The sequence below is a fragment of the Bartonella sp. ML69XJBT genome (genome assembly GCF_028618515.1).
In the GTDB taxonomy this organism is placed as follows: Bacteria; Pseudomonadota; Alphaproteobacteria; order Rhizobiales; family Rhizobiaceae; genus Bartonella.
The window spans coordinates 1-56,479 of the sequence record NZ_JAQITB010000013.1; the positions used below are offsets into that span (position 1 = coordinate 1).

Annotated in this window: 41 protein-coding genes, 2 tRNA genes and 2 pseudogenes; 28 read left to right on the plus strand and 17 right to left on the minus strand. The window is 38.0% G+C overall.

Annotated features, from left to right (window positions below):
• From PVV68_RS05515 to PVV68_RS10710, 7 genes are all read left to right on the plus strand, one after another.
• Nucleotides 1-504: DNA adenine methylase (locus PVV68_RS05515; RefSeq protein ID WP_273782715.1), on the plus strand; the 504-nt coding region annotated here is incomplete at its 5' end.
• Nucleotides 505-1,282: 778 nt separating this feature from the next.
• Complete coding sequence (locus tag PVV68_RS05520; RefSeq protein ID WP_273782716.1) at nt 1,283-2,479, plus strand: multidrug effflux MFS transporter; 1,197 nt, start codon at nt 1,283-1,285, stop codon at nt 2,477-2,479.
• Between the two features lie 293 nt (nt 2,480-2,772).
• Nucleotides 2,773-3,504, plus strand: coding sequence for an alpha/beta hydrolase (locus PVV68_RS05525; RefSeq protein WP_273782717.1), 732 nt, complete (start codon nt 2,773-2,775; stop codon nt 3,502-3,504).
• The gene (locus PVV68_RS05530) at nt 3,501-5,678 is read left to right on the plus strand and encodes an isocitrate/isopropylmalate family dehydrogenase (RefSeq protein ID WP_273782719.1); all 2,178 of its coding nucleotides are present in this window, start codon (nt 3,501-3,503) and stop codon (nt 5,676-5,678) included. The genes PVV68_RS05525 and PVV68_RS05530 overlap by 4 nt, the downstream gene beginning before the upstream one ends.
• A gap of 906 nt (nt 5,679-6,584) precedes the next feature.
• Nucleotides 6,585-7,529, plus strand: a complete 945-nt coding sequence (locus PVV68_RS05535; RefSeq protein WP_273720941.1) for an N-acetylmuramoyl-L-alanine amidase — start codon at nt 6,585-6,587, stop codon at nt 7,527-7,529.
• 458 nt (nt 7,530-7,987) lie between these two features.
• Nucleotides 7,988-8,072: transfer RNA gene (locus tag PVV68_RS05540), tRNA-Leu, on the plus strand.
• A 1,084-nt stretch (nt 8,073-9,156) separates the two neighbouring features.
• Nucleotides 9,157-9,465 carry a hypothetical protein gene (locus PVV68_RS10710; protein ID WP_404978435.1) on the plus strand — a complete coding sequence of 103 codons (309 nt, stop codon included), beginning with the start codon at nt 9,157-9,159 and terminating at the stop codon, nt 9,463-9,465.
• A gap of 1,555 nt (nt 9,466-11,020) precedes the next feature.
• Here the strand turns inward: PVV68_RS10710 and PVV68_RS05550 are convergent.
• Nucleotides 11,021-12,238, minus strand: coding sequence for a porin (locus tag PVV68_RS05550; protein WP_273720942.1), 1,218 nt, complete (start codon nt 12,236-12,238; stop codon nt 11,021-11,023).
• 311 nt (nt 12,239-12,549) lie between these two features.
• Between PVV68_RS05550 and PVV68_RS05555 the strand changes: the two genes are divergently transcribed.
• Nucleotides 12,550-12,640 (plus strand) — tRNA-Ser (locus tag PVV68_RS05555).
• A gap of 785 nt (nt 12,641-13,425) precedes the next feature.
• Here the strand turns inward: PVV68_RS05555 and PVV68_RS05560 are convergent.
• The 7 genes from PVV68_RS05560 to rpmH all read right to left on the minus strand — a co-directional run bounded on the left by PVV68_RS05560 (nt 13,426) and on the right by rpmH (nt 19,405).
• Complete coding sequence (locus tag PVV68_RS05560) at nt 13,426-14,046, minus strand: 2,3-bisphosphoglycerate-dependent phosphoglycerate mutase (RefSeq protein ID WP_273720943.1); 621 nt, start codon at nt 14,044-14,046, stop codon at nt 13,426-13,428.
• Nucleotides 14,047-14,074: 28 nt separating this feature from the next.
• Nucleotides 14,075-14,887 carry a 4-hydroxy-tetrahydrodipicolinate reductase gene (dapB, locus tag PVV68_RS05565; RefSeq protein ID WP_273720944.1) on the minus strand — a complete coding sequence of 271 codons (813 nt, stop codon included), beginning with the start codon at nt 14,885-14,887 and terminating at the stop codon, nt 14,075-14,077.
• A gap of 548 nt (nt 14,888-15,435) precedes the next feature.
• Entirely contained in the window at nt 15,436-16,128 is a 693-nt protein-coding gene (locus PVV68_RS05570) for a glutathione S-transferase family protein (RefSeq protein WP_273720945.1), read from the minus strand.
• Between the two features lie 140 nt (nt 16,129-16,268).
• Entirely contained in the window at nt 16,269-16,916 is a 648-nt protein-coding gene (yihA, locus tag PVV68_RS05575) for a ribosome biogenesis GTP-binding protein YihA/YsxC (protein ID WP_273720946.1), read from the minus strand.
• Nucleotides 16,913-18,769, minus strand: a complete 1,857-nt coding sequence (gene yidC, locus PVV68_RS05580; RefSeq protein ID WP_273720947.1) for a membrane protein insertase YidC — start codon at nt 18,767-18,769, stop codon at nt 16,913-16,915. The genes yihA and yidC overlap by 4 nt, the downstream gene beginning before the upstream one ends.
• Complete coding sequence (gene rnpA / locus PVV68_RS05585; RefSeq protein WP_273720948.1) at nt 18,759-19,151, minus strand: ribonuclease P protein component; 393 nt, start codon at nt 19,149-19,151, stop codon at nt 18,759-18,761. Before rnpA ends, yidC begins: the two co-directional genes overlap by 11 nt.
• Before the next feature lie 119 nt (nt 19,152-19,270).
• Complete coding sequence (rpmH, locus tag PVV68_RS05590) at nt 19,271-19,405, minus strand: 50S ribosomal protein L34 (protein ID WP_005864709.1); 135 nt, start codon at nt 19,403-19,405, stop codon at nt 19,271-19,273.
• Nucleotides 19,406-19,998: 593 nt separating this feature from the next.
• On the opposite strand from rpmH, the gene PVV68_RS05595 reads away from it, so the two are divergent.
• The 5 genes from PVV68_RS05595 to PVV68_RS05615 all read left to right on the plus strand — a co-directional run bounded on the left by PVV68_RS05595 (nt 19,999) and on the right by PVV68_RS05615 (nt 24,333).
• Nucleotides 19,999-21,093, plus strand: coding sequence for an Mrp/NBP35 family ATP-binding protein (locus tag PVV68_RS05595; RefSeq protein WP_273720949.1), 1,095 nt, complete (start codon nt 19,999-20,001; stop codon nt 21,091-21,093).
• A gap of 767 nt (nt 21,094-21,860) precedes the next feature.
• On the plus strand, nt 21,861-22,748 hold the full coding sequence (rsmI, locus tag PVV68_RS05600; RefSeq protein ID WP_273720950.1) for a 16S rRNA (cytidine(1402)-2'-O)-methyltransferase: 888 nt from the start codon (nt 21,861-21,863) through the stop codon (nt 22,746-22,748).
• Nucleotides 22,749-22,764: 16 nt separating this feature from the next.
• Complete coding sequence (locus PVV68_RS05605; RefSeq protein ID WP_273720976.1) at nt 22,765-23,133, plus strand: YraN family protein; 369 nt, start codon at nt 22,765-22,767, stop codon at nt 23,131-23,133.
• Between the two features lie 105 nt (nt 23,134-23,238).
• Nucleotides 23,239-23,484, plus strand: a complete 246-nt coding sequence (locus PVV68_RS05610; RefSeq protein ID WP_273720951.1) for a hypothetical protein — start codon at nt 23,239-23,241, stop codon at nt 23,482-23,484.
• 57 nt (nt 23,485-23,541) lie between these two features.
• Nucleotides 23,542-24,333, plus strand: a complete 792-nt coding sequence (locus PVV68_RS05615; RefSeq protein WP_273720952.1) for a pyrroline-5-carboxylate reductase — start codon at nt 23,542-23,544, stop codon at nt 24,331-24,333.
• A 467-nt stretch (nt 24,334-24,800) separates the two neighbouring features.
• On the opposite strand, the pseudogene PVV68_RS05620 reads toward PVV68_RS05615, so the two are convergent.
• From PVV68_RS05620 to PVV68_RS05645, 6 genes and pseudogenes are all read right to left on the minus strand, one after another.
• A pseudogene (locus PVV68_RS05620) lies at nt 24,801-25,102 on the minus strand (4Fe-4S dicluster domain-containing protein); the annotation flags it as partial.
• 42 nt (nt 25,103-25,144) lie between these two features.
• Complete coding sequence (locus PVV68_RS05625) at nt 25,145-26,806, minus strand: electron transfer flavoprotein-ubiquinone oxidoreductase (RefSeq protein ID WP_273720953.1); 1,662 nt, start codon at nt 26,804-26,806, stop codon at nt 25,145-25,147.
• Nucleotides 26,803-26,961 carry a hypothetical protein gene (locus PVV68_RS05630; protein WP_273720954.1) on the minus strand — a complete coding sequence of 53 codons (159 nt, stop codon included), beginning with the start codon at nt 26,959-26,961 and terminating at the stop codon, nt 26,803-26,805. The genes PVV68_RS05625 and PVV68_RS05630 overlap by 4 nt, the downstream gene beginning before the upstream one ends.
• Entirely contained in the window at nt 26,958-27,116 is a 159-nt protein-coding gene (locus PVV68_RS05635) for a hypothetical protein (RefSeq protein WP_273782720.1), read from the minus strand. The genes PVV68_RS05630 and PVV68_RS05635 overlap by 4 nt, the downstream gene beginning before the upstream one ends.
• Before the next feature lie 3 nt (nt 27,117-27,119).
• The gene (locus tag PVV68_RS05640) at nt 27,120-28,040 is read right to left on the minus strand and encodes an electron transfer flavoprotein subunit alpha/FixB family protein (RefSeq protein WP_273782722.1); all 921 of its coding nucleotides are present in this window, start codon (nt 28,038-28,040) and stop codon (nt 27,120-27,122) included.
• A gap of 52 nt (nt 28,041-28,092) precedes the next feature.
• Nucleotides 28,093-28,839 carry an electron transfer flavoprotein subunit beta/FixA family protein gene (locus PVV68_RS05645; RefSeq protein ID WP_273720957.1) on the minus strand — a complete coding sequence of 249 codons (747 nt, stop codon included), beginning with the start codon at nt 28,837-28,839 and terminating at the stop codon, nt 28,093-28,095.
• A gap of 528 nt (nt 28,840-29,367) precedes the next feature.
• Between PVV68_RS05645 and PVV68_RS05650 the strand changes: the two genes are divergently transcribed.
• From PVV68_RS05650 to PVV68_RS05660, 3 genes are all read left to right on the plus strand, one after another.
• Nucleotides 29,368-30,177, plus strand: coding sequence for a hypothetical protein (locus PVV68_RS05650; protein WP_273720958.1), 810 nt, complete (start codon nt 29,368-29,370; stop codon nt 30,175-30,177).
• Between the two features lie 165 nt (nt 30,178-30,342).
• Nucleotides 30,343-31,263, plus strand: a complete 921-nt coding sequence (locus PVV68_RS05655) for a sulfite exporter TauE/SafE family protein (protein WP_273720959.1) — start codon at nt 30,343-30,345, stop codon at nt 31,261-31,263.
• A 2-nt stretch (nt 31,264-31,265) separates the two neighbouring features.
• The gene (locus tag PVV68_RS05660) at nt 31,266-32,075 is read left to right on the plus strand and encodes a TIGR02186 family protein (protein WP_273720960.1); all 810 of its coding nucleotides are present in this window, start codon (nt 31,266-31,268) and stop codon (nt 32,073-32,075) included.
• A gap of 21 nt (nt 32,076-32,096) precedes the next feature.
• Here PVV68_RS05660 and PVV68_RS05665 read toward each other — a convergent pair whose 3' ends face one another.
• Both PVV68_RS05665 and PVV68_RS05670 read right to left on the minus strand, forming a co-directional pair.
• On the minus strand, nt 32,097-32,378 hold the full coding sequence (locus PVV68_RS05665) for a DUF6460 domain-containing protein (RefSeq protein WP_273720961.1): 282 nt from the start codon (nt 32,376-32,378) through the stop codon (nt 32,097-32,099).
• Between the two features lie 55 nt (nt 32,379-32,433).
• The gene (locus tag PVV68_RS05670) at nt 32,434-32,574 is read right to left on the minus strand and encodes a hypothetical protein (RefSeq protein WP_273720962.1); all 141 of its coding nucleotides are present in this window, start codon (nt 32,572-32,574) and stop codon (nt 32,434-32,436) included.
• A 901-nt stretch (nt 32,575-33,475) separates the two neighbouring features.
• Here PVV68_RS05670 and PVV68_RS05675 point away from each other — a divergent pair.
• The 11 genes from PVV68_RS05675 (at nt 33,476) to PVV68_RS05725 (ending at nt 51,277) form a co-directional block, all read left to right on the plus strand.
• The gene (locus PVV68_RS05675; protein WP_273720963.1) at nt 33,476-35,107 is read left to right on the plus strand and encodes an ABC transporter substrate-binding protein; all 1,632 of its coding nucleotides are present in this window, start codon (nt 33,476-33,478) and stop codon (nt 35,105-35,107) included.
• Between the two features lie 920 nt (nt 35,108-36,027).
• Nucleotides 36,028-37,653 (plus strand): ABC transporter substrate-binding protein, encoded by a 1,626-nt coding sequence (locus PVV68_RS05680; RefSeq protein WP_273720964.1) that lies wholly within the window; start codon nt 36,028-36,030, stop codon nt 37,651-37,653.
• 899 nt (nt 37,654-38,552) lie between these two features.
• Entirely contained in the window at nt 38,553-40,184 is a 1,632-nt protein-coding gene (locus PVV68_RS05685; protein WP_273720965.1) for an ABC transporter substrate-binding protein, read from the plus strand.
• A gap of 416 nt (nt 40,185-40,600) precedes the next feature.
• Nucleotides 40,601-42,031, plus strand: a complete 1,431-nt coding sequence (gene xseA, locus PVV68_RS05690) for an exodeoxyribonuclease VII large subunit (protein ID WP_273720966.1) — start codon at nt 40,601-40,603, stop codon at nt 42,029-42,031.
• Nucleotides 42,009-42,635, plus strand: a complete 627-nt coding sequence (locus PVV68_RS05695; protein ID WP_273720967.1) for a DNA-3-methyladenine glycosylase I — start codon at nt 42,009-42,011, stop codon at nt 42,633-42,635. Before xseA ends, PVV68_RS05695 begins: the two co-directional genes overlap by 23 nt.
• Nucleotides 42,636-43,907: 1,272 nt before the next feature.
• Nucleotides 43,908-45,533, plus strand: coding sequence for an ABC transporter substrate-binding protein (locus PVV68_RS05700; RefSeq protein ID WP_273720968.1), 1,626 nt, complete (start codon nt 43,908-43,910; stop codon nt 45,531-45,533).
• 369 nt (nt 45,534-45,902) lie between these two features.
• On the plus strand, nt 45,903-47,519 hold the full coding sequence (locus PVV68_RS05705; RefSeq protein WP_273720969.1) for an ABC transporter substrate-binding protein: 1,617 nt from the start codon (nt 45,903-45,905) through the stop codon (nt 47,517-47,519).
• Nucleotides 47,520-47,624: 105 nt separating this feature from the next.
• Nucleotides 47,625-48,698: an ABC transporter permease gene (locus tag PVV68_RS05710; protein ID WP_273720970.1), complete on the plus strand. Its 1,074-nt coding sequence runs from the start codon at nt 47,625-47,627 to the stop codon at nt 48,696-48,698.
• Nucleotides 48,699-48,700: 2 nt separating this feature from the next.
• Entirely contained in the window at nt 48,701-49,630 is a 930-nt protein-coding gene (locus PVV68_RS05715) for an ABC transporter permease (protein ID WP_273720971.1), read from the plus strand.
• Nucleotides 49,623-50,498 carry an ABC transporter ATP-binding protein gene (locus PVV68_RS05720; protein ID WP_273720972.1) on the plus strand — a complete coding sequence of 292 codons (876 nt, stop codon included), beginning with the start codon at nt 49,623-49,625 and terminating at the stop codon, nt 50,496-50,498. The genes PVV68_RS05715 and PVV68_RS05720 overlap by 8 nt, the downstream gene beginning before the upstream one ends.
• Entirely contained in the window at nt 50,495-51,277 is a 783-nt protein-coding gene (locus tag PVV68_RS05725) for an ABC transporter ATP-binding protein (protein ID WP_273720973.1), read from the plus strand. The genes PVV68_RS05720 and PVV68_RS05725 overlap by 4 nt, the downstream gene beginning before the upstream one ends.
• A 1,039-nt stretch (nt 51,278-52,316) precedes the next feature.
• Here the strand turns inward: PVV68_RS05725 and PVV68_RS05730 are convergent.
• On the minus strand, nt 52,317-55,967 hold the full coding sequence (locus PVV68_RS05730; RefSeq protein ID WP_273720974.1) for an autotransporter outer membrane beta-barrel domain-containing protein: 3,651 nt from the start codon (nt 55,965-55,967) through the stop codon (nt 52,317-52,319).
• 211 nt (nt 55,968-56,178) lie between these two features.
• Between PVV68_RS05730 and PVV68_RS05735 the strand changes: the two are divergent.
• Nucleotides 56,179-56,479: pseudogene (locus tag PVV68_RS05735) on the plus strand (phage tail tape measure protein); the annotation flags it as partial.

Sequence of the window (56,479 nt, forward strand, 5' to 3'; positions counted from 1 at the left end):
GAACTTGCATCTATTGCCCCAGAGAGCCTCTCTAAAGTTGAAAGAGCTGCACGCTTTTTGTTTCTCCAACGTTGTGTGATGTATGGGAAAAAAGATTACGCATCATTTAGCTTTGGCAAAAAGAGAACGGTTAGTTTTAATCCCGAGAAGCTTTTATCAAGGATGAGGCGTGTCAGACAGAAGCTTCTAGATACAACTATCTTAAACTTATCGTGGGAGCGGGTTGTGGAGATATTTGATGCACCCGATAGTTTGTTTTATTTAGACCCACCATATTTTCTGAAGAAAAAGTATTACAGTTCTGGAAACTTTGATGAAAATTATTTTGAGAGCATGGCAAAAATTCTCAAAGGTGTCGAAGGCAAATTTATCTTGAGTCTGAATGATTGTGATGCTGTAAAAGAGATCTTTAAAGATTTTGACTTTTTAGAAGTAGAGACCCTCTGGGTATGTGGTATGGCAAAAAAAACACCTCGAAAAGAAGTGCTGATTCACAATAATTGAGAGCTACATTGAGAATCCTATTCCCTCGTTTTTATTCTAACAACCCTCACCTTTAAAAAAGATATATAATTACAGTAAGTTACATAGATAAAAAAGAAGGTTTATCACTCACATGTAGAGGTATAAATAACGGAATAGATTTTATTTTTATTATGCACATTTACAGCTCTTATAGGTAAATTAAATAATTTTTAACTATATCATATTTGTCAATAAGTTATACAGTTTTTTGATTTTTTTATCTTAAGTAGAAAGTTTTATGAAATAAGTGTAATATATTGAGTTTTAGGTGTTTTGCAGAAGTCTTATTATACTCTATGAGCTGATAGAGTTAAACTCTTTACAATAATGATTTATGTTGATAGGGACTTTAAATTGTTGCTCTGTTTATACCATAGCGATTTTGGGGTGGAGGCGTCAGAGGTTGTTTTTCTGCTTTGCATTTTATTGATCAACTTTGATGGATCATGTATAAAAAGTGTGATTTCTACTGTGAAGAGGGGTTTTGCTTTTTCTTATGCTATCAATGGAAAAAGCAGCGGAGGATTGTGGCAAAGTGTGTGTAAAGGAAAGATGCTTCATGGATTCAATTTTTGTATGTGAAGCATAGAGAATAGAATTTTATTTATAAAAAAAATAATAGAAATTTAAGTTCATAAGGTAAGATAATAACACTTTTAATCATTATTATTTATCTATATAAGAAAAAGATATCATTATATTTTTATTTTCAATTAAATATTAATTAATCTCTAACTTTAAAATTGTGATTTTATTTATGAATCGTAAATATACATTACCATTTCTTATACTTATTGTGTGTTTGTCGACCGGAGGTTTGATTTCTACAGATATTTTTCTTCCGGCACTTGGAGAAATGCGCCAATATTACCAAGTTACTGAATCGCGGATTCAGAGTGCGGTGGCGATTTTTTTGTTTGCTTTGGCACTTGGACAGCTCATTTATGGACCATTGAGTGATAATTTTGGGCGTAAAAAAACACTTCTCTTTGGTTTGTTTCTATGGTTGTTTACCACGATAAGTGTAATTTATACGGTTAATATTCACGCTTTTCTTGCTTTGCGTTTTTTACAAGGTCTTGGAGCTTGTGCCGGCATTGTTTTAAGCCGTGCGATTATCAATGATTTATTGGAAAAAAAAGCAGCAGGCAAACTTTACTTAATTGTTTTTCCCTTTATTGGTATGTCGCCAGCACTCGCCCCTTTAGTGGGAGGGATATTGTTACAAGCTTTTCATTGGCAAGCTACTTTTATCTTTTTAAGTGTTTTTATATTTTTGACTATTTTGCTTTGTTATTTTGTGCTCACTGAGACCTTGCCTGTTCAAAAACGTCACCGTTTTTCTCTTATGGGATTTATGAAGGGATGTTTAGGGGTTCTTAGAAATAAACAATTTGTTTTCTATGCACTTATTCCGTGTTTTTCTTATGCGGCCTATTTTGCTTATATTGTGGAATCGCCTTTTTTGCTCACGACTTTGGGATTGCCTCCAATCTATATTGGTTATAGCTATATTGGTGTGTCATTACCCTATATTTTGGGAAATTTTACAGCGCGATGGTTTTTTAAACGCGAGTCTATGGAAAAAACTGTCTGGCGTGGGTATATTATTTTTGCGATAGGAGGGGGGCTGTTTGCTTTGCAAATGTATGTAAGCCCATGGCCATTGGTAACGAGTTTTGTTGCTATCGCTGTTCTTACTTTTGCGAATGGTTTTTTATTGCCGCTAGGGACAGCATTGGCCATTTCTTCACATCCGCAGGCTGTTGGAGCTGCTTCTGGTGTGATGGGAGCTTTACAATTAGGCAGTGCTGCGTTAAGTGCTGCGGTTATTGGAAAGATATCTGGGCACAATCCACAGACTATGGCAGTTTTATTGGCTGCCTGCTGTCTGCTGGGATTTATAATTTATATCTGCAAAGCGCATGATTTTATGCATTCGGAAATGGATTGAGTGAGATCAGAAAAAAAGCATCATGGGGCAATGTTATGTGTTGTTTTACTGGAATAGAAATTGTTGTGGCTGACAGTAAGTTTTCATGAAGGTGATTGCATTGAGCGTGCTTAAAATTTATCGTAGTTTTGTTTCATTTTACTATAATTGTTATGCTGAGTGATTGTTTTTTTTGGGGGGGATGCATGATAGAGTTTGGATATGTCTTTGTTTTCATGTTGTCTGCAGTGAGGAAAATTTTTGCTACATATCTTTTGAAATAACGGCTGTGGGAAATAGCGGGGAATAAATCAATGAGCTTTCGTGTTGTTATTCTCTCACCTGTGATGCCAATTTGGGATCATGGTGTTTTTTGTTCATCATTTACAAAGCTATGTTTGGCAAAAGGATGCCAAATGACTCTCCTTGATACCCTCTCTCTTTTTCCGAGTAACTCTCCTGTTTGTAAGAATTTTTCTATAGACATTTTGCCTTTTATTACCGAGAAACTTGAAAACCATTTTACAGAGCCTTCAGTGCTTGTGGGTTTTTCTATGGCTGGAATGTTAGTTCAAATATTGGCTGCAAGACTGCCAAATGTTCGCGCTGTGCTTGCTGTAAATGCACCAGGTTATCCAGATGAGCTTTTACAACGGCGACTTGGATGTATTCTTGATTTTTTAAAAAATCAAGATTTGTCTGGAGCGTTAGAAGCACTCAATATTTTGATGCATCCTTGTGGAGTTTTGAAAAAAAGAGTTTTACGTGAGATCCCTGATGCACAGAGAAACATGGCAATTGAGCGTATGACGAGAGGATTTCAGTTCTTGCTAGAGCTGGATGCTAGAAATGAGATTGTCAAATATACTGGGAAGTTTTTGGCTTTGGTTGGTGAAAAGTCTAAACTTGCAACCATAGATAATCAGACGAGAAGTCATTGTATTCATCATGAATATAAGGTCATTCCTGATGCTGGTACGCGTCTATGGGATGATAATCCTGTTATGACCAATACAATTATTGATGAATGGATGAATGGATTATGAAGAAAAAGAAAGTTCTTGTATTGCCTGGTGACGGGGTAGGACCAGAGATTTGTGATGCAGCACTGATGGTTTTAGGGCAATTCAAATTGCCAATCGAATTCACTTATGGCGATATTGGTTGGCAATGGCACAAACAGGGTGGAGATTTTGTTCCTCAAGAAACTTGGCAAAAAGTTTCTGAAAGTGATGCACTTTTACTTGGGACTATGGACTGTGAAGAAAAAGAAGCTGCTTTAAAAGAGTTTGTAGAACCTTTAAAAGCAAATAAACTTTCTGATGTTTCTCCTCTTGTTTCGTTGCGCAAAAAGTTCGATCTCTTCGCAAATATACGACCGATTAGATACATTGTGGGGACGAAAAAGCCTTTTCATTTTTGTGTTATCAGCGATAATAGCGAAGGTCTTTATGCAGGACTCAATTTTCGCGGAATAACTCCTGAAAAAGCTGCATGGTTGAAACACCAAAATTTGGAAAAATATGGTCCTGAAGAGGCAGCGTGGGTGGTGCATTTACAAACACGCTTTGGTTTAGAGCGGGTGCTTGAATATGCTTTTTCTTATGCACGAGCACATGGGTTTAAGCGGGTTACTTTTGCTGATAAGCCAAATATTATGGGGAAAAGTGGTCAATTTGCTCAAGAAATTTTTGAGAAAATCGCGCAAAATTATCCGGAAATAGAAGCAGAGATTCACGATGTGAATACGGTTGCTTTATGGATAGCAACAAAGCCAGAGCGTTTTGGCGTGATTGTTGCTGAAAGTATGTTTGGTGATATTCTTTCTAATTGTTCCGCTGGAGTAATGGGTGGACTAGAACTTTCACCTAGTGCAAGTGTGGGAAGCGATATTGCCTGTTTTAAACCTGCTCATGGTAGTGCACCGCATATTGCTGGACAGAACAGAGCAAATCCTTCTGCTATGCTCTATGCTACTGCTTTACTTTTGGATTATTTGGGCTTTCAGGATGCAGCATGGCAATTGTCTGAGAGTATTGATCAGGTTATTCGTTCTGGAAAAATTGTGACCTATGATTTAGGAGGGGAAGCCTCTACCCGTCAAATGGTACACGCTGTTCTCAATTCTCTTGAAAATCCTGTTTCTGTTTGTCGAGCGGCAGTTATTACGGTTGGTGATGAACTCCTTTCAGGGCAATATTTGAATACGAATTTGCAGGATTTGAGTCAAAGCTTGGAAAAGAGGAACATTCAAGTAACACGCCATTTTGTTTGCGCTGATCAATTACAGCAAATATGCGAAACTGTGGTTGCTTGTTTGGGGCAAGAAGATCTCATCATTATCAGTGGGGGACTAGGACCAACATCTGACGATAAAACACGTGATGCGGTGGCTAAAGCTGTGAGACAGCCTTTGATTCATCATGAAGATGTTTGGCAGACAATAAAAGCTCAGTTGGAGCGGTTAGGAATTATACCGGATAGTCATAATGCGCGTCAAGCATTGTTTCCGCAGACGGCAAAAGTGCTTGATAATCCTACGGGTACAGCTCCTGGTTTTTACCTTTCTTGTGATGGAAGTTGTCTTGTGGTGTTGCCTGGTCCACCTACACAAGCTCTTGCCCTTTTAGAAGATTATTTACAACATGATGAGACGAAATATTCTCCTGTATCGCGTGCGCAATATGCATGGACTTTGATTGGAATTGACGAAAGTACTCTTGCGCATTGGGTTGATGATCATTTTGAAAATGAACCATTTGAACGGCATTTTTTATGGAAAAGTCCTTATGTTCTTGTACAATTGGTTGGTCAGTCATCAACGCCTTTGGCGGAGCATTTGATTGAAGAATTTGAAAATCATTTTCGCCCATATTTGGTTGGGGCAGAAATTACCACGGCTTACAAACAATTAGCCATGCACGCAGAAGTTCGTTGGTTAGCAAATGATCTTCACCTTTTAAAGTATTTTCAGCCGATAGAAAAAAGTGCAAAAAATGTTCCGCAGCTAGAGGTTGAGGTTAGCTTATCACCTCCTTTGGAGATATTAGAAAATCAAAAAGAAAGCCTTGGATATGCTACAATGACTGTACGGATAAAAAACTATGGTGATGATCATGTTTCTTTTCCTTATACACGACCACTTTTAGGAGCTGTCTTACAGGAATATGCAGCTTGGTTGGTTTTAAAAAGATATTTGCAAAGGGAGAAAAGCAAATAATACTTTGTAGAGACGGAGCACAATAATTTCCAAATCATTTTGCTGTTGTATGGGGTTAAGACAGTATTATTTTGATACTTTAAAAATATTTGTTTTGGCAAACAGTTTTCTTTGATAGCAGATGGTGGCTAAATGGTATTAAAGACTTGAGAAATATTTTCTTTTAAACGTTTTTACAGAAAAATTTTCCTATAATCGCTCAGATTTTGTGCAGAAAATTGCTGAGGGTAAAATCCACAAATCTCTTTTTCATCACAAATATTTATATCATTTTTGGGTAAGATCCTGTGTATAGGTGCATTGGGATTTTTATGGCATGATGAAATTTCATTATTTTTCCAGAGTATTTGTATTTGGTTTAGGAAAAGCTTTTTGGCGCGTGTTATTTGAGAGATAAAGATATATTGAAAACTATAGGAAAGATTTCTTTATCACAAAGGCGATCGCTTGATTATTTATCACTATACAGAAAAATTTTCTCAATTTTATTGAAAAATGTGCAAGCAAAGAGGAGTTCATCAAAAAGTGGCGTTGTTCATGTGGCTGCCTGTAAATTGACACAAAAATTTCATAATATTTTTGCATTATCAGGTGGTGATGAAGCACAGTGTTGCGTGTGCGGTGTATTTTCCAAGTGTTCATTGATGAGTGGTTTTCAGACATTTTAGAGAGTCGATATCTGATATAATGGCTTGAGAATGTTTTGAGGGTTGCATCGTTCATTGTGTATAAAGGATTTGGAAGTGCGGGTTCATTAGGGAGCAAGAGCTTTGATGTTTTCTCGTGAGGCAAATTTTAAGCTAGGTAGTGGGATATCTTACAAAAAGTCACCATAACGCTGCTTTTCGGTATTTCTGTTCTAACACGCGATGCTATTCGTGGATGAAATAAAAAGGAAGGATTTCTATGTATCAGATTGATTACAACAGTTATCGTTCTATCAAGAGCTTTAATCGTCGCGTTCGTTTTCTTGTCATGCATTATACTTCACTTGATTTTAAAGAGTCAGTAATGGCTCTTACAGGGGAAGATGTGAGTGCTCATTATCTTGTTCCTGATCCAACAGAGAAGAGCTATATTGAGGCAGGATTTAAGGATATGCGTATTTTTAATCTGGTTGATGAAAACGAACGTGCATGGCATGCGGGGGTGAGTTCATGGGCTGGACGTAGTAATTTAAATGATACATCCATTGGAATTGAAATAGTGAATTTGGCGAATGACCATTCTGATTCTTCAGAGCAAACCTATGTTGAAGCGCCTTTAAAGGATGTGCGTGTTTTAAATCCGGTTAATAAAGATGAATGTAAGTTGCAGGTTGATGTTGGTTTGCGGGCTGGGGGCAGTGGTATGGGTGGGACAGCTTTGCAGCTTGAGACAGTGAATTTAGAGATTGATAATTACGAGCGCGTTGTCTTTCCTCCTTATAATCCAAAGCAAATTGATGCAGTTAAGGAGCTTGCATTCAATATTCTTCAAAGATATCCAGATATCATGCCAACCGATGTTGTTGGACACAGTGATATTGCTATTGGACGAAAGTGTGATCCAGGAGCTGCTTTCCCATGGAAGGAGCTTCATTTGGCTGGTATAGGGGCTTGGTATGATGAGGAAAGAAAAGATTACTATCAGAAGAAGTTCTATAAGAGTTTGCCGCTTAAAACAGATGTTTTGGCTAAACTAAAATGTTATGGATATGATATTTCGGTTGCATGTAGTGAAATGGGATATAAGAATTTGATCCGAGCATTTCAGCTTCATTTTCATCAGAAAAATTATGATGGAATTCTGGATATTGAAACAGCTGCGATTGTCTATGCGTTGGTAGATAAATATTTTCCGTCGAATTGATTCAATACATTTTCATATCAGTATAAAATTACGATAATAGATGGTTATGAAGTTCTTTGCTGCTTTTTGCCAATTAGAGTTGTGTGAAAAAAAGACATTTATGAGGTGAGAACAATATGGTATGTAAAGGCTGTTTTCGAAAATGAGTAGAAAAAACTCTCACCCTTGCAGGGGTAAGCTTTGAAGTTGTGTTTCTTTATCATATTCTACGTGAAGCAAGATACGTAAAATTAAATGCCGTGCACAGCGTGGTATAAATATGGTGATGCTTCATGATTTACCATTATACTATTATTCACAAACGCTATCGTGAAATGAGCTTTGGAGAGTTGAGAGATCTCTCGTTAAAATAAGTCCGTGAATATGTATGGACGTACTTTCCCTTATAGTGAAAAACAATCTTTACGGTAGAAAATTTTATTGACAGAGCTGCCTCACAAGCTTAGACGAGTTTTATAGCCCAGATGGCGGAATTGGTAGACGCGCAGGTTTCAGGTACCTGTGCCGCAAGGCGTGGAGGTTCGAGTCCTCTTTTGGGCACCATTCTCTTTTGCTGTGATATAACTAGTTGATTTTACGTATTTTTTTAAACTTGACGGATATCCGAATAAAAGTGAGAAAATAGGATTTTCCAAGTGATTTTTATAATCTGTTTTAGATTGCACCTTTTTCTTTATATATTTTCAGCCCCTTTAAACATCCAAGTTCTTTGCACTATCCAAAAATAAAACTTTCTAAATTTTCTCCTTACCACATCACAATCCCGAAAGGTTAACACAAATAAGCCTCCAACATTTTTGCAAAGACAAGCAATAAAAAACTGCTATTCAAACTTTATCTTGCAATAAGATGCCCTATAACACCTTAAATTTACCAACCATGTAAATGAAACTTCATGACAAAATTTTTTTTGCTTCCACTCCTTATTTTTTAAGGCAATAAAATATAGCTATGCTCGATTGCAAAAGATAATGATATTGAATAGAAAATACGCATAACTTAAACAAAGTAAAGCATTATGCTAATATGAAAAGCGATTAAAACGCAAATGTTAGAAAATAGCAAAATGATGGTATAAATATTTTTATGCATAAAATTGAAATAATATTAAAATAAAAAATATATTATAATTATATACAATAATAAATGTATAATTAAACATTTTAAAGAAAAACTGTATTTATTTTATAAAATAAATATAGTTAAATTTGTATTATTTAAAATTAATACTTTTTCTAACGTACCAATGAAAGATAGTAAAAATTAAAAAGAAAAAACAGGGACTATAGAGTTTTAAAATAATAAGAATAGCTCTTTTTTTGGTATCGGTTTTAAAAAAATGGATTTGATAAATAAGGGGGGTATCAATGAAATAGCAATATATGGGGGAAACGCCCTTGTTCTCCCGTAATAATAATATGATTTCTGCTATCTGCTAAAAACATTTTTTTATTAACGACAGCAAAAACTGAGAGAATTTGCTACTCTTCACAGTATAGTGAATGAAAACAACAATGAACAGACCACGTATCCTTGCTTTCACCTATGGATCCTATAATGCCGTACGAATGCTGATTGGTGTCTACCATGCGATTTTTTAATGTCTATGGGCGTGAGTTTGGCGTAATTGGCTCTACTTCAAGTTGCCTTTTCCCTAAACATTCTCCTTCTTGATTTTCCCTATGCTGTTCTCTTAGACAAATATCGACGTAAATATTCTGTTATGGCGTGGGGCATCATGACAGGCACATTTTATCTGCTCTGCCTTAAAGCCCCTAATATAACAATCCTTATTATTGCACAAATCCTCTATTCCGCAGGAATTTGCCTCATTGCAAGTGCCATTGATGGATGGATTTTCTACTCACTGGGCAACAAAAAAGATCGCTTTTCGCCATTATGCCCATCTCTATCATCAAATCAATTCGTTCGGTAGCATTCTCAGCGGTATGATAGGAATTGGAACATTATACTACTCTGGGCAATATTTTATGGGAATATATTATCTCATACCTCATGATGAGCATTATCTGTTTAATATTCCTTCTTGTTCCTGAAAAAACAAAATCAGCGCCTGAAAAATACAAAACAATAACAATCTTCCACCATGCCAAAGAAACGCTGTGGATCTTCTAAAATACCATTGGAGGGGCATGGTTTATGTTCCTCATGTGCCTTTTCAGTGCTGGCATTCAAATTATTTATCATTTTTGGCAACCAATAATACTTTCAACGAGCAAAATCGATCATCTTACCAGCACTCAGATGCTCACACTGATGTTCTGCTATGTAGCAGCTTTTTCAGCACAATATTTTTCAAATCTACTGATGTCTAAATATCATGTATTAGATAACAAATACAGAAATTCTGTGAAATATTTTTCATTCTTCTCTGCCCTGATATGCGTAGTACTTTATTTTAGTTCATGGCAATCAAATCGCTATAGCAATTATTGCATTTTCATTAATCCATGGTTTTATTTGCACCGTGCCAATCGGCGCAAAGAGTCTATTTTTTCAGAGCTTAACCCAAAACAAACTCAGCACATTTCCGGTGTTATTGGCACAGTATCTTTTTGTGGACGAATATTTTCAATTGCAGTATTAAGCATTATCTCTTTTCTTTCTGCAAAAATGTCACCGTCTTATTATCTTATATTACCGACCGTCACCTTTTTCATGTGTGGTTTAGTCGTCATGAGATGTGATACACTCCCGCAAAGCGCTACAAGCAGAAAATTATATCATGCCTTCCCCAAATGATATCTTTTAATATGCACACTATATTGATTTATAATTCATTATTTTAGATAGAGACTCTCATAGCGTAAGATTATCTTCATTCAAATCTGTTTATATTGAATCATCTAAAACACTCGTCCGCTCCTCACAAATGAGATGAGCATATGGATAAAAGACCTTTCAGAAAAGAATAACAATGCCGCTTATGAATCATCTCAAATGCCAAGAGATATCGCGACATTGGAGGTTAGCAAATAACATAATGAAGCGGGCTTTCTTCTTCATAAATGCAAAGACAGTTGTGCATAGTGGCTTTATCGCTATACCATTCATGAATGGCACTAGAAAATAAGCCTGAGCACCTTGAGAAATGTTTTTTTAAACAAGTACGTAAATTGATGATATTATGGTGTTCTGCTTTACGTAAGCAGATGTCATTCCGTTCATGAAATACAAAGCGAGTGAAGAATCTTCTGAAAAATCACGATCTTATGACAACTGATGAGAGGGAAGAATTTATCCTAAAAGGGCAGGGAGAAGATCATTCGAGTGAGATGTGCAAGATTTTTGGCGGCCCTTATTGCACTTTATAATTTATTTGTTTGGAGTATTTTTATAGTAGAAAATAGCTTTTTTGAGAAATAGTGGTAAAAATATCATGAAAGAGTGTGGTGATTATTATTGCTCGTTAAAAAAATAAAAACTGGCAATATACATTGCCAGTTTTTTTAAAGCGTAGTCCAATAGGATTAGAATGAACGCTGTAAGCGGAGCATACCTTGGAAAGCATTTTTGCCATTCAAAGCATGGGTATATTTTGTATCGTTATTTATGCCTTTTAAAGTACGATCATCATTCCAAGAGACATAAGTAAGTTCAGGTGTAATCACAAAGCCTGGAACGAGCGTGTAGGCAATATTGACAGAAGTTGCAAAGGTTTTTACAGCGCTATAAGAAACTTGAGCATTTAAATTTGCTTTTGGAGTGAGTTTGTAAGTCGCACCAGCCCAAGCAGCCCATTTTCCTCCCCAGTTTGCGTAGACCGTTGTATTTTGTCGCGATAGCGTATTATTTTCATCCACTAAATAGTAATCAACGCTGTTTTTATAGCCAGCCATTGCCCATAAATTGAAACGATCATTGACATTGAAATCTACGCGTACCTTACCTGCCCACTTTTTATAGTAAGAATCATAAGCAGCAACAGCTGAAAAACCACCCCATTTTTGCATAAACTTCACACCAAAAACCAGATTAGGGGTGTAATTTTTTATTCCTTTGCTTGGTGGAAGATAATCACCAGAAACGGGAGCAACTTTGTCATCTTTATCGATGTAGTAGTAAATTGGATTCGTTGTATCATCTGGATAAGCGAATGAAGCGTTGCCTAATTCAGCTCCGATAATCGCAGAAAAGCCACTGTCACCACTAAAGGTGTAAGAAATAAAATTCGTACGTGTTACACCCGCTGGTGCTATGCTGTCATCATTTATGACATTTCCATAACCACCGGTCCAGCTGTTGAAAATTGTATCATCAAGACCTACGCGAAAACCACCAAGTTCAATGTAAGCTGCAGCAAGCTTAGCACCATCCTTGTTTCTACCGTTGCTCCAGTTTGAAGAGATGCGTGCATATGAACGAAGTGTTCCCATTTCTGTTTCAGAAGCAGTCTGAAAAACAAGGGTTAATTGTGATGTTGCGCTATAGGTTTTTCTTTTGGCAGCTAGTTCAGCATTTGTTGTGGCATCAATATTATCACCGCCTAGAAAATCAGCGCGAACATTTCCTGACAAACGCATACAGGTCTCTGTTCCAGGGATATAAAAATAGCCTTTACCATATGCATCACAAACGCGAACATATTCTACAGGCTCTGGTTCTGCAACGACTGTTGAAGCGGCATGCGCTCCAGAAATCGCTAAAAAAGCTGCTGTAGAGCTTAAAAAGAGGGACTTAATATTCATAATGAATCTCCAATGAAAGGTAGTTCAATCTTCGTTAGGGAATATTATTTTCTCGTCTTATATTAAAGACAGAGTAAAATACGCGATACTTATAATTCTTAGCTATACTAATCTTTTTTCAATATACAAATATGAAATTAACTTTTTGAAGGGTATTGATGTACTATTCAAGACAATGTGGCAAAAAAGGCACATATGCATTTTGGTAATTTTTTATCCGATATCATCAATAAAAAGAAAAACTTTAGATATTTTTGAAAAAAATCGAAAATGTCTTGAACTTTCGGTTGATACCATTTATGCACTTCCTTGGAGAGGTGGCCGAGTGGTCGAAGGCGCTCCCCTGCTAAGGGAGTAGGGCTCAAAAGGCTCTCGAGAGTTCGAATCTCTTCCTCTCCGCCATTTTCAATGAAATTAATAAGTTATAAAAAGCTTTGGAAATTTTGTTCCTTTGATTCTTTTAAATTATTTTTCTTTCTCTTCTGAACCATTGTATCTATATTTTCCCCAAGGCGTAACGTGTGTTCTCTGTTTTTCAATCATTTGTGAGCGTTGCTTGCACACCGAGCACAGAACCGTAATCTATTTGCATTTCATGATTATGGGAGTAAAGAAACTGTTACGCTCCTTTTCTTCACGCAATTCTTGAGCACTTTGTTCTTTATGCTTATCGGCACCATCATACTCTTTGCTAGCTCAAAATGTTGCCACAGTTCTTGCCTTAAGACAGTTCATGAGAGGCATTTTTACTCCTTTTTTGAATGTTTTATCTACACGCCAATCTTACTTGCAACGTAAAAGCGAATGAGTTTGATTGATTCAACATGGAACAGGTTTGGAATAAGATAAACTTGGGAGCTTCGGGTTTCTCATTCTCATGAACAATAATATATTGTCTCTTATAAAGGTATAATGTTGTTGATGTCTCTTTTTGTTTTCTTTTGTACTTATCAAATGTGGAAGAGATAAAATTGAAAAAATGTTTAGGGCAGAACTTATGCGTAGGGACTGTGAAATCAATCATATAAGTGCTTGGCAATGGAAATTACCAAGAAAAACCAATCTAATGACAGGTTAACAGGGGATAAGAGTTTTTGTCTTTTAGGGTAAGGAAAAAGTCCAAGAATTTATATCTCAGCTTAAAATGATTGGGTTGAATTCCTTGTGATCACTAAGATTTTAGGAAGCTAAGGAGTGATGATTGTCTTTGAGGCGATTGTTGAGTCAGGATTTAATGTATAAACGATAGGAATGCCAGTTGCTAGTTCTTGAGAGATGATTTCTTCACTGCTTAAACCTTCAAGTGCCATTATTAGAGCACGAAGAGAATTACCGTGTGCTGCCACCAAAACAGTTTGAGAACGCAAAATATGAGGTTGGATATGGTAGAGGTAATAGAGCAAAACGCGTGCACTCGTATCGCGTAGGCTTTCTCCGTTTGGGGGGGCAATCGTATAGGAGCGACGCCATATTTGTACTTGTTCTTCTCCCCATTGTTGGCGTACTTTATCTTTATTTAAACCAGAGAGTTCACCATAATTACGTTCATTTAATGCGGGGTTTTTTATCAGTTCTAAATTTTCTTGTCCCATTTGCTCTAAGATGTAGCGTGCTGTTTTTTGTGCACGCTGTAGGGCAGATGTATAAGCAATATCAAATTTTAAACCAGCGTCTTTAAGTTTTTTTCCTGCTGTTATTGCTTCTGTACAGCCTTTTTCTGTTAAATCGGGGTCTTTCCAACCGGTAAAAAGATTTTTGAGATTCCATTCACTTTGTCCATGACGGATGAGTACAAGTGTGCGTCCCATTATAAATTTCCTGCATTATATTGACTGTTTATAATTCATCATTCAATCCTAAAACATCCAGCATTGAATAAAGACCATTTTTGTGGTTCTTTGCCCATAAAGCTGCTTTTAAGGCACCATTAGCAAAAATAGAGCGTTCTTGTGCTGCATGTGAAAGAACAATACGCTCATTTGCACCAGCGAAAATGACACTATGGTCGCCAACAACAGTTCCACCTCGCGAACAAGAAAAGCCGATAGTGCCTTTTTCACGTTTACCGGTATGACCACTGCGTCCGCTAACACTTACATTTTTGAGCATAACATTGCGACCTTCGGCGGCTGCTTGCCCAAGAAGAAGAGCTGTTCCAGAAGGAGCATCAACTTTGTTAGCGTGATGCATCTCATAAATTTCAATATCAAAATCATCCGCTTCTAATGCTTTGGCTGCTTTTTTTACAAGGTTTGCTAACAGATTGACGCCAAGACTCATATTTCCAGATTTGACAATAGTTGTATCTTTTGCAAAATCTGCAATTTGTCCTTCTTCTGTTTTGTTAAATCCGGTTGTCCCGATAATATGCACAAGTCCTTTTTGAGCTGCATAGTTGGCATAAAGAACACTAGCCTGCGGCTGAGAAAAATCTAAAATACCTTCCGTATTAGAAAAGGCACTTTCAAGATCATCGGTGATGTAAATACCAAGAACATCGGAACCAATCAATATACTCGCATCTTTATTGACGAAAGGTGATCCTGTGCGCACAAGCACCGCACAAAGCTCTACATCTTTTCTCTTCTGGATAGCGGTGATGAGTTCGCGTCCCATTCTTCCATTGGCACCAACAACTGTAAGGCGCATCTTTTTCTCCTTACGACACTTTACTTCTTGTAGTATAGGCAAATTCTTCTCCTCTTTCCAATGGTTCTTTTTCCTCCTAAGGAGAAATTACGCTTCTTGAGCTTTATAAAAAGATTGTTTGTTGAGAGAGACGCATGATAAAAAATATTTTTGCTTTTATTATAGAGTGAATCATGTGGATGTTAAGCAATCGTTTATTTTACAATATCTTTGGCAAAAGACATGTGTCGATATTGTTATTTTATTTGTGTGCTTTCCGGATACTACGGCTCTTGTCTTTAAATATGGGAACTTAAACTCTTCTTTTAAATGATTTTATTCATAGGTTTTTCTCATTTATGGTGTGCAAGCCCCCCTTTTTATCCATTAGCAAATAGAGCTCAAATGAGAGAATATTTTGATTTTGAGCTCTCATGTAAGTTATTAACAATAATCATCTTTATGTATCAATTTATCATTATAGACTCTATAAAATGGTAAGGTTTTATTGATGTAGAGCTCTATGATCTTTGAAGTAGAATATTGTTTTCACTTGCTGGAAAAAGTGCTTAGAAATCAAGGTCCGTATAATGAGGACTTGCTACAATTCCTCGAATGCGGTCTGTTAAAAGAGAGCGAAAAGAAGGTCGCGATTTAATCCGCATATACCAGTCTTTGGCTGCAGGAACTGGTTCCCAGTCAATTTCTCCTAGAAAATCAAGGACAGAAACAGCAGCTGCTGCTGCGAGATCTGCATAGGATAATTCAGAGCCGACTAACCAGTCGCGAGATGCACAGAGCCAATTGAGATAGTTCATATGGGGTGCAATATTGGCACGTGCATTGCGTAAAATTTGAGAATTGGGAGCACCACCGCCAATGGCTAGTGGCATTTCACGTTTATAGATCCTTTCTCGTACAATATGGCGTGTGGCTTCGGTTTCAAATTTATTTAAAAACCAGTCATTGAGACGACGGACTTCGGCACGACCTAAAGGATTTTCTGGAAAGAATTTATTCTCTTGTCGTAAACTACCATGCGTTTCATCTAAATATTCATAGATAACAATGGCGCCTGATAATGGAACTTCATGTTCATCAAGAAGAACGGGCACATGACCTGCTGGATTGAGTGCGAGAAATTCATGTCTTCTGGCCCATTCATGTTCTTCAATGAGTTGCGTGGTTACACCATATTCTCCAAGAATAAGGCGTATAAAGCGGGAGGCAGAAGAAAGAGGAGAATGAAAAAGTGTCAGCATAATCTACAATATCAGATAGAGTTGATGAGAATTCTTTCAAGTAATAAGAATTTTTATAAAGCTGCTTTACTAGAAGTACAAGATTATTAGTAGAAGCCCGCAATTATGTTTAATAAATTCTTAAAAAACAGCAATATTTTCTATACTGTTATGGTTTGTAAAATAGCTGCACGTAATTCCTCCAAACCAAATGCTTTTTCTGAAGATGTTACAAGAAGTTCAGGGTAAGCTGCTGGGCGTTTGAGCAGCTTTGTTTTTGTGGTTATTATTAGTTTTTCAAGGTCGCTTGATTTTATTTTGTCACTTTTCGTGAAAACAATTTGATAAGAAACAGCGGCTTTATCAAGGAGATCTAGAACATCTGCATCATTCTTTTTGATGCCATGGCGTGAATCAATCAACAGATAAACACGTTTTAGTGTTGTACGTCCCTGTAAATAGCGAAAGATTAAATTTGTCCATGCATCAACCAAATTTTTAGGCGCTTCAGCAAAACCATATCCTGGCATATCTACCAGTGCTAGAGGAGGGAGGTCCTCTCCTTGTCCACTGAAACCATCGGGTACAAAGTAATTGAGTTCTTGTGTACGTCCTGGTGTATTTGAGGTGCGGGCTAAGCTTTTTTGTTGGACAAGTGCGTTGATTAAAGACGATTTTCCGACATTGGAACGCCCTGCAAAGGCGATCTCCGGTGGTCCTTCGGGAGGAAGAAAGCTTATTTTTGGCACACCACGAATAAAAATCCAATTGCGAGAAAAAATTCCAGAAAGGCAAGAATCTCTTGTCATTCACGCACTTCTTTTTTGGGTGATTTCCTCCACATAGCTTTAAGATTATCGAAAAGCTCAATTTTGACTCCTTGGCGTTTCATCATGATACCTTGTTGAATTATTGACAATATATTATTCCATGCCCAATAGATAACAAGACCAACGGGGAAGGAGGCGAGCATAAAAGTAAAGATAACCGGCATCCATGCAAAGATTATTGCTTGTGTTTGATCTTGAGGGGATGGATTCATACGCATTTGTAAAAACATTGTTATTCCCATAATCAAAGGCCATGCACCAATCATAAGAAAGCTTGGAGTCGTGTAGGGCAAGAAGCCAAACAGATTAAAAATAGAAGTTGGATCGGGCGCTGCTAAATCTTTAATCCAGCCAAAGAAAGGTGCATGCCGCATTTCGATGGTAATATATAGAACTTTATAGAGCGCAAAGAAGATTGGAAATTGAACCAACATCGGCCAACAGCCAGCAAGAGGATTAATTTTCTCAGTTTTATACAGCTCTATTATTGCTTGTTGCTGTTTGGTTTTATCATCTGGGTACTTTTCTTTTATTTCCAATAGCAAAGGTTGTATAAGCTTCATGCGTGCCATAGATTTGTAAGACTTATTTGCCAGTGGGAAGAGAAGCGTTTTTAACAGCACTGTGACAAGAAGAATGGCGATGCCAAAATTGCCTGTTTGTTTATAAAGAATGTCAATGAGAGAAAACATCGGTTTGGTAATGAAATCAAACCAACCCCAATCGATTAAGAGCGCAAATTTTCTAATTTTTAAATCATTCTGGTAATGATTAATAATTTCAACTTGTTTCGCACCAGCAAAAAGATGATTTGTAATGGTTTTTGTTTCATTGGGGGCAATCGTTAAAAGGGACCCTAGCAAGTCAGATTGATAATGTGTTTGCAAGCGATCAAAATAAATAAAGCGGCTTGTATATTCTTTATCTTGTGGTGGAATAACTGCTACAGCCCAATATTTATCGGTAATACCGATCCAACCTCCTGTTACTTTAGAGAAAGATATACTTTTTTGACCATTATGAGGATTTGGATCAAGCTCAGTTAAGGCTTTGTATTTCTCAGTTTTAAGTGTATCACCTGCAATAGCTATCATACCTTCATGAAGCAAATAGGTTGCATTTGTATGTTCTGGTGGCGCTGCGCGTGCAACACGCGCATAGGACGAGAGATATATTGGTTTATCCCCTTCATTGCTGATAGAATCCACAATGGTAAACATGTAATGATCGTCAATAGAAATCATACGGCGGAAGATTTGTCCCTGTCCATTATTATAAATTAAAGTAACAGGTGTTGAAGGGGTTAGGGTCGTATTGTTGCCCTCTATTTGCCATTGTGTATCGGATTGTGGTAAGGCTCCTGCTGGCAAAGATGAACTGGTAAAACCAAATTCAGCAAGGTAGGTCTTTGTGAATCCTTTGGGATTTAGTAAAGCAATTTCTGGTGATTTTTTATCGACCGTTAGGCGATATTTTTTGAGAAGGAGATCATCAAATTGTGCACCAACAAGATTAATGGAGCCTTCAAGTTCGCTGGTTTTAATAGCAATACGGTTTGTTTTAGCTAACACATCATTGCGCAATTCAGAAGTCATTGGCTGATCAATCATGGGGGGCTGACCAATCGTGGGGGAAGATTGATGCGTTGATGCAGGATCAGAAAAATTTTTAGTAGGCGTAGAAAGCACTGATTGTTGTTTTGACAACTGCTGGGCAATTATTTGTTGTTTTTGTAACTCAGCCTGTTTGGGAATAACATAAAGAAATTGCCATGCGATAAGCACTATGAAAGACAATCCAATGGCGATAAAGAAATTCCGGTTATATTCCATTCGTATATCCCTGTTGTCGTTGCTGATGTTGTGTTTTTGGTTTTATTCGTCGATTTAATTCACGGATCAAAGATGTAAAAGGCGCATGAAGCGCATCAGGGCGCGCAATAATGACATAGTCTGTTCCTGCTTCCATGTTATTTGTTAAACCAATTCTTACAGCTTCACGCAAACGTCTTTTAATACGATTGCGTTTAACAGCATTACCATTTTTGCGCGTAACTGTGAAACCTACACGCGCAACAAGAGGCGTTTTTGTTTCTGCTGCTTGTGTATGGGATTTCACTTCAAGCAAAAATAAAGGACCACGTCGTTTCTCGCCTGTGCGGGCAGCTAAAAAATCTGCTCTCTTACGAAGACGGCATGGATGTTTTTTCTTCATAAAAAACGTTTCGCAATTTTACCAAATGCCTGCTTTTGCAGGCATCGGAGGTTCATAACGAAAATTTCACAACAGTTAAGATGATGAACAATATCCAATTATTGTGAAAATTTAAATGGTTAAGCGGATAGACGCTTACGTCCACGAGCACGCCTTGCGGCGATCACTTTACGGCCACCAGCTGTTGCCATACGTGCACGAAATCCATGGCGGCGTTTCCGGACAAGTTTAGATGGTTGATAAGTACGTTTCATTTATTTCAATACCGCGGAGTGCGGCCCTTCTTAATTTTATGGCAATATTCTATGGCAACTATGCTCTAGATGAATAGTCTCATCCTCTCATACGATAGCCTATCCATAAGGAAAAACATAAAAAAAGTCAATCTTAGATTATTTTTTCTCTCTTAAAAAAATATCAAAATTCTATGGTGGATATGTATTTTGTTCATAATAGTTTCAAATTTAAGGGAAATAATGATTGCTTACAATACCTTAATTTCCAGTACTTTTACATAAGTGAATACTGGTCAAAGGAGTAAGAGAGAATCGCGATTTGTTATTGTATGATAGTAGTAGAGTGTGTTTGTTTTATAAAAAGTTTGCTTCGTTTGAGCTCTTAAAGGCGCTTGTAAAGTTCTTGATGTGATTGTACGAAAAACAGATTTACTGGGATTTTATCTAAAATTTTGCGTGTACATTTTTCTATGAAGTTGGTTTTGCCTTTTGTAAGGAGATAATCTTCAAGGTACTTATTTAAAAAGTGCAGAATTTCAAGTGATGAAGTGAGATGTGTTTTGGGTCTTTATTACTATGTTTTTTGGCATTTATGAGAGAGAGGAAAGAGCGTGAATCCTATTACAAGTGAGACTATCCGTAACGCGTTATCTAAAATCAAAGTGCCGGATTCTGAAAGCAATATTGTGTCGCTGGGGCTTCTTTCAGAAATATTGGTTGCTCATGGAAAAGTATTTTTTTCTATTACAGTTCCAGATGGACGTGTGCAAGAGTGGGAAATGTTGCGCCATGCTGCTGAAGACGTGGTGTGCACTATGGAGGGGGTTAAATCTGTTGTTGTCACACTTACGGCAGAAAAAAAAACGAAGTCCTCTTCTCAGATTCAGAAAGCTACAGTTTTTTCTGCATCAAAACGCAGAACGAGTGGATTGCCTGTAAAAATGCCAATAGAAGGTGTGCGGCATGTGATTGCGGTGGCTTCTGGAAAGGGAGGGGTTGGCAAATCGACAATGGCGATCAATATTGCTTTAGCTTTACAAGATTCTGGTTTTAAAACCGGTTTGATGGATGCGGATATCTATGGTCCGTCTTTGCCACGTTTGACAGGGCTGGTTAACCAAAAACCACAACTTTTTGATGGGAAAAAGCTTCAACCTCTTGAGAAATTTGGTCTTAAATTGATGTCGATGGGTTTTTTGGTTGAGGAGGAAAACCCGGTGGTATGGCGTGGTCCCATGGTTATGGCGGCAGTGACGCAATTGCTCAGAGATGTTTTATGGGGGACTTTGGATGTGTTGGTGGTTGATATGCCACCAGGTACAGGAGATGCACAATTGACACTTGCTCAACAAGTGCAGTTGACGGGTGCGTTGATTGTTTCTACTCCTCAGGATCTGGCTTTGGTTGATGCACGTAAAGCGATAGAAATGTTCATAAAAGTTAATGTTCCTATTTTAGGGCTCATTGAGAATATGAGTTATTTTATTGCTCCTGATACAGGGAAACGCTATGATATTTTTGGTTATGGTGGTACGCAGGCAGAGGCGAAGCACCGAGGGGTACCTTTCTTAGCTGAAGTGCCGCTTGATGCAGCTTTGAGATCTTCTTCAGATGATGGCGTGCCAATCTTTGTTGCTAAGCCCGATGATATGCATGCTAAGCTTTATCGTGTGATTGTGGAGAAAATAAAAAACAAATTTTCTTAAATTCACTAACAGACAATAATTTAAAACATAAGGGCTATTTGTACGGAAGTTATAATATCATGAACAATTCTATTGTTATCTGAAGATCTTTCAGATGTTCAGATGTTAAGCAGAAAACTGATTGCGGGATGGCTAATTATGTTTATTTTTATAAAATTATCCGTTGATTTTTACGGAGGAAATGAAATTGGTTAAAGATTTTTAGTTCAGATATAAAAAGTATTTTTCGATATAAAATTTCTGGGTATTCATCACGCTGTTGCAAAAGCTATGGAGAATATTACAAAATGAGATGTTATGATACGGTCATACTTATCCTAAAATGATGAGGGGACTACTGCTAGGGGGAGAGGCATATTTGCTTGGGGGATATTTTAATAGCGATGAATAAGGTTCTCTCGAAAAAAAGCGGGTGGTGTCAGTTAGAAAATTTTATTCTTAACAGAGGAAGGTCGGCATTTGATGTGGAAATGGCTGAAATTGTTTTCTTGATTTCTTGAAATGGACGTTTTGCGTAAAAATATTGGAGCTGATATGATGTTTTGAGAATTGAGATCTATTTTATTGAGAATGATTATGGTTACCAAAATGCGTTATAATATTCAATAAAAATATCAATATTGGAGAAAGAAATCTTGGTGTAGCTCAGCATTTATTGGAATGGTTGGTTCTTTGGCGATAGCAAAAATTGGTCGAAATAGATGGTAGCGAAGAAAGGTTCCGATAAGAGCAGATGGAGGGGGATTATTTGATTATGAAAGAAGGGCATGGGTGAAAAAGCATATTTTATAGGTGGGCATGTTTATTCTGTGCCTGTTATAGAACCAGCACTCTATCTTGTGGCAACGCCTATCGGAAATCTTACCGATATCACTCTTCGTGCTTTGCAAGTGCTTGCAGGAGTTGATATTCTCGCCTGTGAGGATACACGGGTGACACGTGTTTTGTTGGAACGTTACGGTATTGAGAAAAAAACCATTCTTTATCATGAATATAATGCACAAAAGGCAGGACCGAAGTTACTGAAAGCTTTGGCAGAAAATAAAAGCGTGGCTCTTGTGTCAGATGCTGGGACACCGCTGATTTCTGATCCGGGATTTCGATTGGTGGAAGAAGCGCGCAAAGTGGGACATAAAACTGTTCCGATTCCTGGGGCATCAGCTCTTTTAGCTGCTCTTGTTGCAACGGGTCTGCCCACCGATAGTTTTTTCTTTGCAGGTTTTTTGAGTGCACGAAAGGCACAACGCCAAAAGCGTTTGGAACAATTAAAAGCCATTCCTGCAACATTGGTTTTTTATGAATCTCCCCATCGTCTTGTTAATACTTTACAGGATATGGTTGCTCTTTTTTCGGCGGATCGCCCTGCGGCAATCTGTCGTGAATTAACAAAAAAGTTTGAAACGGTGGATGTCTCTAATTTAGGAAATTTATTGGAAAATTACAGCAAACAGGCGTATATTCGTGGGGAAATTGTTGTGCTTGTTGGGCAGGGAGTTTCTTCTTTGCAAGTGATGAATGATCAAGAAGTTGATGCACTGTTGTTAGAATTGTCTGGTGTGCATTCTGCGGCTCAGGCGGCTGCTTTGGTGGCAAAGAAAACGGGCTTAAAAAAACAAAAATTGTTTCAGCGGTTGAATTTTTTAAAAGACACGTAGAACAATGGGGAAAACTATACAAAAAGAGCGCAGGCAGAAGTCTTTCTATCGAGGGGTTCGCGCAGAAAAATGGGCGGCTTGGTGGTTGCGGCTAAAAGGCTTTCATATTGCTGAAATGCGTTTTAAAACAAAATGTGGTGAAATCGACTTAATTGCACGGCGTGGAAATCTTGTGCTCATTGTTGAGGTCAAAGCACGTCCAACATTGGCTGAAGCAATGGTTGCAGTTTCTCGGGTGAATGAAAGGCGCATTGAGGCAGCTGCCGATATTTGGTTGGCACGGCAAAAGGATCGCGCTCTTTTGTGTGTACGCTTTGATCTGATTGCAATTTTACCGTGGCGTTGGCCGCAGCATATTCCAGCATTTTTTACATCTGGTAAATAAGAGTTTCTATATTATTTGAACCATGGTAGGTGAAAAAGCTTCCATTTTCATATACAGATGCGTTAAATAAAATGCATAATATTTGAGTGCTATGAGGAGCAAAATATGGATGATTATGAAAAGTTTGCAACGGGTTTGTTGATTGTTTTTGGGGCGCTGATTATAGGTGGTTTAATGGCAGTCCATATTGTGCTGATGAATAAGCCAGGTTTTTTATTTGCTTTAGCGGCTGCTATTGTTGGTTGGTTTTCTGCTTTTGCAGTTCTTTTTGATAAGCCCAAAGTCTATTTGGTATTGATCATTCTTGCTATGCTTTGTGTTGCGTCCTCAATTAGTGTTTATGTGAGTTAGAATGTTAAAGCGTTGGCTTTAAGTTTTCATTTGAAATGATGCGTGTGAGGAATAGAAATGAAAATTGGCTTTCTTGGAACAGGTAAAATTAGTGCTTCCATGGTCGATGGTTTAATGATGAGTGCTTTTGACGTTTCTTCTGTTATCCTTTCTCCTCGCAATGCACAAATGGCAGAGCGCCTTTCATGTCTTTATGATAAGGTTATGATTGCTGAAAACAATCAAGCATTGTTGGATGTTAGTGATTGTGTTTTTCTTTGTTTGCCCAACCAAATTGCAGAAGAGGTTTTGCGTTCTCTTCGTTTTCGTCCCGAACAGCTTGTGGTTTCTGTGCTGGCCATGGCAAAAGCAGCAGATGTTGAGGCATGGATAAATCATAAGGTTTATCGTGCTGTTCCACTACCATTTGTGGCAGAATGTAAAAATTTGACACCAATTTATCCTGATCATTCATTTTTACGAAGTTTATTTGATGCCTTGGGTGGCACATTGGTTTTGGATGCGGAAGAGCAATTTAATCTTTTCATGACGGCTGGTTCACTGATGGGGGTGTATTTTAATTTTATAGAAACAGCACATCAATGGTTTGTGACACAGGGGTTAAAGAACCAGCAGTCAGCAGATTTTCTTGCTATGATGTTTGGAAACTTGACCGATGAAATGCGCAAAATTATGGCTCAGGATTGTTTTACATTTCTTGATTTTGCGCTGCTTGAGAAAGAGTTTTCAACAAAGGGGGGAACAAATGAACTTTTGTCAAATTGTTTTTCGCGCCAAGGAGGAAAAAATGCTTTAATCACAGCTCTTGAGATCACTTTGCAAAAAATAAATACTCCCTTTACGCATTAAAATGCTTGATTAAAATTTATTTTTTATTTTTCATGAACACAGGCTTATAGAATTATCAGCTCTGTATTTAAGGACAAGCAGCTTGATATTTAGGATTTTTTTCAGGCATCAATTACTTTATGAAGGTCGTTTATCATTTGCAGCTTGCATAGCAATCCTGAAGACAAAAACTTCTTTTCTTATACGTTTACAAGAGAGATGAATGTGTGGATAAAATCCTTTACGAAGGAGAAAAATATGCTTCTTGTAAATGCCCTCAAACACAAAGGTCCAATGTGATATTTTGAGTTGGTAACAGATCATACAGCTTGCTTGTATTCTATTTTCATGGGGAGCACTGTGAGATGGGCTTGAAATTTTGTTGGGATTGTTTGTTAAAACAGCTCTATGAATCAGTGTTGTAGGAGCGTGTGGTGTTTGAGGGAAGAGGAAGAGAAAGCGCTTTTATTGACTAGATTTATAGATTTTCATCTTAGGAGAATGAACAATGATTCCATAGTGAGATAAAGTGGTTCCTCATTACCTTGTGAATGGGACCAATTGATATTTTGATTGGGATCTTTCATATCGCAGTTTTTGCAATGTATGCAGTTTAAGGCGTTGATAACATAAGCCTAACAATCATTAGACTCTAGACATTCGTAGATAGCGGTAGGGAAATAGCAGGTAGCAGTCTTCCATAGATTGCCTATTCGGAGTCTTTTTGTTTTTCTCATGAGGCTATTTTAAAATGGTAAAGTTGGTTTTCTTTATGGTGCGTATGAGACAAGCGTAATATTGGAAAGCTGGCTTTGAGAAGGATGAACAATGATTACATATTGAGATAAAGTGGTCCCTCATTGCCTTGCGGACAGGCCCAATTGATATTTTGATTGGGGTCTTTAATATCGCAGGTTTTGCAATGTATACAGTTTGAAGCATTGATAACATAGGTTGGGGAATTATTATGCTCTAGCCATTCGTAAACAGCAGCAGGGCAATAGCGGCTAGAAGGTCCTCCATAGACTGCATATTCAGAGTCTTTTTGTTTTTCTAATGAGGCTATTTTTAAATGGCAAGGTTGGTTTTCTTCATGGTGTGTATTCGAAAGTGCGATACTGGAGAGACGATCAAAGGTTACGATCCCGTCTGGTTTGGGATAAGCAATGGGTTGAAAATTTGGGGCTGGCTCAAGACATGCATAATCTGCTTTTCCATGGGAGAGCGTTTTGAATAAGGAAAATCCAAACAGCTGTTGCCACCATATATCAAAACCGGCAAGTTTGATTCCATATTTTGTGCCGTATTTTGCCCAGAGTGGTTTGGCATTGCGCACTTTATAAAGATCTTTGCCAATGGGACTTTTGCGCCAATCTTCTTCGATTTCTTTGACTTCATCATGGGCGCGGCCTTGTGCCAGAGCTATCGCGATTTTATCGGCTGCTAATATGCCAGATAAGATGGCATTGTGTGATCCTTTGATGCGAGGGACATTGACAAAACCAGCAGCACAGCCAATAAGTGCTCCACCTAGAAAGGTCAGTTTGGGTACAGACTGCCAACCACCTTCGCTGATGACGCGTGCTCCATAGGAAAGGCGTTTTGCACTTTTGAAAATTTCATAGAGTTTGGGATGTGTTTTGAAACGTTGAAATTCTTCGAAGGGAGAGAGATAAGGATTTTTATAATCTAAGTGCACAACAAAACCGACAGAAATTAAATTGTTTTCTTGGTGGTAAAGAAAACCACCACCACCAGTGTCATTGTCTAAGGGCCAGCCGGAAAAATGCTGCACTAAACCAGGCTTATGTTTTTGGGGATCAACTTCCCAAAGCTCTTTGAGACCGAGACCAAACTTTTGTGGTTCACGGTTTTTACTCAGATCAAATTTCTGTATCAGTTGTTTTGCAAGGGAACCACGTGCCCCTTCTGCAATCAGAGTATATTTTGCTAATAAAGCCATACCAGGCATATAATTTTCCCCAGGAGTTCCGTCTTTATTCAGTCCCATATCCCCTGTAAGAACACCAATGATGGCTCCATTATCGTTCTCTATGGTTTGTGATACGGCAAAACCAGGATAGATTTCAACACCAAGCGCTTCGGCTTTCTTGCTTAGCCAACGGCAAACACTCCCAAGTGAAACAATGTAACACCCATCATTTGATAAGATTTTAGGGAGAAAAATATTGGGAAATAATGTAGCGTGTGTTGGCTTTAGAAAAAAAAACTGATCACTGGTAACAGGCGTTTTAAAGGGATGATCGTGTTCATTTCTCCATTCTGGTAAGAGCGTATCAATGCCGATGGGGTCAACAACTGCTCCAGAGAGAATATGTGCACCAACTTCTGTACCTTTTTCAACGATTGTCACAGAAAGTTCGGGGTTGATCTGTTTTAGACGAATTGCGGCAGAAAGTCCTGCTGGTCCTGCTCCAACAATCACTATGTCAAATTCCATACTTTCACGTTGATGATGCAAAGGCACATTCATGGCTTATAAAGCTTTCTCCCGTTTTGGCATAATTTGGTGAAGATTAGTTGCAGATATTGGGCAATTTTTATGGAGAGAAGTTCTGCTTGTTCTGCTTCAACAATCACACTGTCAACTTCCATGCTTTCACGTTGATGATGCAAAGGTACATTCATGGCTTATAAAGCTTTCTTCCGTTTTGGCATAATTTGGTGAAGATTAGCTGCAGATATTGGGCAATTTTTATGGAGAGAAGTTCTGCTTGTTCTGCTTCAATAATCACACTGTCAACTTCCATGCTTTCACGTTGATGATGCAAAGGTACATTCATGGCTTATAAAGCTTTCTCCAACTCTGGAATAATTTGGTGAAGATCACCGACAAGGGCATAATCAGCAATTTGCATGATGGGAGCTTCTGCATCTTTATTAATGGCAATAATAATTTGCGCATCCATTATACCGGCTAAATGCTGGATTGCACCGGAAATGCCAACGGCTATATAGAGTTCAGGAGCAACGACTTTTCCGGTTTGTCCAATTTGCCAATCATTAGGAGCATAGCCAGCGTCAACTGCTGCGCGGCTAGCTCCTAAGGCCGCTTCTAGTTTATTTGCAAGGGGGAGAAGGAGTGCCATAAATTGTTCTTGTGAACCAAGTCCACGCCCACCTGATATAATAACACGTGCTGAGGTAAGATCAGGGCGGTCACTTTTATTGGTTTCTGCTTCTATAAAAGAAGAAAGGTTGGGATTGGGGGCTGGTATTATTGTCTTAATGGGAGCAGTGTTATTGTGGAAGGGGGTTGGTGGGAAAGAAGCTGCACGAACGGTTATAACCTTTTGATGATCATTGGTGCGTACAGTTTCAAGTGCATTTCCTGCATAAATGGGGCGTTTGAAGGTATCAGGTGCAAGAACCGCAATAATGTCTGAAATTTGCATAACATCAAGAAGAGCAGCCACACGCGGCATGACATTTTTGCCGGTGCTGGTAGAGGCAGCCATGATTACATCATAATCCTTCGCATATTTGACAATGGTATTTGCTATAGGTTCAGCAAGTTGATGGGCTAAATAATCAGCTTCAGAAACAAGAATTTGTCGTACACCAGCAAGTTTAGCACTGTTTTCGGCTGTAACTTGGACCTTTGTTCCACAAACCAAAATATCAATATCATCGCTCATTGCGCGCGCGGCGGTGAGCGCTTTTGCGGTTTCCTCTGTATTTTGTTCGGCTAATAAAAGAATTGCCATAAGTTTTTGCCCTTTTATACAATGTGTTTTTTAATCTATTGGTTATAGACTATTAAATGCGATTTGTTTGTTTTAGTGCATTGACTAGCTCTGTTACGTTAGCCACTTTAATACCAGATTGGCGCGGTTTTGGCTCTTCAACGCTTAGGACTGTTAAGCGCGCTTGCGTATCTATGCCAAGCTCAGAAAGCATTTTTTTTTCAATGTTTTTCTTTTTTGCTTTCATGATATTGGGCAGCGAAGTATAACGCGGTTCGTTTAAGCGTAAATCAGCAGTCATGACCATGGGGAGGGGTAGAGAAAGAGTTTGCGTACCATCGTCTACTTCACGGATAACAGTTGCGTATCCATTTTCTAGGTTTAGGCTTGAGGTAAAAGTTGCTTGTCCCCAACCAAGAAGAGCTGCTAGCATTTGTCCAGTTTGATTGCTGTCATCATCAATAGCTTGTTTCCCCAAAAAAACCATATCTGGTTTCTCTTCATCAACAATGACCTTGAGAATCTTAGCAATTGCTAAGGGTTCAAGAGTTTTTTCTGTCGTTATAAGCAGTGCGCGGTCAGCGCCCATGGCAAGTCCTGTGCGTAAAGTTTCTTGTGCTGCTTCTGGTCCAATTGAAACAAGAACAACTTCTGAAATTTTTCCAGATTCTTTCTGCCGGATTGCTTCTTCTACAGCAATTTCGTCAAAAGGGTTCATAGACATCTTGACATGGGACAGATCAACGCCTGTACCATCGGGTTTGACGCGTATCTTGATGTTATAATCCACAACACGTTTGACAGCGACAATTATCTTCATAATAATCCTCTTCATTTGTATGAGCACGAGTTTATAGTAATAATGGTAAGAAACCAAATTATTTAGAACGAAATCTCCTTATATTTTTTCTCATTATAGACGCTTGCTTGAGTCGGCTTATGTCTTTTATCACTGTTGTTCATCTCTTTTTTATGCGTTTTCATAATTGCCCTCTTCATTTGAATAAAAAGTAAAAACAATGCGCATTTATTTCAAGAAAATGCCTTCATGATGGTTTTGAAACAGTTGTAAGAGAACTTAAAATAAAAGGAATACAGAAGAGTAAATGGTCTTATAATAACAAAATGAAAATATCCTTTTTTCGTTCCGTATGGTGATTTATCATGGAAGAATATTTTGTCTGTTTAAATCGTGAGAACAGGAAAATCAAAGATACTCATTGAGATGTTTTTGCAAATTCTTAAAGCTCTATTTACTAAAATAGAACATACTGTCTTCTGATTTGTGCAATTCTGCAAAAAATGAATAAAGCGTAGCGTTTATAGACATAGTGAGGGGTAGCGTATTTTGAATACGAAAAGTCAGACTATAAAGCAGGTTAAGCAAGACAATCCTTCTTCTTTTGTTGTGGAGCAAAAAGAGAAGATGGAAACTTCTACTGAAGTAACGATGTCCGATATTGCTAAAAAATTACGCTCTGTTTATGCACAAATGCAAATGAAGAATATTCCTCGTCCTGTAACAGCACAAAGTTTTGTCGAAGAGAGTTTAAAATCTTACTTGGATGATATTAGTCGGGCAATTTTGGCTGAGCACTCTATTCGTCGCCAAAAAGAAAAAAAGCTTTTTGAGTATCTAGAGCAAATTAAAACACTTGTTCAGAGTTTGCAGAAAGAAAAGAATAGCCTAGAAGCAGCAATGGTGACCCAGCGTATGGCGCGTTCAAAATCACTTGATTCTGTTGTGCAAAAGCTTGCTAATATGGCTGGGGAGGGGGGAGAAGAATGCTCGTTGCTCCAAGAGACACCAAGCTGTTCAAAACAAAACAATATAACTGCAAGCCAAACAAATTTTGAAAATGTGTTACAAAAAGGGAATAAAAACTCTTTGCCAAATGACACTATAATCCCTTTTTCAAAAGAGGTTGAGGAGCTTGTAGAGCATTCTACCAGAGAAGAAAAGAACTCTGATGTTCAAGTATCGGGTCTTTGTATTGAGGATGGTTGTACGTATTCCTTAAATGTGAAACCTCAGAAGATTTTCTCTTCTTCTCTTAAAAGTTTTTTTTGGTGTTTTTTAATCATTGCATTTATGACAGCGATAACGTTATGTTTTTATGGATTTTTCAAAGGAGCTGTTTCTTTTCATTTTTATTAGGTTAAGTGCTATGAGATATGTTGCGCATTCTTTATTTTCTGAAGGTATGTGTGGCATTTTGAATTATCCTTTTAAATACGCGATAAAAACAAGTGAAGAAGAGGCTTATTGGAGAGGAGCTCTCGAATTATCTAAAAAACTCAAATTATCTTGAAGGTTTTATAAGTGAGTATTTATTTGCCAATTGCTGAAATGTCTCTCAACATGCTGATCTTGATTGGTATGGGAGTCGTCGCTGGTTTTTTTTCAGGTCTTTTTGGTATTGGTGGTGGTTTTCTTATTACGCCTCTATTAATTTTTTATAATGTCCCTCCTGCTATTGCTGTTGGAACAGGTGCTAATCAGATGATTGCATCATCTGTGACGGGAGCAATTACACATTTTAGAAGGCGTACTCTTGATATCAAACTTGGTATTCTTTTGGCAATTGGAGGGGGCGTTGGCTCTGTCATTGGGATTCAGATTTTTTCTGTTTTGAAAAAATTAGGACAATTAGATTTGATGATTTCACTTCTTTATGTGGTTCTTCTTGGCAGTATTGGAAGTTTAATGATTATTGAAAGCTGGCGCGATATGGTGCGTCGGCGTCAGGAACAAAAAATCCATGTTCGTCTTGCTGGCAAACATAATTGGATCCATCGATTGCCATTAAAAATGCGTTTTCGCACATCTATGATCTATGTGAGCATTATTCCAGTTTTAGCGATTGGTCTCATTGTTGGGTTGTTGTCCTCTATTATGGGAATTGGTGGCGGATTCTTTATGATACCGGCATTGATTTACCTTCTGCGCGTTCCAACCAGTGTGGTGATTGGAACATCACTTTTTCAGATTACATTTGTATCTTCTTTTACCACAGTTTTGCAAAGTGTGACTAATCAGTCCGTTGATATCGTGTTAGCTTTTTTGTTGATGCTTGGTGGTAGTATTGGGGCGCAATATGGAACACGGGTTGGACGAAAGTTAAAGGCTGAACAGTTGCGTATGGCTCTTGCATTTTTGGTGTTGATTGTATGTATGCGTCTTGCATTTCAATTATTTATACGCCCTGATAATCTTTTCTCTCTGGATATTTTGATGAGATAAAAATGGGTAGATTCTTTTCTTTATGCATCATTGCAGGTTGTTTTTGTGTTGTTTCTTTTTCTGCTTGGTCACATATCGGCGCAAAAGCTGCGTACATTGATCCCGTTGATCATGAAACTATCCAAGTTATTGTAACAACAAATAGGATTACAGTTGATGCACATTTCGACGGTCGTGATCTGTATATTGCTGGTGTTTTGGAAAATATCGATCCTTTATATTCTCGACAAAATCCTTATGATATTATTGTGAGCTTAGAGGGACCAGCTCGGACAATGGTGATGCGAGAAAAGAAACGTAATGCTGGTGTTTGGGTTAATGCAGATTCCCTTATTTTTAAAAATGTTCCTCTCTTTTATTCTATGGTCACAACGCGTGAGATTGATGATATTACAAGCGCTGAAGATTATAAACGTTTAGGGCTTGGATTATCTTCTTTATACTTGCCGACGGATGAACAAGATCAAAAGAAAATACAAATTTTTCGTGACGAGCTTATAAAATTACAAAAAGCCAAAAATCTTTATTATGAGGAAGAGGGCGGTGTTCATTTTGGTTCTGGTGCACTTTTCACAGCACATTTTCGTTTGCCAGCCAATACGCCTGTTGGACATTATCAGGTTCGTGCTTATCTTTTTCGTAATGGGCAATTTATTGACAGCACAACGACAACTCTTGAAATCGTTAAAGCACAAATTACTTATACAATTTTTCATGTAGCGCACAAGCATAGCTTGCTCTATGGTATCGTTGCTGTAATTGTGGCTATTAGTACAGGCTGCTTATGTCGCTTGATTTTCCGAAAAGATTAGCGAAGAAGAACCTTCAGTTCTTTATTTTTTTTCAAGGATGCGTAAGATGAGAAAAATAGGCACAACAATGATGGCTCCCATCATGGTCAGATAAGAAAGATTTGTAAGGGTTATAAAGCCTGTTTCCCAGAGAGATTTTAAAAACTTTATCATTTTCTGTACAAGACTCTCAGGTGTCCAGCCAAGAAAGTTCATGATAATGCCAGCGAGGAAGGAAAGGATGAGCAATTTTAGAACAACACGCCCTAATGTCCCTCCAAGAAATCTATGAAGAGAATTGGCCCACTTTTGCTTTTTGTTCATTTTTTATACTTTCAAATATATTATCCTATTGTTGCATAATATAATGGTGTTATCATTACAAAGAAGAAATAATACTTTTTTTATTATTTTTCCTTACTTCTCTTTCGAGTTTACCACCTTGTAATACGGGGGTAACCTTCGTGCTGGTTTCTGAAACACGCTCGTGTTCTGTTGGCATTTTTCGAGGTATCTTCATAATATTCCTTTCACTTTTAATGGATATTCTTTAGTTTCTCATGAATTTATGGGGAAATGTCATAATGTTTCGACGTTTTACATGAGGATGAAAAATTTTCAGTACGTCGAAGATTCCATAACAAATCAATGTGTTGTGTATAGAATGTGATTTCAAGACATCCTATTCCAAAGAGAGATTATTCATCTCGACAGGACCTGTATATATAGGTATTATATCTAAGTATTTCAACTTTTGTAAAAAAATAGTTATTTGTTTATTAGAAAGACCAATGCAACAAAAACAAGCAGCATAAGTGGAAAGAAATTCAGTGTTTTGAAAGCAGAGGGTTTTGAAATGTGTTGTTGAAGAAAAAGTTGATTGTATGCAGGGGGAAGGAATATCAGGTCACTATTGTTTTCGTGCTTTAGACTACGCCATTTTTTCTTAAAAGAGGATAAGGCTGGAGAGTGTTCTTTTTGGGATTTCATGGAAAAACTCAAATTTTCTTCTGCAGAAGGAGGTAAAGAGTTATGGTTTGCAAACTCTTCTTTAGGATTATAAAAATAGTCAATTATTCTTGAAGTTTTTGAATCGAGGGGATGATATTTTGATAACTTTTTTAAAAATCATTAAGAGGAAATTTGCTGAAGCAAACAAGAAGTCTTTGCCTGATGTGCTTTAAATTATAGATGTTGTGATTTAGCACGGATGCTGTCATGTGTGGTGTTACTCATTATGATCAGATCATTTTCTGTTGCATATCTTAATCTCGTTTAGTTGTGTTGGGAGGGACGAGTGGTTATTGTTAAAGATTTTAATATTTATTAAGGGGGTGTATTTTCTCAGTCTGATTTACTTATTTTTTTGCGCACTATTGTTGCATGGGGAATTTATACATAAATTTTAAAAGGAAAAATTGATGAGTTTAAAAAGAAAAATATTAAAAGGGAGCAGTTCTTTTATTTCTGCTGTTCTTGCAGTGGGGATGTTTGCACAACAAGTGTCAGCAAAGACACCTGCTGATACTCTCGTGATGGCTTTGAACATCGATTCAATCGAGACTTTTGATCCGGCACAGATCAATGAACGTTATGGAAATGAAATCGTTGCCAATATTTGTGATAACCTCATCGATTCCGCTACAGATGATTCAGCTAAAATAGCTCCTTCTTTGGCAAAGAGTTGGGATGTTTCAAATGAAGGTGGGGGTACGGTGATTACCTTTCATTTGCGCGATGATTTGAAGTTTAATGATGGCCGTACTGCTGGTGCTCATGATCTTGTTTGGGGCATGAAGCGGGTTGTCAAATTGAAGCTGTCTGCAGCGGCAATATTTAATGAATATGGTATTACAGAACAAAATGTTGATTCTACTCTGCAAGCACCAGATGAAAAAACGGTGGTGATGAAATTTGACAAGCTTTATCCAGCAGAGATCATCCTTGGGCATATTCTTACTACTCGTGTTGCTGCTCTTCTTGATCGTGAAACAATTATGAAACACGAACAAGATGGTGATATGGGAAATCGCTATTTGGCAAGCCATGCCGCTTGTGTTGGTCCTTATCAGTTAGAAAGCTGGCGTTCGGGAGAAGCGATTTTGTTGCGTGCCAGTTCCCATTATTGGGGAGAGGCACCCAAATTGAAGAAGATTCTTATTCGTCATATTGGCGAGCCTGGAACACAACGTTTATTGTTGGAAAAACACGATATCGATGTGGCACGTAATTTGATGCCAGAGGATGTAGCAGATCTCCAAGCAACAACAGATATTAAGATTGAGAAAAGATTGACCCCATCTGTGATCATGTGGGGGTTTAATACGACAAATCCTATTTTTGCCAATGAAAAAGTGCGTTTGGCAATGCGCTATCTTATTGATTATGAAACACTTGGAAAGACTCTTCTTAAAGATGTTGGTATTCCACGGGCAAGCTTTATTCCCATTGGTAATCTTGGTGCCTTGGATGAAAAAGAGGGGCAACCTTTTAAACTTGACCTTCAAAAAGCTAAGCAGCTTTTGACAGAAGCAGGTTATCCGGATGGTTTTGAGGCTAATATTTATGCCGGAAAATCTCCTTATCCTTTTGCTTTGCCTATTGCTCAGTCTATTCAAGACAATGCCAAGAAGGTAGGTGTGCATTTTAAGATTGAAAATTTTGTAGGAACACAGTTGTTTTCAAAGCTTTATGCACGTGGTTTTGATACAATTTTTATGGGATGGAATAACGATTCTGCAGATCCTTATACGATGGCTTCACGTCTTGTTTACAATCCTGATAATCGATTTGAGGCTAAAAACACGGGCTATCCTAGTTGGTGTCATGGCTATTTTGATGAAGAGATGAATAAAAAGGTGAGGGAAGCATTGTTTCAGAAAGATCCACAGAAACGGGCGCAGATGTATGCTGATTTGCAGCGTGATTTTATGCAAAAAGGTCCGTATGCGTTTATCTATCAGACATATAATATTATCGCTATGACACCTGATGTGAAAAAATGGGTTTGGAATAGTGCACCACGTATTTTTTATAGTGCCATTGAAAAATAAGTGTGTCTTAGAACATTGTAAATTCTAAAAGCGTGATCATGAGAGCTTCGACGTTTTGCCTATGGTTGAAAAATCGCTGCAATATGTCGAAGTTCATCGGTAGCGAAGCAATATGCCAGCGAGAGAACGGGATTTCAAGGTAGCCCATTTCACAAAGAGGTTATTCACCTCGACAAAGCATATGTGCGTAGGTATTATGGTTGAACATTTCAATCTTTTTGAAAAAATAATCATTTGCTGATTGGCAGGACAAACGCAACAAAGCAGGCACAATAAACAGTGCAAAATTTGGTGTTTTTGAAAGAGTGGGGGGCTTTAAAATGTGTTGTTGAGGAAAAATTTGATTGTATGCAGGGGCGTGGGGGAATGTTAGGTCACTGGGGGGGCATGCTTTAAATTATACCCTCTTTTCTTAAAAGAAGATAAGGTGCTGAGAGTGTTTTTGGGGGGATTCATAGAGAAGCTTAGATTTCTCCTTAAAGAAAGAGAGAAGGAAGCGCTATGAGCACTCAGTTCTTTAGAATTTTCAGAATAGCAATTTGTTATTGAGGTTTTTAAATCAACTGAAGGTGGTGCTGTGGTCACTCTTTTCAGAAAAGAGCAGGAAGACGTTTGAAAAAGAAAGCCTGTTTGATGAAGTAAACAAGAAATCTTTGCTTGATATACTTCGAATTATAGATGTTGTGATATCGGTAAGAGATCTTGTCACTTGTGGTGTTACTCATCGCATAGGAGGTGATTGTTTTCTGTTGTATATTTTGCTTTAGCCTATCTGTGTTCGGAGGGGATGAGTGGCTACTGCTGTTGAGAGTTTTGATGCTTTTTCTCTAGGGGGGCTTATTCCAAAAACTAATCTTTTTATTTTTGCGTGTTGTTGTCGCATGGGGCGTTTGTACAATAAATTTTAAAAGGAAAATTTGATGAGTTTAAAAAGAAAAATATTAAAAGGAAGCAGTTCTTTTGTTTCTGCTGTTCTTGCATTGGCGATGTTTGCACAACACGTTTCAGCAAAAACACCTGCCGATACCCTCGTGATGGCTTGGAATATTGATGGCATCAGTACTTTTGATCCTGCGCAGATCAACAACGTTTATGGAACTGAAATTGTTCTCAATGTTTGTGACAATTTGGTTGATACTGTTAGAGATGATCCAACAAAAGTCATTCCCTCTTTGGCAACGCATTGGGATGTTTCAAGTGATGATCAGAAGACAGTGCTTACTTTTCATTTGCGTGATGGTTTGAAGTTTAATGACGGTCGGCCTGCGAATGCCCATGATCTTGTTTGGAGTATGAAGCGGATTATTAAGTTGAAGTTGGCTAGAGAAGAGCTCTTTCATGAATATGGTATTACAGAACAGAACATGGGTTCTGCTCTTCAAGCACCGGATGAGAAAACGGTGGTAATGAAATTTGATAAGCCTTATCCCGTAGAGATTCTCCTTAGTAATATTGTTGCGAGTCACGCTACTGCTTTGCTTGATCGTGAGACCATTATAAAACATGAAAAAAATAGTGATGTGGGTAATCGTTATTTGGCGAGTCATGCTGCTTGTGTTGGTCCTTATAACTTGGCGAGTTGGCGTCCTGGAGAGGCTATTTTATTGCGTGCAAGTGCTCATTATTGGGGGAAAGCACCTAAATTGAAAAAAATTCTCATTCGCCATGTTGCGGAGTCTGGAACACAACGCTTATTGTTGCAAAAAGGTGATATCGATGTTGCTCGTGATTTGAGACCTGAGGATCTTGCAGATCTCCAAGCAACAACAGATATTAAGGTAAAAAGAGTGTTGGAGCCTACCGTAATGATATGGGGATTCAACACGACAAATCCTATTTTTGCCAATGAAAAAGTGCGTTTGGCGATGCGCTATCTTATTGATTATGAGGCTCTTGGCAAGACTCTTCTCAAAGGTGTTGGTGTTCCACGGGCAAGTTTTATTCCTCTTGGTAATTTTGGAGCTTTGGATGAAAAAGAAGGGCAGCCCTTTAAACTGGATCTTCAAAAAGCCAAACAGCTTTTGACAGAGGCAGGTTATTCGAAAGGCTTTGAGGTTAATTTTTTAATAGGAAGCTCTCATTATGCTTTGCCCATTGCTCAGTCTATTCAAGACAATGCAAAAAAGGTAGGCGTGCATCTTAAAATTGAACGTTTAGCAGGTGCACAGTTGTTTTCAAAACTTTCTGCGCGTGCTTTTGATACGATTTTTGTTGGATGGAATAATGACTCTGCGGATCCTCATTCCATGGCTTCACGTCTTGTTTACAATCCTGATAATCGGTTTGAGGCGAAAAATACAGCCCACCTTAGTTGGTGTCATGGCTATTTGGATGAGGCTATGAATAAAAAGGTAGAGGCAGCATTGTTTCAAAAAGATCCACAGAAACGGGCACAAATCTATGCTGATTTGCAGCGTGAACTTATGCAAAAAGGACCTTATGCTTTTATCTTTCAGAAATATAATGTTGTAGCTATGACACCTCGTATTAAACAATGGGTATGGAATAGTACACCACGTATTTTTTATAATGCCATTGAAAAATAAATCTGTCTTAGAAGATTATAAATTCTAAAAGTGTTATCCTGATAACTTCGGTGTTTTTTCTATGGTTGAAAAACCTTACAAGATGCCGAAGCTCATCGGTAGCGAAGCGATATGCTCTGGAGAGAATGGGGTTCAAGATATCCTCTTTCAAAGAGAGATTATTCATCTCGACAAATCCTTTATATATAGGTATTATGGTTGACTGTTTCAATCTTTTTGAAAAAATAATTATTTGTTGATGGCAAGGCAAACGCAAAAAAACAGGCACAATAAGTGGTGCAAAGTTTGGTGTTTTTGAAAGAGTGGGGGGCTTTAAAATGTGTTGTTGAAGAGAAATTTGATTGTATGCAGGGGCGTGAGGGAATGTTAGGTTACTGTGGGGTTCATACGTTAGATTGTGCTCTCTTTCCTTAACAGAAGATAAGATGCTGAAAGTGTTCTTTGCTGGGGTTTATAGAAAAACTCAAATTTTCTCCTGAAGAAGGAGGGAGAGTGTTATGGTTTGCAAATCTTCTCTAGGGCTATTCAAATATTCAATGATTCTTGAGGTTTTAGCAACGAGGGATGTGATGTTTCTTTCTTAGAAAATGGTAAGAATAAGTTTGAGGAAGAAGGTTTGTTTGATGAAACAAAAAAGGATCTTACCCTGATATGTCCTGAATTATTCGTGTTTTGACGTACTAGTAGGATGCTTATCGTTTATGATGTTACTCATTATTTATCGAGACGTTTTCCTTTGCATATTTTCATTGCGCTTATTCGTGTCTGGGGGGGGTGAATAGCTGTTGTTGGAGGTCTTATATCTCTAAGGGGGTGTGTTTTCTCAGTCTGATTTTCTTATTTTTGCGCATTATTGTTGCATGGAGAATTTATACAATACGTTTTAAAAGGAAAAATTGATGAGTTTGAAAAGAACGATATTAAAGGGGAGCAGTTCTTTTATTTCTGCTGTTCTTGCAGTGGGGATGTTTGCACAACAAGTGTCAGCAAAGACGCCTGCTGATACTCTCGTGATGGCTTGGGATCTTGATGCAATCAGTAATTTTGATCCTGCGCAACTCAATGATCGGTATGGAGCTGAAGTTGTTGTCAATGTTTGTGACAATTTGGTTGATACTGCAAAAGATGATGGGACTAAAGTTGTTCCTTCTTTGGCCAAGAGTTGGGATGTTTCAAGTGATGACCAGAGTACAGCAATTACTTTTCATTTGCGTGATGATTTGAAGTTTAATGATGGTCGGCATGCTGGTGCTCATGATCTTGTTTGGGGCATGAGGCGGGTTGTCAAATTGAAGCTGTCTAACGCGGCAACCTTTAATGAATATGGTATCACAGAAAAAAATGTTGATGAGGCTTTTCAAGCACCCGATGAAAAAACAGTGGTCATGAAATTTGATAAACCTTATCCAGCAGAGCTTATTTTGAGCAATATTTCCACTCATCGCACTGTTGCTTTACTTGATCGTGAGACACTGATGAAACACGAACAAGATGGTGATATGGGAAATCGTTATTTGGCGAGTCATGCTGCTTGTGTTGGTCCTTATCAGTTAGAGAGTTGGCGTCCTGGAGAAGGGATTTTGTTACGTGCCAGTTCCCATTATTGGGGAGAGGCACCCAAATTGAAGAAGATTCTTATTCGTCATATTGCCGAGCCTGGAACACAACGTTTATTGTTGGAAAAACACGATATCGATGTTGCACGTAATTTAACACCAGAAGATATAGCAGATCTTCAAGCAACAACAGATATTAAGGCTGAAAAAGTGTTGGCTCCATCCATGATCATATGGGGTTTTAACACGACAAATCCTATTTTTGCCAATGAAAAAGTGCGTTTGGCAATGCGCTATCTTATTGATTATGAAACGCTTGGCAAGACTCTTCTTAAAGATGTTGGTATTCCACGAGCAAGCTTTATTCCCATTGGTAATTTTGGTGCTTTGGATGAAAAAGAGGGGCAACCTTTTAAACTTGACCTTCAAAAAGCCAAGCAGCTTTTGACAGAGGCAGGTTATCCGGATGGTTTTGAGGCCAATATTTATGCCGGAAAAACGCCTTATCCTTTTGCTTTGCCCATTGCTCAGTCTATTCAAGACAATGCCAAAAAGATAGGTGTGCGCTTTAAGATTGAACATTTTATTGGTACGCAATTATTTTCAAAACTTTATGCACGTGGCTTTGATACAATTTTTATAGGATGGAATAATTCTTCTGCGGATCCTCATACGATGGCTTCGCGTCTTATTTTAAACCCTGATAATCGATTTGAGGCTAAAAACACGGGCTATCCTAGTTGGTGTCATGGCTATTTTGATGAAGAGATGAATAAAAAGGTGAGGGAAGCATTGTTTCAGAAAGATCCACAGAAACGGGCGCAGATGTATGCTGATTTGCAGCGTGATTTTATGCAAAAAGGTCCTTATGCGTTTATCTATCAGACATATAACATTGTCGCTATGACACCTGATGTGAAAAAATGGGTTTGGAATGGTGCACCACGTATTTTTTATAGTGCCATTGAAAAATAAGCGTGTCTTAGAACATTGTAAATTCTAAAAGCGTGATCATGAGAGCTTCGACGTTTTGCCTATGGTTGAAAAACTTTGCAAGATGTCGAAGTTCATGGCTAGTGAATAAATATACCATATATAAAATGTATTTTAAGACCTTCTCTTTGATGAGAGAGGTTATCATAAAAGATTTGTTGGTGTGGATGTTAAGATTGAATATTTTAACTTCTGTTGATAGAATTTTTTTGGATTGAATAATGCTCTGCAGCCCTTTACGTCTTCAATTTTATTTACAATCCCGATCATCGGTTTGAGGTTAAAAATACAAGCTATTCTGGTTGGTGTTATGGGTATTTGGATGAAGTTATCAATCAAAAGTTTAAAAATGTATTATTGCAAAAAGATTCACAAGAACGGGTGTAAAGAATTTAAAAATGGTAAGTTTGTTTGGTGAAAAAGCAGGTGCAACGAATGTAGTAGAATTTACTGTTTCTGAAATAGCAGGGGCTTTAAAGCGCGTTGTTGAAGAAAAGTTTGGTTATGTGCGGGTGCGTGGAGAAATATCAGGTTATCGTGGTCCTCATGCTTCTGGTCATGCTTACTTTGCTTTAAAGGATGATAAGGCACGGTTGGAGGCTGTTATTTGGCGCGGGTTTATGGAAAAGCTCAAATTTCCTCCTGAAGAGGGGATGGAAGTGATTGCTGTTGGAAAACTGACAACTTATCCTGGGTCGTCAAAGTACCAAATTGTTATTGAAGCACTTGAACCAACTGGGGTTGGCGCTTTGATGGCACTTTTAGAAAATCGTAAGAAAAAGCTTGCAGAGGAAGGTTTATTTGATGAAGCCAAAAAGAAGCTTTTGCCTTATATGCCTCAAATTATAGGCGTGGTGACATCGCCAACAGGTGCTGTTATTCGCGATATTATTCATCGTATATCAGATCGTTTTCCCTTGCATATTTTGGTTTGGCCTGTCCGTGTTCAGGGAGAAACCTGTGGGCGTGAAGTAGCTGCTGGCGTTGAGGGGTTTAATGCACTGCCTTTAGGAGGTTCTATTCCAAAACCTGACGTTATTATTGTGGCGCGGGGAGGAGGGAGTTTAGAAGATTTATGGGGGTTTAATGATGAAGCTGTTGTGCGTGCTGTTTATGCCTCTGCTCTTCCGGTTATCTCTGCGGTTGGGCATGAGACAGATTGGACTTTGATTGATTATGTTGCTGATTGGCGTGCTCCAACCCCTACAGGAGCAGCAGAAAAGGCTGTTCCCGTCAAGCTTGATCTCGAAGTCTATGTGGCATCGCTTGGTGCACGTTTGCGTATGGGACTCACACGTTATTTTGATTTTCATCAACAAAAATTGCGTGCTCTTATCCGTGGACTTCCCACAGTTGATCAACTTTTTGCTCTACCGCGGCGTGGTTTTGATGAAATTTCCAGCCGGTTACAGCGTGCTCTTTGTGTGAGTTATGATAAAAAGCGTTTTTATTTCCATGCACTTTCTCTTCGTCTTGCACCGCGTTTGTTGAATACTGAAAAAGCACAACGCAATACCAAGGAATATGTGATGCGTCTTCAGCGTGCTTTTGTGCACAAGGTGGAAAAACAACGTGCTCAGATAGACGTTGCTTTTAGGCTTTTAAAAAGCACTTCGTATCAGAATATTTTAGAGCGTGGTTTTGTTTTGGCTTTGGGGCAAGAGAATAAACCCATTAAACGATTGGTACAGTTTCCTGAAACAGGACAAGTCAAGTTACGTTTTTTTGATGGTGATGTCAGTGTTGTCACCGAGGGATCTGCTTTGAATAAACGTTCAAAACACAAACAGATAAAGCAACAAGACGATGATCAAGGAACACTCTTTTAATACGCTCAATCAGGTGCTCGAGGAAGGACTTCGCAGGGGAGCGGATGGAAAAATTCGTTGTTCATGGGCAGGAGATGATCCGCTTTACTGTGCTTATCATGATCATGAATGGGGAAAGCCTGTTTTTGAAGATCGCCGTTTGTTTGAAAAAATTTGTCTTGAAGGTTTTCAAGCAGGGCTTTCTTGGCTTACCATCTTAAAAAAACGCTCTTTTTTTCGAGAGGCATTTGATCACTTTGACTTCGAAAAAATCAGTCATTATGATGAAGCAAAAGTGCAAATGTTGATGCAGAATAAAAGCATTGTTCGTCATCAAGGGAAAATCCGCTCAGTGCTTAATAATGCATTGAGAGCACAGGACATTATTATAGAGTGGGGAAGTTTGTCTCACTATTTTTGGTCTTTTCAACCACCACAATCAGAGCGTTATGAAAAGATCAATTTTCAAACATTGTTAGCAAATCCTATAACACCTGCGTCTCTTCGTCTTTCGCAAGACTTGAAAAAACGTGGCTGGACATTTGTTGGACCAACAATTTGTTATGCTTTTATGCAGTCGGTAGGAATTGTTAATGATCATCTTGAAGGGTGTTTTTGTCGATAAATTGGTACAGATCTTTTGCATAAGAAGATATTGTCTAAAAAAATAAAAAAAGAGCGTGGAATGGTTTTGAGATCGTTTCATGTATTTGTTGTTGTTGGATTATCGTTTTTTAGCGTAGTGTAAGCTGTGATACTGCTTTTAACAGAGGAAGAAATGTATTTGTTAAATTATTATAAGAGAAATTTTTATTATCTGTTTTAAGTCATATTTGTCTATTTTTATTTATATAATATTTATAATCAGGTAAATTGTGGAGTTTTGTTTATTTATGTTCTTTACTTTTATTAATAAAGTAAAATTATTTATTATGTCTCTCTATAGAGAAATATTTTTATATTGTTTTGCTCTTTGAAGTTTACAGAAAGATATTTTCTATAGTTTTATTGAATATAGAATGATGCGTTTATTTATAGAGTGTTTGATTATCAAATACTTGTGTTAAGTTTTATTATCTGATAGCCTCCTTTTTAAGAGAATAATTTTGCTGTGTGTAAGCTCTAGCTTTTGGGGCAGATGCTTTTGTTCAGATAGATTTGTGTCACTCCATTGCTTCTGTAAATCTCTAGCATATGTCGTTGGGGATGTGAGTGAGAGTAGTGTATTGTTTCGTTTTTGTTTTTGCTCATGAAAAAGAGCATTTTATGATGTGTTCTTTTATTGGCTATTGTATTTTGTGAAAGATAAGACGTAGAAAAGCAGGTATTTTTCATTGCGATTTTGTTTCTGTTGACTTGTTTGGTGTCATTGATAAAAAAACTTTTCTTTTACGCTTAACGTTTAGAAGATTTAGCAATTTTTAAATAGATCATAGAGTTTTTGCAGAAATGTTTTCTTTTGTTTTTCTGTCTGTTCATGCGCAGTCTTATAATGCAGTCAGGGTGTGTGTCTCTTGAAAATGAGTGTCTGAGGAGATACGATTATTTTTAAAATTTGCACATTATCCTTATTCTTTTTAGTACAGTTTATAGATAAGGGGGCGTTCATCAATATCCGTATGACGATTTTTCCCAAGGCTTACATTTTGGTGAATGATAGAGGGAGCAATTACGGGGTATTGTGGAGACAAAGGGATATTGTGGTGGAGATGTCATAATGGTTGGTGACGGATATTTCGTGTATTTACTGTATTTTCATTGAGTTTAAGTGAGTGAATTGAAAAGTAAATGCCTTTGTAGAGATGGCGAATATGCGTTTAATCAATCTTTAGTTTTACAAATCTGCTGTGTTATTTCAGAATAATAAATTGATAAAAAACTTTAAAAGGAAAAAGCTATGAATATAAAAAGAAAAATATTGAAAGGCAGTACTTCTTTTGTTTCTGCTGTTCTTGCATTGGGAATATTCGTGCAACAAGTTTCAGCAAAAACACCTGCCGATACCCTCGTGATGGGTTGGAATATTGATGGAATCAATACATTTGATCCTGCGCAGCTTAATGATGTTTATGCAAATGAAATCGTTCTCAATGTTTGTGATAATTTGGTTGGTACCGCTACAGATGATCCAGCAAAAATCATTCCCTCTTTAGCAACGCACTGGGATGTTTCAGGTGGTGATCAGAATACAGTGCTTACTTTTCATTTACGGGATGGTTTAAAATTTAATGATGGTCGGTCTGCGAATGCCCATGACCTTATTTGGGGTATGAAACGAATTATCAAATTAAAAATGGCAACTGCGGCGATTTTTAATGAATATGGTATTACAGAACAAAATGTTGATTCTGCTCTTCAAGCACCGGATGAGAAAACGGTGGTGATGAAATTTGATAAGCCTTATCCAGCAGAGCTTATTCTTAATAATATTGTTGCGAGTCGTGCTACGGCTTTGCTTGATCGCAAAACCATTATGAAACATGAAAAAAATGGCGATATGGGCAACCGCTATTTGGCCAGTCATGCTGCCTGTGTTGGTCCTTATCAGTTAGCAAGTTGGCGTCCTGGAGAAGCTATTTTATTGCGTGCAAGTCCTAATTATTGGGGGGAAACTCCTAAATTAAAAAAGATTCTCATTCGCCATGTTGCAGAGACTGGAACACAACGCTTATTGTTGCAAAAACACGATATCGATGTTGCTCGTGATTTGAGACCTGAGGATATAGCAGATCTGCAAGCAACAACAGATGTTAAGGTGGAAAGCGTTTTGGAGCCTTCCATGATGTATTGGGGCTTTAATACAACAAATCCCATTTTTGCTAAGGAAAAAGTACGTTTGGCGATGCGCTATCTTATTGACTATGAAGGACTTGAAAAGAGTATTCTCAAAGGAGTTGGTGTTCCACGGGCAAGCTTTATTCCTCTTGGTAATTTTGGAGCTTTGGATGAAAAAGAAGGACAGCCCTTTAAACTTGATCTTCAAAAAGCCAAACAGCTTTTAACAGAGGCGGGTTATTCAAAAGGCTTTGAGGCTAATTTTTTAGTGGGAAGCTCTCATTATGCTTTGCCTATTGCACAGTCTGTGCAAGATAATGCAGCAAAGGTGGGGGTACATCTTAAAATTGAACGTTTGGCAGGCACGCAAGTGTTTTCAAAACTTTATGCACGTGCTTTTGATACAATTTTTGTCGGATGGAATAATGACTCTGCGGATCCTCATTCCATGGCTTCACGTCTTGTTTACAATCCTGATAATCGGTTTGAGGCGAAAAATACAGCTTATCCAAGTTGGCAGCATGGCTATTTGGATGAAGCTATGAATAAAAAGGTGGAAGCTGCATTGTTTCAAAAAGATCCACAAAAACGGGCACAAATCTATGCTGATTTGCAACGTGAACTTATGCAAAAAGGTCCCTATGCTTTTATTTTTCAGAGATATAGTGTTGTAGCTATGACACCTAGTATTAAAAAATGGGTGTGGAATAGTGCACCGCGTATTTTTTATAGTGCAATTGAAAAATAAATGCGTATTAAATAATACTGTAAAATACAAAAAGAACGCGATCATCATGTAAATGATGAAAATATCCCCCGCAAAGGGTTGTCTTAACGCTTAAGATATGAAATTGCGGGGGGCTTTTTGTGTAATACAATTAAGGTATAGTTTATAGGGGGCGATGTTTATCCGTGTGAAAAGTAAGGGCTTTTAGAAGTTTCTGTGATAATACTACAGAGGCTATGCATCTCAATTGTAGGTTGCTGTGTGAGAAAGTCATCTTCAGCTTTTTGATGCGTAAAGTTGATAACATTACGCTGTTTGAGAAATAAAGAGAAAAATCAGCAGTATTTTGTGAGAGAATAATCACATAAAATGCAAAGGGTAATGATAAAAATGAGAAAAAAAGAAATGTTAAAAAACTTTTGTATTTTGTTAAGTACAGTCGGTTTTTTAAATGGATCTCTATCACCAGTATTGAGTGCGTCATCGAAAGATATATTGGTAATGGCATGGAATATCGATTCAATTAGTAGCTTTGATCCAGCTCAAACAGTTGAAGTTGTCGCGAGTGAATTATTGACAAATATATGTAGTGCGTTAGTGCAGTATGATCAGCATGATCCCACTAAAATTCGCCCTTCTATGGCACAATCTTGGGACGTTTTAGATGGTGGAAAAAGAATAGTTTTTCATCTTCGTGATGATTTAAAATTTGATGATGGAAGGGTGGCCACAGCACAGGATCTTGCTTGGTCAATGCGGCGGATTATTAAATTGGGATTAGGGTATGCTCAGTTTTTGATGGATTATGGCTTTAATAAAAACAATGTGGAAACGCATATTCAAGCTCTTGATGATAGAACTTTACAGCTAAAACTAGATAAACCCTATCCTATTCAGCTTATATTAACAGCTATTGGACAGTCCTATGCTTCTGCTTTGCTCGATCGGAAAACAATTGAAGCAGAAAGTATGAATGGTGATATGGGCAATAAATATTTGGCAACGCATTCGGCTTGTGTTGGACCTTATAAATTGGTACGTTGGTCTCCAGGAGAAAAAGTTGTATTGGAAGCTACAAAATATTATTGGGGAGAGGCACCTAAAATTAAGCAAATTGTTGTGCAGCATGTTGCAGATTCAGCAAGTCAGAGATTTCTTTTGGAAAAAGGGGATGTGGATATAGCGCGTGATCTTTCTTCAGAGGATGTCTTAGATATTGAAAAGCAGGGCGGACCAGTTAAAATTAGCCGCGTTTTGCGACCGCAAATTATTTATCTCTCGTTGAATAATAAAAATACAATTTTTTCTCACGAAAAAGTGCGTTTGGCACTTCGTTATTTAGTCGATTATGAAGGACTTGGAAAAACCGTTTTAAAAGGTATTGGCATTCCACGTGCTAGTTATATGGCGTTGGGAATTCCTGGCGCTTTGGATGAAAAAGAGGGATTGCCCTTTAAGTTAGATTTGAAAAAAGCCAAACAATTGATGAGTGAGGCCGGTTATCCCAATGGTTTTAAAGCTAATCTTTTAGTTGGTAGCCTTAGTTATATGTCATCTGTTGCGCAGTCTATTCAAGCCAATGCGCGTAAAATTGGTGTTGAGATTACCCTTGAAAAAATGGCACAAAATCAATTGTTAAGCCGTGTGCGTGGTGGAAATTATGATAGTGCACTTATGGGATGGGGGAGTGCTGATCCTGATGGGCATCCTGCTTCGTTAAATCATGTTTTTAATCCTGATCCAACATTTACAGAAAAGCACAATATGTATCTGGCTTGGCGTGCTGGATATTATGATGAAAATATCAATAAAATGGTGATGGATGCTTTGTTTGAGCAAGATCAAAATAAGCGTCTTTTGCAGTATCGTGCTTTACAGAATTATGTGTTTGAACATGGTCCTATGGTTTATTTATTTCAGACATATTATACCGTTGGTATGGGACCTGCAGTAAAAAAATGGGCTTGGAATAGTTTTAGACTTTATTACAGTGATGCAGAAAAATAAGCATGTTATGAAAAAAGATTGTAAAGTGTGCTTGATTAGAGGTTACTTGATTGTATAAAAAAGGTGTTAGCTTTATGTTTGGTAGCTATGGAGGGGAATATTATAATGGTTTTGCCATTTCCAGATGCTGAAAGAGTAGTATTACAGAAGCAGAAACAAATGTTCGTATGGGACTTTTTTTTCAAGCTATTGAAGTTGCTTATTTCAGTCTTTGTCACGTTGCTTGGTTTGGTAACGATTACTTTTTTTATTGGTCACCTGCTTCCCTTAGATCCTGTTCTTGCTATCCTTGGTGATAATATCAGTCAGGAAGCTTATGATGCGATGTTTCATAGGTTGGGCCTTGATCAGCCATTGATTGTTCAATATTGGAATTATCTCCGCAGTGTGTTTTTGTTTGACTTTGGAGATGCTTTAACCTCAGGGCGTCCAGTCTTAGAAGATATTATGCGCGTATTTCCTGCAACGTTAGAGCTTGCTACAGTTGCTATTGTAATTGGCACAAGTCTTGGTATTCCATTTGGGGTTTTTGCGGCAATGTATCGTGATTCATTTATTGATTACTTTGTCCGTGTTTTTACACTCTTGAGTTATTCCACTCCAACCTTTTGGCTTGGATTAATGGCGTTATTGATCTTTTATGCTAAGCTTGGCTGGATCGGTGGTCCAGGACGTATTGATTTCCTTTATGAATATTCTTTTGAACCTAAAACGGGATTTTTTCTCTGGGATACTGCTCGTCAAGGACAGTGGGAAGCTTTTGGAAATGTGTTCAGTCATGTTATTATGCCTGCTTTAATCTTAGCTTTTGGTGCTATGGCCTATATTAGTCGTATGACTCGTGGATTTATGATTGAACAGCTCAATCAAGAATATATCATTACTGCGCGTGTGAAGGGATTATCGTTGGCACGAACGGTGTGGGGGCATGCCTTTCGGAATGCCGCCGTGCAGATTATCACGGTTGTTGCACTTTCATATGCTTTTCTCTTAGAAGGTGCTGTGTTAACGGAGACTGTTTTTGCTTGGCCTGGTTTCGGGCATTATTTAACAAATGCTCTTTTGGCTGGAGATATGAATGCAGTTGTCGGCTGCACGCTACTTGTAGGGTTTCTCTTTGTTGTTATTAATTTATTTTCTGATTTGCTTTATCGAATCTTTGATCCAAGGACACGTTGAATATGGCAACAATTCATCATCATAAATCGCAATCATCATTTTCTTTGGGGCGTTGGTTAAATGAATCTGTTCCACGGTCAGTCTTTCAAGCGAACGTACAAAGAATTTATCATGCATTGATCAAGTTTTCTGGTAATTTTTCTGCTGTGTTTGGTCTGACTATTATTTTTATTATTATCTTATGTGCAATTTTTGCTCCTTGGATTGCTACCAATGATTTTGTGAGTAATGATCTTGCGCATCGATTGCAACCGCCCTCTATGTCACATTATTTTGGGACAGATGAATTGGGGCGTGACATTTTTAGTCGTCTCGTTTTTGGTGCACGTATCACGCTTTATGTTGTTTTTCTCACGACAATTATTGTGGGACCAATAGGGCTCCTTGTTGGGACTGTATCGGGCTATATAGGGGGATGGGTTGATACTGTTCTTATGCGTATAGTTGATATTTTTCTTGCTTTTCCAGCTTTGATTTTAGCTCTTGCTTTTTCAGCGGCATTGGGACCAGGTATTGAAAATGCATCTGTTGCAATTTCCATTGCAGCATGGCCCCCAATCGCGCGTTTAGCACGAGCAGAAACTTTGACGATACGTTCTTCTGATTATGTCTCTGCTGTTCGCTTGCAAGGGGCATCTCCTTTGCGGATTATTTTATTTCATGTTGCACCGATGTGTATTCCTTCAGTAGTAGTACGTCTAACATTAGATATGTCCGGAATTATTTTAACGGCTGCTGGTCTTGGTTTTTTGGGGTTGGGAGCTCAACTGCCAAGTCCTGAATGGGGTGCAATGCTTTCGACAGGTCGTGAATTTATGATGACAAATTGGTGGTTAGCGGCAATACCAGGTTGTGCAATATTGTTGGCAAGCCTTGCTTTCAATTTGTTGGGTGATGGACTTCGTGATATATTGGATCCGCGCAATGGCTAAAAAATTATTAGAGATAGAAGATTTACGTATTGCTTTTCCTATAAGGCGTGGCATTGCAGAGGTTGTGCGCGGCGTTAGTTTTTCCGTGGGAAAAGAAAAAATCGGCATTGTTGGCGAGTCTGGTTCTGGAAAATCAATGACTGGGCGCGCGATACTCAAATTGAGTCCAAGAGCAGCAATTGTCAAAGCGAAAAAAATGCGCTTTGAGGATATCGATTTATTGCGTGCAAGTGAAGCTCAGATGAGAACTATTCGGGGAAAGCGTATTTCAATGATTCTACAGGACCCCAAATATTCACTGAATCCACTCATACGGATTGGGGACCAGATTATGGAAGCTTACCGTATTCATTACCGTGTTTCAAAAGCTGAGGCGCGCGAGCGGACAATTGCTATGTTGGAATCTGTTCATATTCGTGACCCAGAACATGTGATGCGTCTCTTTCCTCATGAAATATCAGGAGGAATGGGGCAGCGTGTGATGATTGCGATGATGCTCATTCCAAAACCTGATTTAATTATTGCCGATGAGCCAACATCTGCGCTTGATATTACGGTAAGACGTCAGGTTTTATCAGTGTTGGATGAGCTTGTGACTAAAGCTGGAACAGGGCTTATTTTCATTAGTCATGATTTGAATATGATTGCTGATTTTTGTGATCGTGTTTTGGTTATGTATGCAGGTCGTGTGTTAGAAGAATTGCCTGCGTGTAATTTATCTCGCGCTTGTCATCCTTATACTAAGGCTTTGCTAGCGAGTTTGCCGCGGCTTGATAATCCTGTTGATGTTTTGGCTGTTCCTGAGCGCGATCCTGATTGGTTGTATAATCCTACGATTGTTAATGGTATTGAAGGAGTTGCTCCGTGACCAACTGTGACAATATTATTGATGTTTCTAATTTATCTGTAACCTTTGGGCATCGGCACAAGGCAGTAACGGTTGTAAAAAATGTCAACTTTCATATTAAGCGTGGCGAAGCTTACGGTTTGATTGGTGAATCAGGCTGTGGAAAATCAACTATTTTAAATACATTGGTTGGGCTTATTTCAGGCTATAGCGGATGTTTTGTTTTTGATGGAGAAGAAGTTCCCAAAAAAAGAGATAAGAATTTTCTACGCCGTATTCAAATGGTTTTCCAAGATCCTTACTCTTCACTTCATCCAAGAAAAATGGTTCATACGGTTCTTTCTGAATCACTTAAAATTCATGGTATGGATAATCCAAAAGAGCGGGTGCGTGATGTTTTAAATTCCGTTGGCTTAAATTCTTCATTTCTTTATCGTTATCCGCATGAGTTATCTGGAGGGCAACGGCAGCGTATTGCTCTTGCTCGTGCTTTAATTATTGAGCCAGAGGTTTTACTGCTTGATGAACCAACATCTGCATTGGATGTATCGGTACAGGCTGAAATTTTAAATTTGTTGAAATCCTTACGAGAGGAAAAAAAGCTCACTTATTTGATGGTATCCCACGACCTTGCTGTGGTTGCACATATCTGTGAACGTGTTGGAATTATGCATAAAGGGATTATTCTTGAAGAACTTAGCAATGATGATTTGCGTAGTTTACGTGCACAACATGACTATACAAAGATGTTTTTTGAAGCCAGTATTGAACCTATTGTTTATAGAGAGCAAAGGGCATGATAAATTCTACAGAAGAAAAATATCGTTTCTTCTATTTTAGGTTTCTAGAGATCTTTGCAGTATTGTTGCAACAGGGAGGGATATTTTTTATCTCGTTATGCCGTAAAACACTGTTGTTTGAGATATGGTATACAAGCTATGTAAAATTTATATATTCAGTAATTTTGGGTAATGCAGTCAATATTTAGGGCAGGGCTTATTCCTTATATAGGTGAACCATATAAATGGTTAGTAAGTGGAGCCTGCTAGACAAGAAGTTGTATTGCTTACAGGTCAGCATGGGTGGAAATCTTCGTCATTTAAGGTGTGAGGAGGAGACCAAAGTGTGCGATTTTATCCATTATAATTTGCTGAAAGAATTTTTAGCTATAAATATTTTTCTATAAGGTGTATAGTTTTATGAGTCATGCTGGTAGCACATGACAGGGGTTATTTTTCTGAACGGATTGTATTGTTTTTTGATGATGAGTTTATGTTCAGTCGTTTTATTTTGAAGTGTTGAACATGAAATTTGTGAGAAATAACAGAAGATAATCATTGCTGTATTGTGCAGGAAGAGTTCTGATTATTTTGTAGTATAATTTTATTTTTGTTTTTTAGATTTTTTACAGCTTTAGATCTTATTTATTGAAAAACGCTACGTTCTCTTTTCGTAAAGTGATAATTTTTAAAATGTTTTGGTTGTTTTTTATGCTTTAAGGATAAAGAGGCAGAAAAGCGTAGTTGAACGCAATAAGTAAAGATGAGAAGAACGTTTTCTCACTTTGGCTGTAGAACGCATTTTCTATTTAAGATAAGAAGAGTACTGATTACTACTTTTTAAAATTTGAGTATTCTTCTTAAGTGTTTTGATAAATTTGTTAAAGCAGCTTGTTATGTTTGTTGGATTTTACAAGAGCCATTCTGTTGTACTTTTTGTGTGTAAAGAGACAAGAGAGCGCCTTTGAAGCGGGAAAAACAGATGGTTGTCGAAAAGACAGCATAACGCTGCCTTTTTGTTAAAATAAGTAGAATGTGATAGGCTTTTTACAGTCATGTCTTAAAACTGATAGCGTATTCCGCCTGAGAAGCTTGCTCCAGATATACCAGTCTTTTGTAGTTTTTGTTGATAGCTGACATCACCATGAAGCGAAACGTTTGAAGACAATTGAGCACTGATACCAAGTCCGCCTTCAAGGAAAGAGCCCATGGGATCAATTTTATAATCCTTGTCAATATGGATTGCTTGATCATCACCAAAAGTTTTAATTGCATTCACTTTTCCATAGAAGGAAACAGAATGTCCGTTTTCAGCAGTGGTAACGGTTTTGGTTAAACGCCCACCAACACGGATCATCCATTGATGAGGGTTCTTCATATCAATGGTAAAATTATCGGCATCTGAAAGTGTATCAAACAGCAAATGTTGATAGGCAAGTTGTGCTTGCGGTTCGAAGGTGACACCTTGAATACCTGTAGCAAATTGTTTGCCAATAGTGGTGGAGATACCCAACATCTTGGCATTTTTCAATGTTGCGGTTTTGCCAATGATAGCATTGGTGATGTCACCCTTTAGGATTCCATAGGATAGTAGGGCATCAAGATAAAAACCATTGTCATGCTGGATGCTACCATAGGCTGTGATGGACCACTTATCCAATGTGCTTTTACCTGCATCTTTCATATCTTTTGGAGTGAAGGACAGTTGTCCATAGGTTCCGACAAGACCGAAATGTGTTGTGGTATTTTGTCCTTCTAGTGCTGCGAAGTTAACGCCTCCTTGTAGAGCAGCATAGCGAAGATGAGCACCGCTATAACCATATTGGCGAGGAGCACTTTCAGAGGATAATGTTCCTGTACCGCCGTAAGTGTATAAGAAGAAGCCGCTTTGTTTTTCTTGTTCTTTTGCCAAGACGGATGTTCTCATGTTGGCTAACACTGCGTTCTGCTTAGCCATATCGGTTAATCCCGTATAGAAGAGGGCATTTGGCATGACCAAATAGCTTGCCATTTGTGCTACAGGCGCATGCACATTGGCCTCAGGGTTAGAACCCGAACCTTGGTTAGAACCAGAGCCACCGGGATTAGAGCCAGAACCTGAATTAGAATCAAGAAACTCAGGTTGTAGACGAAAATCCCAGAAATTTTCATTTTTTTCATCCAGCAAGTTTTGTTCCATATTGGCTTTGCCTTGGCTTGAGTTTGGTCCATAGGCACGTAGCATATATTTATCAGGTGAACCATTTATGGTCGTATAACCATGGGCTAATTTAAAAGAGCCTTCTTTAGCTGTTCCAGAAACTTGGATAAGAGAAAGTCCGCGTATATTTTTCTCAACATCAGAAATATTTTTTTGAGTGGTATTTCCTGTTAAATTGACGAGAATGTTTGTATGACCTGAAACATCACCATTAATGAGAAGGCGATCGGTTTTTTGCTCTGCTATTGGCTTACCATCACTCCACCAAGTATTGAAAGAAATTTGTGTATCGCCTATTGTATTGTAGACGGCTTTGGTATCTGGTTGTCCTGATCCTATATGCAATGTGTGGTAATAACCGTCTGTTGTTGGTTCTTTGAAAATAACAGAGCTGTTTTCGAGATCCAGTACAGAAATATCAGAGCGTGACCTTTGCGCGATATCCAGGAGTTTGCCATTTTTATCTTTTTCTTGTGTGCTGGTTTTTAAGAACCATTGTGTACCATTTTTCAGGTTAAAGTGTACGTTTCTTTCTTTTGTAATGTTTGCTCTGCCTTCTAAAGTGGAATGATCTGTATTTAAGGTGAAGCTACCGTTGGGTATTGCTTTTGCATTTATAGCTTCCAAAAACTCTTTATCTCCCCAAGTCCCGTTGCCTAATAAAACATCCGCATGGATTTCTGAATTTATGAGATTGGCTGTACCAATTGATAGATTGGCAATATTTGTAATAGTATGATCACTGAAAGTTCCAATGAAAATTCCAGTGCCATTATCGACATGAATTTTTGTATTGATTAAATTAATCTCAGCGTTTTGATAATCTTTAAGATCATTTTTTTCATTTGAAATAGTATAAAGAATGGAGGCGAGCTGCAAACCACCGATTTTCCCTGTAACAGAAACATTTGTGATATCAATATGCCCTCCGTTTGTAGTGTACAAGGCAGCTTCTTTTGCGTTTACTGATCCTCCCATCATGGTGATCTTAGATTGTGGATCGCTTGCATATAATCCACCACCATTAGATGAGGTAATGTGGGCTTCATCTTTGATATCAATGATGCTGCCAGATTCAGCAGACATCCCTACGGTGCTTGCAGAAACGGATCCTCCTAATATTGTTACTTGAGAATGATCATGAGTAGTTATGCCTTGATCTACTTGAGTAATTTTAACATTGTCTTTTAAAGTAATGGTACTGTAAGATGCAGCAAATGCTCCCACAGTGCTTGCAGAAACTGATCCTCCTGATACTGTTACTTGAGAATGATCAGAAGAATCTATGCCGTGATATGCTTGAGTAATTTTAACATTGTCTTTTAAAGTAACGGTACTGTAAAATGTAGCAGATGCTCCCACATTGCTTGCAGAAACTGATCCTCCTGATACTGTTACTTGAGAATAAGCAAAAGAATCTATGCCTTGATCTACTTGAGTAATGGTTACATTTTTCAAAGAGAGTTTGCTTTTTTTGATGACATTTACTCCCATGGATGGTGTCTCTTTATCTTTAAGACTTGATATCACTACATCTTCCAGTTTATTTTCGTCACTGTTACTCTCAGTATATTGAGCTCCTACGAGAGAAGCTGTAATGGAACCTCCGGTCATCTTGACCGTGCTACCCTCATGTGCGTCAATTCCATTTAAAACATCTTTAATTGTTGTGCCGTGCAGTTCAATTATACTTCCCTCATTTTCTACGAAAGCACCAGTTCCATTATCTATTGATGTTATAACAACATCTGTAACATCAATATGACCACCGTTTTTTGCAAACAATGAGCCTAGAGCATATCCGCTTACTGTTCCTCCCGTCATGGTGATTTTTGATTGTGGCCCATCGGAATCTAATCCGCTATAAAGAGATGAGGTGATTTTCGCGTTATCTTTTATATCAATGGTGCTGCCTTGTTTAGCAGATACTCCATCAAGCTTTCCATAAAATTCTCCTCCTGATATTGTTATTTGAGAATGATCATCTGCCTCTAGAGCTTTAAAAGCATGAATGGTTACCCCTTTTAAGGTAAGATTGCTGTTCTCAGTAACTATTCCTGAAGATGTTTCTAGGTCATCCTTTGCATTTGTTATGAGTACATTTTCTAGCGTATTTTCCTTGCTTTTACTGTTATTGAAAGAAGCACCAGTGCCGTAAGTTATAATAGAACCTCCAATCATTTTGATTGTAGCACCGTCTTTGGCTTCAAGACCTAAGTTAATTTCAGAGTCTTTGTTTTCAATGGTTGTATTATCCAATAACTCAATCACACTGTTAGCACCTTCAGCTGTTACTGCATATGTATCGTAGTAATATGGTGTTTTTACCGTTAAATGCTTACCGACGATTTTACTGCCATTTGTTGCATGAAGTGTATGATAGGTTTCTCCCTGTACTGTTATTGTTTTTCCATTAGAAACTTCAAGGTCTTTTGCTTGTACATTGAGAGAGTTATTAAACAGCACAATTGCTGCTGTAGCTATAGATGACAGAAGGGATTTTTTATACACAACTACTCTCCTTTTCAAGCTCCGGATATTCATTCCCCCTCATCCTTCAAAAGAAGAACAGAAAATAGAAATTACGTTTCGTTTAATAACACATAATTTTGATAATTTACTTTTATTTTTTTGTCAAAATCTATTTTGACACCTAAAATTGCGCAATTTACCGAAAAACTGAAAAAAGCATGTTTTCATGGTAAAAATGAGAGAAGACTTTGTAGAGCAAGAGGCGGACAAACAAGCAACCGGTGCTATGCGGCAATTTGAACTGTTGCAAAACCGTATCGTGGCTTTGGGGATTACCGTTGGTGAAGTGCTTCTGCCCCCCCTCAACAGTTTAATGGAAAGTGTTGGTGGTTTTATCAATGTTCTTATGGCGTGGGCGAATGCGCATCCCACTTTAACAAGCGCTATTATCAAAACCATTGCCGCTCTGATGGCTTTTAATATTGCTTTGCGTGTGTTGCGCTTTACTTTTGCTGGCACACGTCTTGGGCTTCTTCAATTGATCACGTCTT

Coding starts and splice junctions, on each gene's coding strand:
- rnpA (WP_273720948.1), bottom strand. CDS start 19,151: ATGAAGAAAAAACATCCATGCCGTCTTCGTAAGAGAGCAGATTTTTTA.
- PVV68_RS05625 (WP_273720953.1), bottom strand. CDS start 26,806: ATGAATGTGCCTTTGCATCATCAACGTGAAAGTATGGAATTTGACATA.
- PVV68_RS05525 (WP_273782717.1), top strand. CDS start 2,773: ATGAGCTTTCGTGTTGTTATTCTCTCACCTGTGATGCCAATTTGGGAT.
- PVV68_RS05670 (WP_273720962.1), bottom strand. CDS start 32,574: ATGAAGATACCTCGAAAAATGCCAACAGAACACGAGCGTGTTTCAGAA.
- dapB (WP_273720944.1), bottom strand. CDS start 14,887: ATGCGCCTTACAGTTGTTGGTGCCAATGGAAGAATGGGACGCGAACTC.
- PVV68_RS05660 (WP_273720960.1), top strand. CDS start 31,266: ATGGGTAGATTCTTTTCTTTATGCATCATTGCAGGTTGTTTTTGTGTT.
- PVV68_RS05615 (WP_273720952.1), top strand. CDS start 23,542: ATGAAAATTGGCTTTCTTGGAACAGGTAAAATTAGTGCTTCCATGGTC.
- PVV68_RS05645 (WP_273720957.1), bottom strand. CDS start 28,839: ATGAAGATAATTGTCGCTGTCAAACGTGTTGTGGATTATAACATCAAG.
- PVV68_RS05720 (WP_273720972.1), top strand. CDS start 49,623: ATGGCTAAAAAATTATTAGAGATAGAAGATTTACGTATTGCTTTTCCT.
- PVV68_RS05635 (WP_273782720.1), bottom strand. CDS start 27,116: ATGAATGTACCTTTGCATCATCAACGTGAAAGCATGGAAGTTGACAGT.
- PVV68_RS05680 (WP_273720964.1), top strand. CDS start 36,028: ATGAGTTTAAAAAGAAAAATATTAAAAGGAAGCAGTTCTTTTGTTTCT.
- PVV68_RS05675 (WP_273720963.1), top strand. CDS start 33,476: ATGAGTTTAAAAAGAAAAATATTAAAAGGGAGCAGTTCTTTTATTTCT.
- PVV68_RS05630 (WP_273720954.1), bottom strand. CDS start 26,961: ATGAATGTACCTTTGCATCATCAACGTGAAAGCATGGAAGTTGACAGT.
- PVV68_RS05705 (WP_273720969.1), top strand. CDS start 45,903: ATGAGAAAAAAAGAAATGTTAAAAAACTTTTGTATTTTGTTAAGTACA.
- PVV68_RS05665 (WP_273720961.1), bottom strand. CDS start 32,378: ATGAACAAAAAGCAAAAGTGGGCCAATTCTCTTCATAGATTTCTTGGA.
- PVV68_RS05535 (WP_273720941.1), top strand. CDS start 6,585: ATGTATCAGATTGATTACAACAGTTATCGTTCTATCAAGAGCTTTAAT.
- PVV68_RS05530 (WP_273782719.1), top strand. CDS start 3,501: ATGAAGAAAAAGAAAGTTCTTGTATTGCCTGGTGACGGGGTAGGACCA.
- PVV68_RS05550 (WP_273720942.1), bottom strand. CDS start 12,238: ATGAATATTAAGTCCCTCTTTTTAAGCTCTACAGCAGCTTTTTTAGCG.
- PVV68_RS05520 (WP_273782716.1), top strand. CDS start 1,283: ATGAATCGTAAATATACATTACCATTTCTTATACTTATTGTGTGTTTG.
- PVV68_RS05560 (WP_273720943.1), bottom strand. CDS start 14,046: ATGGGACGCACACTTGTACTCATCCGTCATGGACAAAGTGAATGGAAT.
- PVV68_RS05695 (WP_273720967.1), top strand. CDS start 42,009: ATGATCAAGGAACACTCTTTTAATACGCTCAATCAGGTGCTCGAGGAA.
- rsmI (WP_273720950.1), top strand. CDS start 21,861: ATGGGTGAAAAAGCATATTTTATAGGTGGGCATGTTTATTCTGTGCCT.
- PVV68_RS05570 (WP_273720945.1), bottom strand. CDS start 16,128: ATGCTGACACTTTTTCATTCTCCTCTTTCTTCTGCCTCCCGCTTTATA.
- PVV68_RS05640 (WP_273782722.1), bottom strand. CDS start 28,040: ATGGCAATTCTTTTATTAGCCGAACAAAATACAGAGGAAACCGCAAAA.
- PVV68_RS05715 (WP_273720971.1), top strand. CDS start 48,701: ATGGCAACAATTCATCATCATAAATCGCAATCATCATTTTCTTTGGGG.
- PVV68_RS05610 (WP_273720951.1), top strand. CDS start 23,239: ATGGATGATTATGAAAAGTTTGCAACGGGTTTGTTGATTGTTTTTGGG.
- PVV68_RS05710 (WP_273720970.1), top strand. CDS start 47,625: ATGGTTTTGCCATTTCCAGATGCTGAAAGAGTAGTATTACAGAAGCAG.
- PVV68_RS05685 (WP_273720965.1), top strand. CDS start 38,553: ATGAGTTTGAAAAGAACGATATTAAAGGGGAGCAGTTCTTTTATTTCT.
- PVV68_RS05700 (WP_273720968.1), top strand. CDS start 43,908: ATGAATATAAAAAGAAAAATATTGAAAGGCAGTACTTCTTTTGTTTCT.
- yihA (WP_273720946.1), bottom strand. CDS start 16,916: ATGACAAGAGATTCTTGCCTTTCTGGAATTTTTTCTCGCAATTGGATT.
- xseA (WP_273720966.1), top strand. CDS start 40,601: ATGGTAAGTTTGTTTGGTGAAAAAGCAGGTGCAACGAATGTAGTAGAA.
- yidC (WP_273720947.1), bottom strand. CDS start 18,769: ATGGAATATAACCGGAATTTCTTTATCGCCATTGGATTGTCTTTCATA.
- rpmH (WP_005864709.1), bottom strand. CDS start 19,405: ATGAAACGTACTTATCAACCATCTAAACTTGTCCGGAAACGCCGCCAT.